The sequence below is a fragment of the Variovorax sp. 10N412 genome (assembly GCF_056394985.1).
Map to the genome: position 1 here is coordinate 56,106 of NZ_JBFTIO010000014.1, position 55,429 is coordinate 111,534.

General features: G+C 69.8%; 52 protein-coding genes and 1 pseudogene (2 of these 53 only partly in view). 28 read left to right on the top strand and 25 right to left on the bottom strand.

The genetic code is table 11. The features are described 5' to 3' along the window. The 14 genes from AC1DJH_RS25230 to bchF form a co-directional block, all read right to left on the bottom strand. Nucleotides 1-1,038 carry the beginning of a GAF domain-containing protein gene (locus AC1DJH_RS25230; RefSeq protein WP_478187580.1) on the bottom strand. It extends 1,137 nt beyond the left edge of the window, so only the first 1,038 of its 2,175 coding nucleotides appear in the window; its start codon is at nt 1,036-1,038; the stop codon falls past the left edge of the window. Next, nucleotides 1,038-2,474 (bottom strand): transcriptional regulator PpsR, encoded by a 1,437-nt coding sequence (gene ppsR / locus AC1DJH_RS25235; RefSeq protein WP_478187581.1) that lies wholly within the window; start codon nt 2,472-2,474, stop codon nt 1,038-1,040. Before ppsR (AC1DJH_RS25235) ends, AC1DJH_RS25230 begins: the two co-directional genes overlap by 1 nt. Nucleotides 2,475-2,548: 74 nt before the next feature. Further along, nucleotides 2,549-3,346, bottom strand: a complete 798-nt coding sequence (gene puhE, locus AC1DJH_RS25240; RefSeq protein WP_478187582.1) for a putative photosynthetic complex assembly protein PuhE — start codon at nt 3,344-3,346, stop codon at nt 2,549-2,551. 28 nt (nt 3,347-3,374) lie between these two features. Next, nucleotides 3,375-4,445: a magnesium-protoporphyrin IX monomethyl ester (oxidative) cyclase gene (gene acsF, locus AC1DJH_RS25245; protein WP_472123585.1), complete on the bottom strand. Its 1,071-nt coding sequence runs from the start codon at nt 4,443-4,445 to the stop codon at nt 3,375-3,377. 11 nt (nt 4,446-4,456) lie between these two features. Then, nucleotides 4,457-4,954, bottom strand: a complete 498-nt coding sequence (gene puhC / locus AC1DJH_RS25250) for a photosynthetic complex assembly protein PuhC (RefSeq protein WP_478187583.1) — start codon at nt 4,952-4,954, stop codon at nt 4,457-4,459. A gap of 10 nt (nt 4,955-4,964) precedes the next feature. Next, a complete protein-coding gene (gene puhB / locus AC1DJH_RS25255; protein WP_472123591.1) occupies nt 4,965-5,657 on the bottom strand; it encodes a photosynthetic complex putative assembly protein PuhB in 693 nt (230 codons plus the stop codon). After that, nucleotides 5,654-6,424 (bottom strand): photosynthetic reaction center subunit H, encoded by a 771-nt coding sequence (gene puhA / locus AC1DJH_RS25260; protein ID WP_478187584.1) that lies wholly within the window; start codon nt 6,422-6,424, stop codon nt 5,654-5,656. The genes puhB and puhA overlap by 4 nt, the downstream gene beginning before the upstream one ends. Nucleotides 6,425-6,469: 45 nt before the next feature. Beyond that, nucleotides 6,470-7,942, bottom strand: coding sequence for a BCD family MFS transporter (locus AC1DJH_RS25265; RefSeq protein WP_478187585.1), 1,473 nt, complete (start codon nt 7,940-7,942; stop codon nt 6,470-6,472). Then, complete coding sequence (bchM, locus tag AC1DJH_RS25270; RefSeq protein WP_478187586.1) at nt 7,939-8,661, bottom strand: magnesium protoporphyrin IX methyltransferase; 723 nt, start codon at nt 8,659-8,661, stop codon at nt 7,939-7,941. Before bchM ends, AC1DJH_RS25265 begins: the two co-directional genes overlap by 4 nt. A 22-nt stretch (nt 8,662-8,683) precedes the next feature. After that, entirely contained in the window at nt 8,684-9,631 is a 948-nt protein-coding gene (bchL, locus tag AC1DJH_RS25275; RefSeq protein ID WP_478187587.1) for a ferredoxin:protochlorophyllide reductase (ATP-dependent) iron-sulfur ATP-binding protein, read from the bottom strand. After that, on the bottom strand, nt 9,628-13,437 hold the full coding sequence (locus tag AC1DJH_RS25280; RefSeq protein ID WP_478187588.1) for a magnesium chelatase subunit H: 3,810 nt from the start codon (nt 13,435-13,437) through the stop codon (nt 9,628-9,630). The genes bchL and AC1DJH_RS25280 overlap by 4 nt, the downstream gene beginning before the upstream one ends. Then, nucleotides 13,409-14,983: a ferredoxin:protochlorophyllide reductase (ATP-dependent) subunit B gene (gene bchB, locus AC1DJH_RS25285; protein WP_478187589.1), complete on the bottom strand. Its 1,575-nt coding sequence runs from the start codon at nt 14,981-14,983 to the stop codon at nt 13,409-13,411. The genes AC1DJH_RS25280 and bchB overlap by 29 nt, the downstream gene beginning before the upstream one ends. A gap of 28 nt (nt 14,984-15,011) precedes the next feature. Further along, entirely contained in the window at nt 15,012-16,313 is a 1,302-nt protein-coding gene (locus AC1DJH_RS25290) for a ferredoxin:protochlorophyllide reductase (ATP-dependent) subunit N (RefSeq protein ID WP_478187590.1), read from the bottom strand. After that, entirely contained in the window at nt 16,310-16,867 is a 558-nt protein-coding gene (gene bchF, locus AC1DJH_RS25295) for a 2-vinyl bacteriochlorophyllide hydratase (protein WP_478187591.1), read from the bottom strand. The genes AC1DJH_RS25290 and bchF overlap by 4 nt, the downstream gene beginning before the upstream one ends. Nucleotides 16,868-17,358: 491 nt before the next feature. Here bchF and AC1DJH_RS25300 point away from each other — a divergent pair, with 491 nt between their 5' ends. The 7 genes from AC1DJH_RS25300 to AC1DJH_RS25330 all read left to right on the top strand — a co-directional run bounded on the left by AC1DJH_RS25300 (nt 17,359) and on the right by AC1DJH_RS25330 (nt 23,995). Next, nucleotides 17,359-18,156, top strand: coding sequence for a cobalamin B12-binding domain-containing protein (locus AC1DJH_RS25300; RefSeq protein WP_478187592.1), 798 nt, complete (start codon nt 17,359-17,361; stop codon nt 18,154-18,156). 60 nt (nt 18,157-18,216) lie between these two features. Further along, the gene (gene ppsR, locus AC1DJH_RS25305; RefSeq protein WP_472123620.1) at nt 18,217-19,656 is read left to right on the top strand and encodes a transcriptional regulator PpsR; all 1,440 of its coding nucleotides are present in this window, start codon (nt 18,217-18,219) and stop codon (nt 19,654-19,656) included. Nucleotides 19,657-19,720: 64 nt separating this feature from the next. Further along, nucleotides 19,721-20,605, top strand: coding sequence for a chlorophyll synthase ChlG (gene chlG, locus AC1DJH_RS25310; protein ID WP_472123623.1), 885 nt, complete (start codon nt 19,721-19,723; stop codon nt 20,603-20,605). Beyond that, a complete protein-coding gene (locus AC1DJH_RS25315; RefSeq protein WP_478187593.1) occupies nt 20,602-21,945 on the top strand; it encodes a BCD family MFS transporter in 1,344 nt (447 codons plus the stop codon). The genes chlG and AC1DJH_RS25315 overlap by 4 nt, the downstream gene beginning before the upstream one ends. Before the next feature lie 4 nt (nt 21,946-21,949). Beyond that, nucleotides 21,950-23,176, top strand: coding sequence for a geranylgeranyl diphosphate reductase (locus AC1DJH_RS25320; RefSeq protein WP_478187594.1), 1,227 nt, complete (start codon nt 21,950-21,952; stop codon nt 23,174-23,176). Next, on the top strand, nt 23,173-23,667 hold the full coding sequence (locus AC1DJH_RS25325; RefSeq protein ID WP_472123631.1) for a TspO/MBR family protein: 495 nt from the start codon (nt 23,173-23,175) through the stop codon (nt 23,665-23,667). The genes AC1DJH_RS25320 and AC1DJH_RS25325 overlap by 4 nt, the downstream gene beginning before the upstream one ends. A gap of 10 nt (nt 23,668-23,677) precedes the next feature. Continuing rightward, nucleotides 23,678-23,995 carry a hypothetical protein gene (locus tag AC1DJH_RS25330; protein ID WP_478187595.1) on the top strand — a complete coding sequence of 106 codons (318 nt, stop codon included), beginning with the start codon at nt 23,678-23,680 and terminating at the stop codon, nt 23,993-23,995. Here AC1DJH_RS25330 and AC1DJH_RS25335 read toward each other — a convergent pair. Beyond that, the gene (locus tag AC1DJH_RS25335; protein WP_478187596.1) at nt 23,964-25,460 is read right to left on the bottom strand and encodes a c-type cytochrome; all 1,497 of its coding nucleotides are present in this window, start codon (nt 25,458-25,460) and stop codon (nt 23,964-23,966) included. The genes AC1DJH_RS25330 and AC1DJH_RS25335 overlap by 32 nt on opposite strands. Nucleotides 25,461-25,651: 191 nt before the next feature. After that, nucleotides 25,652-26,467: an HAD-IA family hydrolase gene (locus AC1DJH_RS25340; protein ID WP_472123640.1), complete on the bottom strand. Its 816-nt coding sequence runs from the start codon at nt 26,465-26,467 to the stop codon at nt 25,652-25,654. 131 nt (nt 26,468-26,598) lie between these two features. Here AC1DJH_RS25340 and AC1DJH_RS25345 point away from each other — a divergent pair, with 131 nt between their 5' ends. After that, entirely contained in the window at nt 26,599-27,609 is a 1,011-nt protein-coding gene (locus tag AC1DJH_RS25345; protein ID WP_478187597.1) for a LysR family transcriptional regulator, read from the top strand. On the opposite strand, the gene AC1DJH_RS25350 is transcribed toward AC1DJH_RS25345, so the two are convergent. Continuing rightward, nucleotides 27,593-27,907 (bottom strand): high-potential iron-sulfur protein, encoded by a 315-nt coding sequence (locus AC1DJH_RS25350; protein ID WP_478187598.1) that lies wholly within the window; start codon nt 27,905-27,907, stop codon nt 27,593-27,595. The two genes, AC1DJH_RS25345 and AC1DJH_RS25350, sit on opposite strands and share 17 nt — an antisense overlap. Before the next feature lie 121 nt (nt 27,908-28,028). On the opposite strand from AC1DJH_RS25350, the gene bchI reads away from it, so the two are divergent. Genes bchI through bchO form a run of 3 tightly spaced genes read left to right on the top strand, consistent with a single transcriptional unit; the run spans nt 28,029 to nt 31,785 of the window. Further along, entirely contained in the window at nt 28,029-29,051 is a 1,023-nt protein-coding gene (gene bchI, locus AC1DJH_RS25355) for a magnesium chelatase ATPase subunit I (protein ID WP_478187599.1), read from the top strand. Beyond that, nucleotides 29,048-30,892, top strand: coding sequence for a magnesium chelatase subunit D (locus tag AC1DJH_RS25360; RefSeq protein ID WP_478187600.1), 1,845 nt, complete (start codon nt 29,048-29,050; stop codon nt 30,890-30,892). Before bchI ends, AC1DJH_RS25360 begins: the two co-directional genes overlap by 4 nt. Continuing rightward, nucleotides 30,889-31,785 (top strand): alpha/beta fold hydrolase BchO, encoded by an 897-nt coding sequence (gene bchO, locus AC1DJH_RS25365; RefSeq protein ID WP_478187601.1) that lies wholly within the window; start codon nt 30,889-30,891, stop codon nt 31,783-31,785. Before AC1DJH_RS25360 ends, bchO begins: the two co-directional genes overlap by 4 nt. Before the next feature lie 267 nt (nt 31,786-32,052). Here bchO and AC1DJH_RS25370 read toward each other — a convergent pair whose 3' ends face one another. Beyond that, a complete protein-coding gene (locus AC1DJH_RS25370) occupies nt 32,053-32,697 on the bottom strand; it encodes a c-type cytochrome (RefSeq protein WP_478187602.1) in 645 nt (214 codons plus the stop codon). 166 nt (nt 32,698-32,863) lie between these two features. Here AC1DJH_RS25370 and AC1DJH_RS25375 point away from each other — a divergent pair. Together AC1DJH_RS25375 and AC1DJH_RS25380 are read left to right on the top strand one after the other, a co-directional pair. After that, nucleotides 32,864-33,034 (top strand): annotated as a pseudogene (locus AC1DJH_RS25375) (IS3 family transposase); the annotation flags it as partial. Nucleotides 33,035-33,128: 94 nt separating this feature from the next. After that, nucleotides 33,129-33,941, top strand: a complete 813-nt coding sequence (locus tag AC1DJH_RS25380; protein WP_478187603.1) for a helix-turn-helix transcriptional regulator — start codon at nt 33,129-33,131, stop codon at nt 33,939-33,941. 36 nt (nt 33,942-33,977) lie between these two features. On the opposite strand, the gene AC1DJH_RS25385 is transcribed toward AC1DJH_RS25380, so the two are convergent. Next, complete coding sequence (locus AC1DJH_RS25385; protein ID WP_478187604.1) at nt 33,978-34,865, bottom strand: LysR substrate-binding domain-containing protein; 888 nt, start codon at nt 34,863-34,865, stop codon at nt 33,978-33,980. A gap of 127 nt (nt 34,866-34,992) precedes the next feature. Here AC1DJH_RS25385 and phnD point away from each other — a divergent pair, with 127 nt between their 5' ends. Genes phnD through phnX form a run of 5 tightly spaced genes read left to right on the top strand, consistent with a single transcriptional unit; the run spans nt 34,993 to nt 39,488 of the window. Next, nucleotides 34,993-35,862, top strand: coding sequence for a phosphonate ABC transporter substrate-binding protein (gene phnD / locus AC1DJH_RS25390; RefSeq protein ID WP_478187605.1), 870 nt, complete (start codon nt 34,993-34,995; stop codon nt 35,860-35,862). Continuing rightward, nucleotides 35,859-36,659 (top strand): phosphonate ABC transporter ATP-binding protein, encoded by an 801-nt coding sequence (gene phnC, locus AC1DJH_RS25395; protein ID WP_435485577.1) that lies wholly within the window; start codon nt 35,859-35,861, stop codon nt 36,657-36,659. Before phnD ends, phnC begins: the two co-directional genes overlap by 4 nt. Nucleotides 36,660-36,661: 2 nt before the next feature. Further along, nucleotides 36,662-37,504 carry a phosphonate ABC transporter, permease protein PhnE gene (gene phnE / locus AC1DJH_RS25400; RefSeq protein ID WP_478187606.1) on the top strand — a complete coding sequence of 281 codons (843 nt, stop codon included), beginning with the start codon at nt 36,662-36,664 and terminating at the stop codon, nt 37,502-37,504. Between the two features lie 10 nt (nt 37,505-37,514). Beyond that, the gene (psrA, locus tag AC1DJH_RS25405; RefSeq protein WP_472123674.1) at nt 37,515-38,600 is read left to right on the top strand and encodes an iron-containing alcohol dehydrogenase PsrA; all 1,086 of its coding nucleotides are present in this window, start codon (nt 37,515-37,517) and stop codon (nt 38,598-38,600) included. 33 nt (nt 38,601-38,633) lie between these two features. After that, nucleotides 38,634-39,488, top strand: coding sequence for a phosphonoacetaldehyde hydrolase (gene phnX, locus AC1DJH_RS25410; protein WP_478187607.1), 855 nt, complete (start codon nt 38,634-38,636; stop codon nt 39,486-39,488). A 14-nt stretch (nt 39,489-39,502) separates the two neighbouring features. Here phnX and AC1DJH_RS25415 read toward each other — a convergent pair whose 3' ends face one another. Further along, complete coding sequence (locus AC1DJH_RS25415) at nt 39,503-40,366, bottom strand: LysR family transcriptional regulator (RefSeq protein ID WP_478187608.1); 864 nt, start codon at nt 40,364-40,366, stop codon at nt 39,503-39,505. Nucleotides 40,367-40,487: 121 nt separating this feature from the next. Here AC1DJH_RS25415 and AC1DJH_RS25420 point away from each other — a divergent pair, with 121 nt between their 5' ends. The 6 genes from AC1DJH_RS25420 to AC1DJH_RS25445 all read left to right on the top strand — a co-directional run bounded on the left by AC1DJH_RS25420 (nt 40,488) and on the right by AC1DJH_RS25445 (nt 46,873). Further along, nucleotides 40,488-41,093 (top strand): short chain dehydrogenase, encoded by a 606-nt coding sequence (locus AC1DJH_RS25420; RefSeq protein ID WP_478187668.1) that lies wholly within the window; start codon nt 40,488-40,490, stop codon nt 41,091-41,093. Beyond that, nucleotides 41,090-42,085, top strand: a complete 996-nt coding sequence (locus tag AC1DJH_RS25425) for an SMP-30/gluconolactonase/LRE family protein (protein WP_478187609.1) — start codon at nt 41,090-41,092, stop codon at nt 42,083-42,085. Before AC1DJH_RS25420 ends, AC1DJH_RS25425 begins: the two co-directional genes overlap by 4 nt. 219 nt (nt 42,086-42,304) lie before the next feature. Continuing rightward, complete coding sequence (gene guaD / locus AC1DJH_RS25430) at nt 42,305-43,591, top strand: guanine deaminase (protein WP_478187610.1); 1,287 nt, start codon at nt 42,305-42,307, stop codon at nt 43,589-43,591. A gap of 100 nt (nt 43,592-43,691) precedes the next feature. Then, the gene (gene dcd / locus AC1DJH_RS25435; RefSeq protein WP_018905384.1) at nt 43,692-44,258 is read left to right on the top strand and encodes a dCTP deaminase; all 567 of its coding nucleotides are present in this window, start codon (nt 43,692-43,694) and stop codon (nt 44,256-44,258) included. A gap of 120 nt (nt 44,259-44,378) precedes the next feature. Further along, the gene (gene ypfJ / locus AC1DJH_RS25440) at nt 44,379-45,266 is read left to right on the top strand and encodes a KPN_02809 family neutral zinc metallopeptidase (RefSeq protein ID WP_472123692.1); all 888 of its coding nucleotides are present in this window, start codon (nt 44,379-44,381) and stop codon (nt 45,264-45,266) included. A gap of 131 nt (nt 45,267-45,397) precedes the next feature. Continuing rightward, complete coding sequence (locus AC1DJH_RS25445) at nt 45,398-46,873, top strand: DEAD/DEAH box helicase (RefSeq protein ID WP_435439621.1); 1,476 nt, start codon at nt 45,398-45,400, stop codon at nt 46,871-46,873. A 42-nt stretch (nt 46,874-46,915) separates the two neighbouring features. Here the strand turns inward: AC1DJH_RS25445 and AC1DJH_RS25450 are convergent, their stop codons facing one another. From AC1DJH_RS25450 to AC1DJH_RS25470, 5 genes are all read right to left on the bottom strand, one after another. Continuing rightward, nucleotides 46,916-47,137 carry a hypothetical protein gene (locus AC1DJH_RS25450; protein ID WP_478187611.1) on the bottom strand — a complete coding sequence of 74 codons (222 nt, stop codon included), beginning with the start codon at nt 47,135-47,137 and terminating at the stop codon, nt 46,916-46,918. A 150-nt stretch (nt 47,138-47,287) separates the two neighbouring features. Further along, complete coding sequence (locus AC1DJH_RS25455; RefSeq protein WP_478187612.1) at nt 47,288-48,910, bottom strand: rhodanese-related sulfurtransferase; 1,623 nt, start codon at nt 48,908-48,910, stop codon at nt 47,288-47,290. Then, nucleotides 48,907-49,524 carry a cysteine dioxygenase family protein gene (locus AC1DJH_RS25460; protein WP_478187613.1) on the bottom strand — a complete coding sequence of 206 codons (618 nt, stop codon included), beginning with the start codon at nt 49,522-49,524 and terminating at the stop codon, nt 48,907-48,909. Before AC1DJH_RS25460 ends, AC1DJH_RS25455 begins: the two co-directional genes overlap by 4 nt. Further along, nucleotides 49,521-50,501, bottom strand: coding sequence for an ABC transporter substrate-binding protein (locus tag AC1DJH_RS25465; RefSeq protein ID WP_478187614.1), 981 nt, complete (start codon nt 50,499-50,501; stop codon nt 49,521-49,523). Before AC1DJH_RS25465 ends, AC1DJH_RS25460 begins: the two co-directional genes overlap by 4 nt. Continuing rightward, nucleotides 50,498-51,730 carry an acyl-CoA dehydrogenase family protein gene (locus AC1DJH_RS25470; protein ID WP_478187615.1) on the bottom strand — a complete coding sequence of 411 codons (1,233 nt, stop codon included), beginning with the start codon at nt 51,728-51,730 and terminating at the stop codon, nt 50,498-50,500. Before AC1DJH_RS25470 ends, AC1DJH_RS25465 begins: the two co-directional genes overlap by 4 nt. 110 nt (nt 51,731-51,840) lie before the next feature. Between AC1DJH_RS25470 and AC1DJH_RS25475 the strand changes: the two genes are divergently transcribed. The 4 genes from AC1DJH_RS25475 to AC1DJH_RS25490 all read left to right on the top strand — a co-directional run. Next, on the top strand, nt 51,841-52,842 hold the full coding sequence (locus AC1DJH_RS25475) for an ABC transporter substrate-binding protein (RefSeq protein WP_478187616.1): 1,002 nt from the start codon (nt 51,841-51,843) through the stop codon (nt 52,840-52,842). Between the two features lie 30 nt (nt 52,843-52,872). Beyond that, entirely contained in the window at nt 52,873-53,991 is a 1,119-nt protein-coding gene (locus AC1DJH_RS25480) for an LLM class flavin-dependent oxidoreductase (protein WP_435485593.1), read from the top strand. Between the two features lie 293 nt (nt 53,992-54,284). Then, nucleotides 54,285-55,103: a class II aldolase/adducin family protein gene (locus AC1DJH_RS25485; protein WP_478187617.1), complete on the top strand. Its 819-nt coding sequence runs from the start codon at nt 54,285-54,287 to the stop codon at nt 55,101-55,103. Further along, nucleotides 55,100-55,429, top strand: the beginning of a protein-coding gene (locus AC1DJH_RS25490) for an ABC transporter substrate-binding protein (protein ID WP_472123718.1). The gene runs 672 nt beyond the window's last position; only the first 330 of its 1,002 coding nucleotides appear in the window; the start codon lies at nt 55,100-55,102; its stop codon lies off the right edge, out of view. The genes AC1DJH_RS25485 and AC1DJH_RS25490 overlap by 4 nt, the downstream gene beginning before the upstream one ends.

Consider the following 55,429-nt stretch of genomic DNA (forward strand, 5'->3'; position numbering starts at 1 on the left):
CGAGGTGGCCTCCACCAGCCGCTGCTCGAGCCGGCGCACCTGGATCGCGACCTGCGCATAGGCGTAGTTCTCGATGGCGGCGATGCGGGTGGACACCACCTCGGCCAGCAGGTCCGCCGCCGCGCGCATGGCAAAGCGCAGGTTGCGCGCGCTGTAGTGGTGGCAGGCGATCAGGCCCCACAAGCGGCCCTCGCGCACCAGCGACACCACCAGCGTGGCGGTCACGCCCATGTTCTTCAGGTACTGCAGGTGCAGCGGCGACATGCTGCGCAGGTAGCACGAGGACATGTCGAGCTCTTCGTCGTGCCCGGGCAGGCGCTGCGGCACCAGCGGCGAGGCGACGTAGTGCACGTCGGCCAGCACCCGCAGCCGGGTGCGCAGGTACAGCTCGCGCGCGCGCTGCGGAATGTCGGTGGCCGGGTAGTGGTGGCCAAGCAGGGAATCCAGTCGCGGGTCGCGCGCCTCGGCAATGATCTTGCCGTGGCCGTCGGGGTCGAACTTGTAGACCATCACCCGGTCGTAGCCCAGCATGTCGCGGCAGCACTTGACCAGCGTGTCGGACAGCGTGCCGATGTTCGAGGCGGCGCTGATGCGCTGCACCGCGTCGCCCAGCAGGCCGAGCAGCTTTTCGCTGGGCACATCGACCGTCTCGATCGTGGTCCCCGGGCCTACGGGTTCGATCTCCAGCAGCAGCACCTCGCCCGGAATGCGGTGCATGGTGCCCTCGAACTCGCGCTCGCTGCCGTGCACCTCGACGCGGCAGCGCAGCGCTTCGGGATCGGTCAGCCGGCCCTGCGACGCGATGCGGCGCACGCAGCGCTCGATGTCGCCGCCCAGTTGGCCCACGGGGGCCTCCAGCAGCTGCTGCAGCGGCACGCCCAGCAGCGCCTGTGCATTGGCGCTGGCCTGCAGCACCCGCAGACCGGGCTCCTGCAGCGCGAGCAGCACGCCGTGCGGCTGGACGGAGCCCGCCAGGTGGATCAGCTCGCGCTCGCAGTTCGTGAGGTCGGCCTTGCCGAACGCGGGGCTGCCGAGCATCACCGGCCTCCTTGCGGCGTGGCGCCGTCACTGCCTTCAATGGCAGGGCCGTCGTCGGCGCGCCGGCGCATCAGCGCGAAGGCCTCGCCCGTCATTCCGAGCAACCGGGCCGCGTCGCCGGCATCGTTGTGCGACTGCGCGAGCGCGGCCGACACGAAATGGCGCTCGGCGAGCGCGGCCGCCGCGGCCATGAGCTGGGCGACAGGCACCTGCCCGAGGCGCTCGGTCAGATGCTGCATGCCCAGGTTCAGTTCGAGGTGCGAATGCTCGTCGCCGTCGTTCGCGGGCAGCAGATGAATGGTGAAGCCGATGCATTCCTGGTCGCCTTCGGTGAGCAGCGCGGCCGACACCTCGGCCTGGACCAGCGGCGCGCCGGCCACCTTGATCCACGACGGCACCCGGCGCGCGACGCCGTCGCGCCGCACCTGTGGCAGCAAGGCGGCCATGGGGTGCTCGGGCGTGCCCAGCCAGTCGACGATCAGGCGGCCCCTCAGCTGGGATTCGTCGTCCAGCCGCACCAGCTTGAGGAAGGCGGTGTTGGCCATCAGCACCCGGCCGCTGGCATCGGTCACGACCACGCCGTCGCTGGTGTCGTCGACCAGCCGCACCAGCGAGTCGCTCAGCGCCGGTACGGGAGGGGTGGCATCGACCGCGCGCACCCGCACCAGGAGGCGCATCGCGTCCTCGGCGCGAAAAGGCGTGGCGGCCACGCTGGTGAGCGCCATCCGGCCCAGGAGGCGGGCGCGGATCTCGCCGCTGCTGCCTGAGGCGCGGGCCGAATGCAGCAGCGCCTCGATGCCGAGGCGGGAGCGCTCCTCGAAGCCGGTGGTGACCTGCCGGCCGACCATCTGCTCGCCGGCGATGTCGAACATCTGCGAAGCGGCCTGGTTGACTTCGAGGATGGCGAGCGTGTGGCCGTCGACCACCAGCACTGCATCGGTCGCCACCTGGAACAGCAGGCGGTAGCGGGTTTCGGCCTGGCGCGCCTGCCAGTAGCCGCGCTCCAGCTCCTGCTGCGAATCGAGAAAGCGCTGCTGGATGGCGGCGATGGCGCGCAAGTCCCGGCCGGTGGCCAGCACCGGGCCGTCGCTGCCGAAGCGGATCGCGCAATACGCCACCGGGATGCTGCCGCCCAGCTGGAACGGATGGCTCACCTCGCGCCGTCGCGCAATGCCGGTGGTGGTGACTTCGCGCAGCATGTTCTCTATCTTGGCGCGCGTGTCGCCGCTCACGGTGTCGACCCACGGGCGGCCGACCCAGTCGTTGGCCAGCGGGGCCATCGGGTCGACCTCGCCCTGCGCGACGTTGCGGATCACGCCCGCCTGGTCGATCACCAGCGCGATGTCGCTGGACAGCGAGACGAAGGTCTTCGCAAGTTCAGGCGCCCAGGCCGCCAGGGCAGCCAGATCGGGAAGTTCGCCGTCTCTGGAACTCACGTCGCGTCTCCTCGACGGCATGGGATGCCGCGAATGGCCGGATTCTAGACATGGAGCCGCGCCATGCGCCATCCTCACAAACGCTCGGATCCGACGCGCTCGCCGGGCGTCAGCGCGCGCGATCGCCGGACCCAGCTCCACAGCGCTTCGGACGGCAGCGGCAGCACCATGAACCAATGCTCCAGGATGGCCAGCGACAGCAGCGTTGCGGCGAAGCTGAGTGCGGTGGCGTCGAAGCTGCGCACGCCCTCGGCCAGCGCGGCCTGCCATACCAGCACGACCAGCCAGGTCGACACCGCCACCGACACCGGAAACAGCGAATTCATCGGCTTGCGGGTGAAATAGGTCTGCAGGTACTTCAGGTGCGCGGGCAGAAAGTCTTCGTTGAGGTTGCGCACCCCCAGGAAGACGTTCAGCTTGGCGCTCTGCCGCATGACCCACAGGACGGCGAAGGTGAAAAGCCCGGTGGGGTTGCTGCCGCTCCAGGTCAGCGCCACTACCGCCGCCCCCAGCACGATCAGCGCGAACTCATGGTGCAGCAAGGCCTGCAGCGCGAAGCCGGCTCGCCGCCAGCCGCGCGCATCGGGCGGGCAGGGCACGCGCCGCGGACCGGTCACGTACCCCAGCAGAAAGGCCACCTCCTGCCAGGCCCAGACCAGCAGCGCGCAGGTGAAGGCCAGGTAGGCGCCGGTCACGCGCAGGTCGTTGCGCGTTGCGTAAAGGCCCAGCAGCGCCAGCGCCAGCAGCACGGTGGCGCCGCCCATGGTCCAGCGGAAGGTCCAGCGCGGCAGGCCGTTCAGGTACAGGATCACGCCCGTGCTGAACCACCACACGAAGACCGTGTAGAGCATGGGCAGCAGGTACTGGGACATGCGGGGGACTTCGGCGCTTCGGGGGCGCCTACCAAGTCGGCGCCATGCGCGCGTTGTCGGGCAGCGCGTTGGGCTTGGCGCGCATCAGGAAGAGCCGGCCGAACGCAACCGCGCCGCGCGCGGCCAGCGCGGCGCGTTGCAGCGCCCCGGGCACGCCGCCGCGCGCCTTGGCGGCCTCGGTCGCGACCGAGATGCGCCGCAGCGTCTCCAGGCCGGCATGGAAGGCCGGCGCATCGATGTCCAGCGTCAGCGGAAACACCTGGCGCGTGATGTCCGAGGTGATGCGGAACACGGTGAAGTCGTAGGCCGTGGGGTCCAGGCCCATGGCCGCATGCATCTCGGGGCGCTGGTGGTCGCGCACGTACATGGTCGCGAAGACGGCCAGCACGAAGAAGCGGATCCACAGCTTGTTGACGCCCTTGAGCAGCCGCGGGTCGGCCCGCATCAGCAGCGCGAAGGCCTCCCCGTGCCTGAACTCGTCGTTGCACCAGCGCTCGAACCACCGGAAGATCGGATGAAAGCACAGCTCCGGATGCCGCTCGACCTGTCGGTAGATCGCGATGTAGCGGGCATAGCCGATCTTCTCGGACAGGTAGGTCGCATAGAAGATGAACTTCGGCCTGAAATAGGTGTACTTCTTGGCCCGCGCCAGAAAGCCCAGGTCCACGCCGATGCCGAAGTCCTTGAGCCATTGGTTGATGAAGCCCGCATGCCGGCTTTCGTCGCGCGCCATGTAGCCGAACAGCTCCTTCATGTCGGGGTTGGTCACCTGCTTCCTGATCTCGGCATAGAGAACGCAACCCGAGAACTCCGAGGTGATCGAGCTCACCAGGAAGTCCGAGAACTCCTTGTAGAGCGCCGGCGGCAGCTGCGCGCAGTTGGCGGCCAGCTCGGCCGGCCGCTGGAAGTGGTCGGTGTTGTTGTCGGCCCGGAACTCCTCCATGAGCGCGTTCCACTGCGCGCGGATCGGCTCCACGTCGATGCGGTCCATCGCCTTGAAGTCGGTGGTGTAGAAGCGCGGCGTGAGCATGGTGTCGCGCAGCGCGGTCTCGGTCGAGCTGCCGGGCGCGCGAGGTGCCAAAGAGGCCGGGGTGGACATGGGACGTTCCTTCAGCGGGTGGCTTGGAGAGCTTGCGTGTCGGCCGGGCCGCCGTTCATCAGCCCGGCGAAGGCCGCCGCGTTGGTCGGCCCGAACGATCCGAGGTCGACGGTGCGGCCCGTGGCCGGGTCTTCGAGCGTGAGCTTGCCGTCGGCACGCCCGATCATGCGAAACGCAATCTCCGGCCCGATGCCGCGCCGGTAGCGCTCCCGCGCCAGCCCGCGCATGGTGCCGCGCAGGAAGCCGTTGGTCTCGGGCGCCACCTCGTGCACCACGCGGCCGGTGCGCGCGTCCTTCACCCGGATGCCGCCGCTGGCAAGGTCCTCGAACAGGAACTCGCGCACGCTCACGGCCTCGGCTTGCGGCACATGGACCACGCCGATGCCGGTGAAGCGCACGAAGCTCACGCCGACGAGCGTGCACAGCACCAGGCTGCCCAGTGCCACGAGCATGCCGCGCGGCAGCGCGTCCGGTGAGCGGGTTTGAGGCGGGGGCTGCATCGTGTTCATTGGCGGGTCCTCAGGCGGTCATGGGTTCCGGCGCGGCCTCGCCGGCTTCGCGGGTGCCCACCGCCGGTGCCACCGCATGCAGCCCGCGGCGCGGAATGCCGGCCGACGCCGCCAGCGCACCGGCCAGCAGCGCCGCCACTTCGCGCGCCTGGGGCAGCGCGCGCAGCATCGGCTGGGTCCGCTTCACATGCCAGGGGCGCGCATGCGGCCACAGGTGCACGTAGGCGATCTGCGCCTCGTCGTTCAGGGCCAGCGCGATGTCGCCGGTGCCGTCGGCGTTGTGATGCAGCGAGGCCGCGTCGATGGCGCTGTAGGGCAGGTTGAAGGTCACGGTCAGCACGATGCCCACGCGCATGACCACGCGGCGGTCGGTGACGGTGTAGACGCTGGTGCGTGCCGTGAGCCAGCCCAGGCCGACGAGGGTGCCGATGGCCAGGGCGGCGAGCGGCAGCAGCCAGGCCATGGCCGCGAGCGCGTCGAGCGCGCCGCCGCCGCCGGCCAGCGTGTTGGCGCCGCGCCAGACGATGAGCACCGCGAAGTACACGGCCAGTCCGCGCACGTGCAGGGCGCTGCGGGTCATGCGCTTCCAGTCGGGCGAGCCTTGCCAGAGCAGGCGTTCGCGTGCGGGCAGCTTCTCGGGCAGGCCGTAGGCCGGCTCGAAGTCGTGGTCGTCGCCGGGCGGCGTGAGGTTGGCGGCCTTCACAGCAGCGGCTCCTGGCGTTGCGGCGTCGCGTAGAGCGTGCCGCCGCCGTAGTAGGCCATGACCTTGTCTTCCTCGAGCAGCGTGATCTGCTCGGGCAGTCGCGTGCCGGGCACGAAGGCGAACTGGGTGCTGAGAATGGACTGCACCCGGACCCGGTGTTTCTCGACCTTCGCGAAGTTCATCGGCAACAGCACGCGCCGCGGCCCGGCCTCGCTCGGCACCTCGAGCTCGAGGTAGCGGAAGACGGCCTCGGCGCGGTCCACCCACAGGTCGACGACGTCGCCGCCCACGAGGCCGTCAGCGCCGAAGACGGGCATGCCCACGGGGTTGGGGTCTTTCCTCGACAGGCCGAAGCCGGGCGCGTGGCGCAGCGGTACGATGCGCAGTTCGTCGTCGATGGTGGTGTCGGCAATGTCCGCGCGCTGCGCCCAGGCGCCCGGGCCGATGCCGTCGCGCATGGGGTTGCCGGTGGGCTCCAGCGGCGCGCCCAGCCAGGCGCCGAGGGGCTCGGCCGCCAGGTCTCGCTCTTCGCGCAACCGGTTGGGCGCCTGCACCGTACGGCCGTCGCGCAGCAGGAAGGTCTTGGGGCTGGGCACGGCCGGAAAGCCCTGCACGTCGATGTGCCCGGAGCGGTCGCTCTCCAGCGGATAGCCCTCCCGCTTGTTCTCCCGGTGCAGGTAGTAGATGAGACCCGCGAAGAAGATCCAGAACATGTAGAGCACGATCTGCGCGACGTCGATGTAACCGGTGATGGCTCCGTTTCCCATGGTGTTTCTCCTTCGTGTGAGGGTGCGTGGCCCGGCGCCTGGCCGTCAGCCCGGAAACTCGGTCAGGCCGAACTTGCCCGGCCTGGTGGCGGCGTCCGCGTCCGCAGCGGGCGGTCGCCGGTTGCGCGGCGTGCGCACCAGCGGGCCGATCGCGATGAGCGTCGCGAACAGCAGCACGATCTCGATGTAGTACACGACGCTGTAGCCGATGGACGGCGCCGACAGCACCGCGCCCAGCGTGCCGTGCGACGCCAGGTAGGTGATGCCGTCGCGCAGCCAGCCGCCCAGCCCGATCGCCAGGCCGCCGGCGGAGGCCTGCACCGCGCCCCAGGCGCCCAGCGCGAGGCCGTTGCGCGCGCCCGTGTCGTGGCCCATGGCCGCGGTGAGCGTGGCCACCGAGAACAGGCCGCCGCCGAAGCCGATCAGCAGCGCACCGATGCGGAACATCAGCTGCGAGCCCACCGGGTCGGCGAACACCACCGCCGCGAAGGCGAAGATGCCGACCACCACGCCGATGGAGGCCAGCCGGTGCGGCTCGCCGCCATGGAGGAACCAGCGCGCGGCCAGCACGAAGGCCGCCAGCGCGCCGCAGGCGATCATCGCGGTGAGCTGAGTGGTCGAGGCCACCGCCATGTGCATGATCTCGCCGCCGTAGGGCTCCAGCAGCACGTCCTGCATGCTGAAGCCGGCGCTCCCCAGGCCCACCGCGACCAGCAGGCGCGCCGAACGCCCGCCCTGCACGAAGGCACGCCACGAGTCCCGGAACGAAGGCCGCGGCTCGCCCGGCGTCGCCGCGGTGCGAGAAGGCACGCGCGCCTCCTGTTTCCACAGCGCGATGAGGTTCAGCACCATGGTGAGCAGCGCCGCGCCTTGAATCACCTGGATCAGCTTGACCTGCTTGAATTCCTGCAGCAGGGCGCCGAAGCCCAGCGCGCTCACCATGGTTCCCACCAGCAGCATCACGTAGAGCAGCGCCACCACGCGTGGCCGGTTCTCCGGCGTGGCCAGGTCGGTGGCCAGGGCGAGTCCGCCGGTCTGGGTTGTGTGCAGGCCCGCGCCGACCAGCAGGAACGCGATGGCCGCGCCGATCTGCCCGTAGATCACCGGCCCGTTGGTGTCGCCGGACAGCACGATCAGCGCGAACGGCATGATCGCCAGCCCGCCGAACTGCATGAGCGTGCCCATCCAGATGTAGGGCACGCGCTTCCAGCCGAGGGCCGAGCGGTGGTGGTCCGAGCGAAAGCCCACCAGGGCCCGCATCGGCGCGAAGATCAGCGGCAGCGCGATCATGGTGGACACCAGCCATGCCGGCACGTTGAGCTCCACGATCATCACCCGGTTCAGCGTGCCGTTGAGCAGGGCCAGCGCCATGCCCACCGTCACCTGGAACAGCGACAGCCGCAGCAGCCGGCCCAGCGGCAGCTCGCGCGTGGCCACGTCCGCGAACGGCAGGAAGCGCGTGGCGATCAGGCTCCACTTGCTGGCCACGCGGTCGTTCAGGCGGGTGATCGTGTTCATGCGCGCACCATCTCCAGGGCCTGCGAGGTGTAGAAGCCGCTGGCCACCCGCTGCGTGCGGCCGCGGTGCCAGGGGGCCAGCAGCGGCTCGGCGGCGATCAGGCGATGCAGCGACTTTTCGGCCACCGGCTCGATCCACGGCGCGCGGTTGCCGCGCGGAAACAGCCGGCCCGCCGCCCGAAAGACGATCAGCGCCGGATTGCTCGGCGCGAAGGTGAAGAGCACCGCGCGGTCGGCCCGCTGGGCCAGGCCCGCCAGCACCCGCACCGCATCGGGCGTGCGGTAGTGGATGAGCGAGTCCATGCCCACGATGTAGTCGAAGCGCCCCAGCGCCGGGTCGAGCATGTCGCCCGCACGAAAGTCGATGCCGCCCGCGCCCTCGGCGCCCGTGCCGCCGATCAGCGCCGCCGGTTGGCGCTCCCGCGCCAGTGCCACCAGCGTGGGCGACAGGTCGATCGCCACCACGCGCGCGCCCCGGCGTGCGGCCTCCACCGCCAGCGCGCCGGTGCCGCAGCCCGCATCGAGCAGCCGCATGCCGTGCAGGTCCGCGGGCAGCCAGTCGAGCAGGGTTTGGCGCATGCGGTCGCGCCCGGCGCGCACGCTGGCCCGGATGCGCCCGACCGGCGCGTCCGAGGTGAGCCGTGCCCAGGCCTGGGCGGCGGTGCGGTCGAAGTAGGTTTCGATCTCGCCGCGTCTTTGCAGGTAGCTGACGTTCGCCATGGCGTGTCCTTTCCTTCGCGCTTCAGTCGAAGCCCAGCAGGTCGAAGATGTCGCGGTCCTTCATGGGCACCGCGTTGAGGGGCTCCGAGCCCAGCCAGAGCGCGGCGGCCAGCCGCATGTATTCGTTCTGAACCGCCTCCAGCTCGGGCGAATGCTCCATCTCGAACAGCGTGGATTTCTTCAGCCGGCTGCGTCGGATCACGTCCAGGTCGGGAAAGTGCGCCATCAGCCGCAGGCCGATCTGCGCGTTGAACTTGTCGATCTGGTCGGTGTCCTTGCTGCGGTTGGCGATCACGCCGCCCAGCCGCACGTTGTAGTTCTTGGCCTTGGCGCCGATGGCCTGCACGATGCGGTTCATCGCGAAGATCGAATCGAAGTCGTTGGCCGTCACGATGAGCGCGCGGTCGGCATGCTGCAGCGGCGCGGCAAAGCCGCCGCAGACCACGTCGCCCAGCACGTCGAAGATGACCACGTCGGTCTCGTCCAGCAGGTGGTGCTCCTTGAGCAGCTTGACGGTCTGCCCCACCACGTAGCCGCCGCAGCCGGTGCCCGCGGGCGGCCCGCCGGCCTCCACGCACATCACGCCGTTGTAGCCGGGAAAGACGAAGTCCTCCACGCGCAGTTCCTCGGGGTGGAAGTCGACCGACTCGAGCACGTCGATGACAGTGGGCATGAGCTTCTTGGTGAGCGTGAAGGTGGAGTCGTGCTTGGGGTCGCAGCCGATCTGCAGCACCCGCTTGCCCAGGCGCGAGAACGCCACCGACAGGTTGCTGGAAGTGGTGCTCTTGCCGATGCCACCCTTGCCGTAGATCGCGAAGACCTTGGCGTTGCCGATCTTCAGGTCCGGATCCAGCTGCACCTGCACGCTGCCCTCGCCGTCGCTGCGGGCTGACTTCGACGGCGACGACGGCGGCTGCGGACGCGGCCCCGGCTTCTTGATGTCGGGGAAAGGCACGGTCACGGTGTTCATGCGGGGCTTCCTTCGTAGACACCTTCGAGCCGGTCCTCGAGTTCCTCGCCCGCGCGCCGCAGCGCCTCGAGCATGGTGTCGTCCGGTTTCCAGAAATGCCGCTCCGACGCTTCCAGCAGACGGCTGGCGACGCGGGCCGACGCGGTCGGGTTGAGTTCGGCGATGCGCGAGCGCATCGCGGGATCGAGCAAGAAGGTCTCGCTCAACTGCTGGTACACCCAGGGCTGGACCTGGCTGGTGGTGGCCGACCAGCCCATGGTGTTGGTCACGTGCACCTCCAGCTGCCGCACGCCCTCGTAGCCGTGCTTGAGCATGCCTTCGTACCACTTGGGGTTGAGCATGCGGGTGCGGGTCTCCAGCGCGACCTGCTCGCTCAGCGTGCGCACCGTGCCGCTGCCGCCGTCCTGCGTCTGGTCGCCGATGTAGACCGGCGCCATCGCGGCATCGGCGCCCTTGGCGCGCTTGATCGCGCGGCTGATGCCGCCCAGCGTGTCGAAGTAGGTGTCGATGGTGGTCACGCCCAGCTCGACCGAATCCAGGTTCTGGTAGGCCAGCTCCACGCCCGACAGCACGCTGCGCAGCAGCTGCGCCTGCTGCACCGGCCGGCCGGCCCGGCCGTAGGCGAAGCCCTTGCGGCGGCTGTAGGTCTCGGCGATCTCGTCGGCGTCGTCCCAGCGGCGGTTGTCGATCAGGCTGTTCACGTTGGCACCGTAGGCGCCCTCGGCATTGCCGAAGACGCGCAGCGACGCGGTCTCCAGGTCGCCGCCGTGCTCGGCCTGGTAGGCCAGCGCGTGCTTGCGGATGAAGTTCTGCGCCGGCGGTTCGTCCGCGCCCGCGGCCAGGAAGGCGACTTCGGCCAGCAGCTTGATCTGCAGGGGCAGCAGGTCGCGGAAGATGCCCGACAGCGTGATCACCACGTCCACGCGCGGGCGCCCGAGCTCTTGCAGCGTCATCAGCTCGCCGCCGGCCAGCCGGCCGTAGCCGTCGAAGCGCGGGCGTGCGCCCATGAGCGCGAGCGCCTGGCCGATCGGTGCGCCCTCGGTCTTCAGGTTGTCGGTGCCCCAGAGCACGAGCGCGATCGATTCCGGAAAGGCGTGGCCGTCCGCCATGTGCCGCTCGAGCAGGCGCGCCGCCTGGCGCGCGCCGTCCTGCACCGCATAGCTGCTGGGGATGCGGAAGGGGTCGAAGCCGTGCAGGTTGCGCCCGGTCGGCAGGATCGACGGGGTGCGCAGCAGGTCGCCGCCGGCCGCCGGGCGCAGGAACCGGCCGTCGAGCGCGCGCAGGATGCCGTCGAGCTCGTGGTCGGTGGCCAGCAGCGGGTCGAGCGCGGCGAGCTCTTGCAGCACGGGCAGCATGTCGGGTCCGCCCTGGGCCTCGGCTTGGCAGCCGGCGAGCGCCTGCTCGGGTGTGCGGCCCGCGACGATCGCCTCGACGACGGCGCGCGGCGGCCGCATGCCGTGCGAAGCTTCGGCCAGCGACATCAGCAGGTCGGTGCGCTCGGCCGGGTTCGGCGCCTCGCCCACCACATGCAGGCCGCAGGGAATGAGCGTGTACTCCAGCTCCAGCACCGCCGCGTTGAGCGCGACGATGCGCGCCGGCGTGTCCTCGCCCCAGGGCGGCTCGGCCGCGGCCAGTTCGAGCACGGCCGCGTTCGACTGGATCATGCGGGCCAGCTCCTCGCCTTCGCCCTCGCTGCTTTCCAGCCCGCGAAAGCGTTCCAGCATGTTCTTGAGTTCGACCAGGCCCTTGTAAAGGCCGGCAGCGGCGACCGGCGGCGTGAGGTAGCTGATCAGCGTGGCGGCCGCGCGGCGCTTGGCGATGGTGCCCTCGGAGGGGTTGTTCGAGGCGTACAGGTAGAAGTTGGGCAGGTCGCCGATCAGCCGGTCGGGCCAGCAGCGTGCCGACATGCCGTTCTGCTTGCCCGGCATGAATTCGAGCGCGCCGTGGGTGCCGAAGTGCAGCACCGCATGCGCGCCGAAATCCTCGCGCAGCCATCGGTAGAAGGCAGAGAAGGCATGCGTCGGCGCAAAGCCCTTCTCGAACAGGAGCCGCATCGGGTCGCCCTCGTAGCCGAAGGCAGGCTGGATGCCGACGAACAGGTTGCCGAAGCGCTCGCCCAGCACGAAGATGCCGCCGCCGTCGCTTTGCTGCTTGCCGGGCGCCGGGCCCCACTGGGCCTCGATTTCCTGCAGGTGCCTTTCGCGCCGCACATGGTCGTCCGCAGCGATGCGCACATGGACGTTGGCCATGGCCCCGAAGCGCGCGGCGTTGCCCTCGATCACCCGCTGGCGCAGTTCGTCGACGCTGGCCGGCAGCGCGACCTGGTAGCCGGCGTCGCGCATGGCCCGCATGGTGTTGAAGAGCGACTCGAACACCGACAGGAAGGCGGCCGTGCCGGTGTTGCCGGCGTTGGGCGGAAAGTTGAAGACCACCGCCGCCACCTTGCGCTCGGCGCGCTCCGCGCGGCGCAGGTCGACCAGCTTGCCCACGCGCGCAGCGAGCATGTCCGCGCGTTCGATGCAGCTGTGCATGTCGTGCACGCCGGTCTCGTTGCGGAAGGTGCAGGCGTGGGCGCAGCCGGTGCAGGCGATCTGCGCCGCGCTGCCGCGCCCGCCGAAGACCATCGAGCCGGTGGCGCCGTCGAGCTCCGGAATGGCGACCATCATGGTCGCCTCCACCGGCAGCAGGCCGCGCGGCGATTCGCCCCACTGGTCCAGCGACTGGAACTCCACCGGCGTGACCGCCAGGTAGGGCACGTCGAGCGAGGCCAGGATGTCCTCGGCCGCGCGCGCGTCGTTGTATGCCGGGCCGCCGACCAGCGAGAAACCGGTGAGCGAGACCAGCGCGTCGATGGTGCTGCGGCCCTCGGGGCGGAAGAAGGCGTCGATGGCCGGGCGCGAATCGAGCCCGGTGGCAAAGGCCGGAATCACGCGCAGGCCGCGGGCCTCCAGCGCGGTGATCACGCCGTCGTAATGGTCGGTATTGCCGGCCAGCAGGTAGGAGCGCATGAGCAGCAGTCCCACCGTGCCGCGCTGGCCGCTGCGCGCCACGCGCGGCAGCGCCTCGACGCTGCAGTCCAGGCGCTGCTTCATGCCCGGGTGGTAGACGCCGACCTCGGGGTAGTCCACCGGCTCGTGCGTCTTGGCGATGCCGCGCATGGCGCGGCGCGGGCCTTCGGCGTAGCGGTCCACCAGAAAATGGACCATGTTCGCGATGTTCGCCTCCGAGCCGGCGAGCCAGTACTGCAGTGTGAGGAAGTAGGCCCGCACGTCCTGCGCGGTGCCCGGAATGAAGCGAAGGATCTTGGGCAGCCGGCGCAGCGTCTTCATCTGCCGCGCGCCGGCCGTGGTGCGGCTGGCGGCGTCGGCGCCGTCGGCCGGCTTGCCGCGCAGCCGCTTGAGGAAGGCCAGTGCGCCGGTCTCGGGGGCCGACATGTCGAACCTGCCCATGCGCGTGAGCTTGGTCACCTCCGAAGCCGACATGGCGCAGACCATGGCGTCGCAGCTGTCGCGCCGCGCCTGCAGCGCGGGCAGCACCGGCAGGAAGTGCTCCTCCATGAAAAGCATGGTCGCCACCACGATGTCGCCCTGCGCGATGTCGGCCTTGCAGCGTGCGAGGGCGTCGGGCCGGTCGCCCCATTCGGCCGCGGCATGCACGCTGAGCCGCAGCGCGGGCAGCGTCTTGCGCAGGCCGCGCCAGGCGCGTTCGGTGGCGCTTGCGAGGTGGCTGTCCATGGTCACGATGACCACGTGCATCGGGACACCGGTCGCGCCGCGTTCACTGGCTGAAATGGGCTTTGGCGTCATAGAGAGTCTCGATGGTGATCAGCGGCACTCCGCGGTCCAGCGCATAGCGCTCGGTGTTCCTGCGCGCCTTGCCGCGCACGAAGAACGGGATCTTGCGCAACTCCTGCTCGGCCTCCGACGCCCAGGCGGCGGCGCGTTCGGCCGCGGCTGCTTGCGGCGCGGCGGCATCGACGGCGGCTGCGGGTGCGGGTGCGACCGTGGCCTGGCCCAGATGCGAAGGCGCGGCATCCTCGTGAAACTCGAAGTCGCCGCGGAACATGCCGATGAGGTGCTCCTCCAGGCCCATCATCAGCGGATGGACCCAGGTGTCGAACAGCACGTTGGCGCCCTCGAAACCCATCTGCGGCGAGTAGCGCGCCGGATAGTCCTGCACATGCACCGGGGCCGAGATCACCGCGCAGGGCACGCCCAGGCGCTTGGCGATGTGGCGCTCCATCTGCGTGCCCAGCACCAGCTCGGGCTGCACCGCCGCGATGGCGGCCTCGATCTCCAGGTAGTCGTCGCTGATCAGCGGCGTCACCTCGTACAGCCGCGCGGCGTCGCGCACCTCGCGGGCGAATTCGCGGCTGTAGGTGCCCAGGCCCACCACGGTGAAGCCCAGCTCGGTGGCGGCCACGCGGGCCGCCGCCACCGCATGCGTGGCATCGCCGAAGATGAAGACGCGCTTGCCGGTGAGGTAGGTCGCATCGACCGAGCGCGCATACCAGGGCGCGCGCGCGGCGGCGTCGTGCTGCGCCCTGGCCGGATCGATGCCCGCGAACTCGGCGACCTCGGCGATGAAGTCGCGGGTGGCGCCGGTGCCGATGGGCACGGTCTTCGTGCACGGCTGGCCGAAGCTGCGTTGCAGCCACTGGGCCGTGAGGTTGGCGATCTCGGGGTACATCACCACGTTGAAGTCGGCCTCGCCCAGGCGGGCCAGGTCGGCGGCGCCGGCCTGCAGCGGCGCGACCACGTGCACGTCGATGCCCAGGCTGTGCAGCAGGCCGCTGATCTCCTGCACGTCGTCGCGGTGCCTGAAGCCCAGCGCGGTGGCGCCCAGCAGGTTGCAGCACGGGCGCCGATCTGCGGGCCGCGGCGCGCGCGCAGTGCCGGGCGGCGGCACCTGCGGGCCGGCCAGCGCGCGCACCAGCTGATAGAAGGTTTCGCTCGCGCCCCAGTTCTCCTTGCGCTGGTAGGACGGCAGTTCGAGGGCGACCACGGGGATCGGCAGGTTCAGCGCGCGGGCGAGGCCGCCCGGGTCGTCCTGGATGAGTTCGGCCGTGCACGACGCGCCGACCATCATCGCGGCCGGCCTGAAGCGCTCGAAGGCCTCGCGCGCCGCGCGCTGGAACAGCTCGGCGGTGTCGCCGCCCAGGTCGCGGGCCTGGAAGGTGGTGTAGGTGACCGGCGGCCGGCGAGGCAGGCGCTCGATCATCGTGAACAGCAGGTCCGCATAGGTGTCGCCCTGCGGCGCGTGCAGCACGTAGTGCACGTCCTTCATGGCGGTGGCCACGCGCATCGCCCCGACGTGCGGTGGTCCTTCGTAGGTCCAGAGAGTGAGCTGCATGGTCGTGGCGCCTCGTTGTTCTTTTTCTTCAGGCGGCCAACCGCAGCCGCCGCACCAGCGGACGCGTGAACAGCTCGGCCAGGTCGCCCGCCTGCTCGTAGCCCTGCAGCGGCGTGAAGACCAGCTCGATCGACCACTTGGTGGTCAGGCCTTCGGCCTCCAGCGGGTTGGCCAGGCCGAGCCCGCAGACCACGATGTCCGGACGCAATGCGCGGCAGCGTTCCAGCTGGCGGTCGACGTCCTGGCCCTCGGACAGCACGGTGCCGCCGGGCAGCAGCGCAAGCTCCTGCGCCAGGTGCTGGCGGTGCAGGTAGGGCGTGCCGACCTCGGTGAGCGTCATGCCCATTTCGCGCGAGAGGAAGCGTGCGATCGGAATTTCCAGCTGCGAGTCGGGGAAGAAGAAGATGCGCTTGCCGGCCAGCTGCACGCGGTGCCTGGCCAGCGCCTGCGCCGCGCGTTCGCGGGCCGGGCCCGTCACCCGCTCGAAGTCGGCCTGCGCGATGCCGAAGGCCTCGGCGGCGGCGCCCAGCCAGCGCGTGGTGCCTTCCACGCCCAGGGGGAAGGGCGCTTCGATACGGGTGGCGCCGCGCTCTTCGAGGGCGCGGGCGGTATCGGCCAGGAACGGCTGGGCCAGCAAAAAGCGCGTGCCCGGCCCGACCTCGGGCATGGCGTTGGCGCGCCGCGGCGGAAAGAAGCGCGCGGCGATGCCCATCTGCGAGAACAGGCGGGCGAACTGGTCTTCGACCACGTCGGCCAGCGTGCCGACCACCAGCAGTTCGGGCGGCGCCTGCGCGGGGCGTGGCGCCAGCACCGGCACCATCGAGGCCAGGCAGGCATCCTCGCCCTGGGTGAAGGTGGTCTCGATGCCGCTGCCCGAATAGTTGAGCACGCGCACCTGCGGCGAATGCGCCTTGGACAGCCGCGAGGCCGCGCGCGACAGGTCCAGCTTGATCACCTCGGAGGGGCAGGAGCCCACCAGGAACAGCAGCCGGATCTCCGGGCGGCGCGCGAGCAGGCGGGTGACCACGCGGTCGAGTTCGTCGTTGACGTCGGCCAGGCCCGAGAGGTCGCGCTCGTCGATGATCGCGGTGGCGAAGCGGGGCTCGGCAAAGATCATCACGCCCGCGGCCGACTGGATCAGGTGCGCGCAGGTGCGCGAACCCACCACCAGAAAGAAGGCGTCCTGCACCTTGCGGTGCAGCCAGATGATCCCGGTGAGGCCGCAAAACACCTCGCGCTGGCCGCGCTCGCGCAGTACCGGCGCGTCTTCGCAGCCGCCGGCGCGCGGCTGTTCGCGAATCGCGATGACGGCGCTGGCGACGGCGTTCATGCGGCCACCCCGCCGCTGCGCGCAGTGTCGGTCTGCGGTTCCAACGCCTGCCGCGCCATGTCCAGCCGGGCGGCGCGCAGCTTGAGCACGAACTGCGTGGCATTGACCACATAGGCCGCATAGGCCGCGAGCGCCAGGTACATGAGCGGCCGGTCGCCCAGCGCGCCGGTGGCCAGCGCCGCGAGGTACGCGGTGTGCAGGGCCAGCACCAGCATGCTGAACACGTCCTCCCAGTAGAAGGCCGGCGCGAACAGATACTTGCCGAACACCACCTTCTCCCAGATGGAGCCGGTCACCATGATGGCGTAGAGCGCCAGCGTCTTGACCACCACCGAAGTCACCGCGGCCGTGTGGCCCTCGCCGGTCCACAGGTAGCGCAGCACCAGCGCGAGGCTGACCGCGAAGATCAGGAACTGCAACGGGGCCAGCACGCCCTGCACCAGCGTCCAGCCCGACGTATCGCGGCGGCGGCGCTCGTCCGGCGTGTAGAGCGGCCGGCTCGGTGCGCGCACGGCGTCGCGGCTGAGGCCCGTCGGAGATGTCTGGTTGCGCATGCGGCCAATCTAGATCGGCGCGTGCGGTGTGTCAACTAGATTGGACGTAAATAAAAATTGACAGTCGGCCGGCGGCGCGGAATCATCGCGTCGACGACATGCCTGTCAGACAACACGCCGCCATGAAGCATCCCCGCGACATCGCTCCAGCACCCAAGCCCGCCGCCGACCGCGGGGAGGCGCCGCGGGCGAGCAACGTGCTGCCGCTTTTCGGACCGGGGAGCGACCCGGCCCGGCGCCGCAAGCCGCAAGCGGGCGTGCTGGAGCAGACAGTCGACAGCGCGGCTTTCGTGCGTCATGATCCGTCGCCGGAATTGCCGTCAAGAACAACATCGCGAAGAGACAACCCCACCAGGAGACAAGCCATGCCTCGACTGGCTCGACAAGCTCTGGATCTCGATGGTTCGATGCAGCCGCCCGAAGCGGCACCCGATTGGGCATCGGACGCATCACCGCCGCCCTGGAGCCGGGCGCCGAACGACCGGGTCGCCATGAGCGACCGGCAGACGAGGCTCACCCGCACCCTCGAGTTCGACATCATTCCCCGGCTGGTGGACGTGCATCGGGTTCCGGCCCCGTCCAGCCCGCCCGACGAGAGCAGCGGCCACCGGCCCACCGCCCGCGACGTCGAAGAGTTCGTGCAGCTGGTGCTGGCCCGAGAACACCCGCCCGCGCAGGCTTTCGTCGACCTGCTCGGGCAGCGCGGCATGTCGGTCGAAACCATTTATCTCGACCTGCTGGCGCCGGCGGCGCAGCACCTGAACTACCTGTGGACACAGGACCTGTGCGACTTCACGCATGTCACGCTCGGCCTGGCGCGTCTGCAGCAACTGCTGCACGAGCTGAGTCCTTCGCTGAACGGTGCCGACGGCGGCCAGCGGCCCTTTCGCGGCAACGCCCGGCGCGTGCTGCTGCTGCCGGCCTGCGGCGAGCAGCAGACCTTCGGCCTGTCGATGGTGGCCGAGTTCTTCCACCATGCGGGCTGGGAGGTCGACCGCGGCCATGCGCCGCTGGACCACAGCGCCGTGGAGCTGGCCCACGCCGAGTGGTTCGACGTGGTCGGCCTGGCCGCCGGCAGCGAGACGCGGCTGCAGCCGCTGCGCCGCACCATCCTGGACGTGCGTCAGGTTTCGCGCAACAAGGACGTGTGCGTGATGGTGGGTGGTCCGATCTTTGCTGGGCATCCCGAGCGTGTAAAGTTCGTCGGCGCCGATGCATGCGGACTCGACGGGAAAAAGGCCCCCGTCCAGGCCGAACAATTGATCGCATTGCGTCTGCACAGCCATTGACAACCGCGCCTGAACCAGAAGGTCATTCTTGAAGAACGATGCGAGAACTGCTTTTCAGCCATGAAGAGTTTTGCGGCTCACGCCAAGCACCTGGGCGACCTGCCGGCTGGACTGATCGGACAACTGATCGCCGCGTCTTCCGATGTGGTGCTGATCCTCGATGCGGACGGAGTGGTCCGCGATCTCGCGCTGGGCGGCAACAGCCTGGATGACCTGGGCTGCGAGGACTGGATAGGAAAGCCCTGGGTCGACAGCGTCGCCAAGGACTCCCGCGCGAACGCGGAGTGGCTGCTTCGCAATGCCGCGGCTGAAGAGCCCCTCGAATGGCGGCAGCTGACCTGCGAGAACGCCAAGGGCGCGCACCTGCAGCTGAGCAGCACGGCCATCCGGTTGCGCGCCAAGGCGCGCTACCGCGACATCGGCCGCACGGTCGTCTTCGGCCGCGACCTTCGCGGCATGACGGCGCTGCAGCAGGCCGTGGTCGACGCCCAGCAGGAGAACCTGCACGACCACTGGAAGCTGCGCGATGCGCAGTCGCGTTACCGGCAGCTGTTTCAGGCGGTTTCGGATGCGGTGCTCATCGTCGATGCCGCGACGCAGAAGATCGTTGAAGCCAACCCCGCCGCCGTGCAGCTCTTCGGCGACAACGTGCGCCGGCTGGTGGGCGCCACTTTCCCGGCCGGGCTGGACGCGCGCAGCAATGCGGCGGTGCAGTCGATGGTCGCGGCGCTGCGCACGGCGGGCCGGGCCGAGGACGTCCAGGCGCACGTGGCCGACGGCGGCGGCGAAGTCACCGTCTCGGGCTCGGTCTTTCGCCAGGAGAACGGCGTGCTGATGGTGGTGCGTCTCTCGCGCGTGGCCGCCGAGGTGGTCTCGCCCGACCGGACCAATGCCAATGCGGTACTGCTCAAGATCGTGCAGAGCGCGCCCGACTGCATCGTGGTCACGGACATCAACGGACAGGTCATCTCGGCCAACGAGGCCTTCGTCGAGGTGGTGCAGCTGGCCAACGAGGAGCAGGTGCGCGGCGAGTCGCTGGGCCGCTGGATCGGGCGCACCGGCGTCGAGCTCAGCGTGCTCATATCGACCCTGCGCCAGCGCGGGTCGCTGCGGCTCTTTCCCACCAGCCTGCGCTGCGAGCACGGGCTGGTCTCCAACGTCGAAATCTCCGCCACGCTGGTGCGCGACAACGACGAGGCCTACCTGGGCTTCACCATCCGCGACGTGAGCCGCCGCCAGGGCATCGACGCGCGGGCGGCCAAGGAGCTGCCGCACTCGGCCGGGCAGCTGTCCGAGCTGGTCGGCCGCATGCCGATGAAGGACATCGTGGGCGAGACCACCGACCTCATCGAGCAGCTGTGCATCGAGGCAGCGCTCGACCTCACCCGCGACAACCGCGCCGCGGCGGCCGAGATGCTCGGCGTGTCGCGCCAGAGCCTGTATGTGAAGCTGCGGCGCTACGGCCTGGGCGAGCTCTCCCCGGAAAGCGAAAAACAGTAGCCGGACGGCGGCGAGTGTAAATCTCGGTTGACAGTCTGGTGCGTCAGGCGAGACACTTGCTCGCATGCCCCGTCCAGCGCTGTCCGCGGTCACCGAGCTGCTCAAGCCGATCACCTGGTTTCCGCCGATGTGGGCCTTCGCCTGCGGCGTGATCGCCTCCGGAGCGAGCCTCGATGGACGCTGGACCGTCGCAATCATGGGCATCGTGTTGGCCGGCCCGCTGGTGTGCGCGAGCAGCCAGGCGGTCAACGACTGGTTCGACCGGCATGTGGACGCGATCAACGAGCCCCAGCGCCCGATTCCCTCGGGCCGCATGCCGGGCCGCTGGGGCCTGTATGTGGCCATCGGCTGGACGCTGCTGTCGCTGGCGTGGGCGTCGCTGCTCGGCCGATGGGCCTTTGTTGCGGCGGTGGTCGGCCTCGCGCTGGCCTGGGCTTACAGCGCGCCGCCGTTGCGGCTCAAGCAGAACGGCTGGTGGGGCAATGCGGCCTGCGGCCTGTGCTACGAGGGCCTGGCGTGGATCACCGGCGCGGCGGTCATGGCCGGCGGCGCCATGCCCGGCAGCCGCTCGCTGTGGCTGGCCCTGCTGTTCAGCATCGGCGCGCACGGGATCATGACGCTCAACGACTTCAAGGCGATCGAGGGCGACCGGCAGATGGGCGTGCGCTCGCTGCCGGTGCAGCTGGGCGCGCAGCGCGCGGCGCGCGTGGCCTGCTGGTTCATGGCGCTGCCGCAGTGGGCCGTGGTGCTGCTGCTGGTGCACTGGCACCGGCCCGCGCATGCGGTGGTCATCGGGCTGCTTGTCATGCTGCAGCTGGTGCTGATGGACTACTTTTTGCAGGACGTCGGCGCGCGCGCGCGCTGGTACAGCGGTTTCGGCGTGCCGGTCTTCGTGAGCGGCATGATGATCAGCGCCTTCGCGCTTCGCGGCGCCGGGAGCACGCCATGAAAGCAAACTTTGGCTGGCCGGCGATCCTGCGGCTCGGGCTCGTGCAGGCCTGCCTGGGCGCGGTGGTGGTGCTGACCACCTCGACCCTGAACCGCGTGATGGTGGTCGAGCTGGCGCTGCCGGCGTTGCTGCCAGGCGCGCTGGTGGCCATGCACTACCTGGTGCAGGTGCTGCGCCCGCGCATGGGCCACGGCTCGGACAGCGGGCGGCGGCGAACGCCCTGGATCGTGGGCGGCATGGCGATGCTGGCGGCCGGCGGTTTCGGCGCGGCCTGCGCCACGGCATCGATGGCGAGCCATCCGGTCGCGGGGGTCTTCGCCGCGGTGCTGTCCTTCGCGGTGCTGGGCATCGGCGTGAGTGCGGCCGGAACCTCGCTCCTGGTGCTGCTGGCGCAGCGCGTCGAGGCGTCGCAGCGCGCCTCGGCGGCGACCACGGTGTGGCTGATGATGATCGCCGGCTTCGCCGTCACTGCCGGCGTGGCCGGTTCGCTGCTCGATCCTTTCTCGCCAGCGCGGCTGGTGGCGGTCAGCGCGGCGGTGTCGGTCGCGGCCTTCGTGCTGACCTGCGTGGCGATGGCCGGCATCGAAGGCAGGTCGGACAGGTCCGCTCCGGTCGCCGATGCGGCGCGCGCAGCACCCGCCGGCGTCGGGTTTCGCGAGGCGCTGGCCCAGGTCTGGGCGGAGCCCGCGGCGCGCCGCTTCACGCTCTTCGTCTTCATCTCGATGCTTGCCTACAGCGCGCAGGACCTGATCCTGGAGCCTTTCGCGGGCTCGGCGCTGGGCTTCACGCCGGGCGAATCGACGCGCCTGTCGGGCACCCAGCATGCGGGCGTGCTGCTGGGCATGCTGGCGGCCGCGCTGGCCGGCCGCGGGCGCAATGCACGTCGCTTCGGGTCGCTGCGCGCCTGGCAGGTCGGCGGCTGCCTGGTGTCGGCCGTGGCGCTGCTCGGGCTGGTGGCGGCGGGCATCGTCGGCACGGCGTGGCCGTTCAGGGCCAACGTGTTCGTGCTGGGCGTGGCCAACGGTGCGTTCTCCATCGCGGCCATCGCCGCGATGATGTCGCTGGCCGGCGAAGGCCGCGCATCGCGCGAAGGCGTGCGCATGGGCCTGTGGGGCGCGGCGCAGGCGGTGGCCTTCGGGCTCGGAGGCCTGCTGGGCACGGCCGCGAGCGACCTGGCGCGGGTCTTCATCGGCACGCCGGGCCTGGCCTATGCCGCGGTCTTCGCGGCCGAGGCGGTGCTGTTCGTGCTCGCGGCCGGCCTGGCCGGAAAAGTCCAACGCGAGCCCGCCGCCCGGCCCGTGTCCCCGGGTGTGGTCGAGGCGGGCCTGAAAACGAGGTGATGTCATGCAATCCCTGGAACCCCTGGACTCCGATGTCGAGACCTTCGACGTGGTCGTCGTCGGCGGCGGCCCCGCCGGCGCCACGGCGGCGCACGACCTGGCGCGGCAGGGCCGCTCGGTGCTGCTGCTGGACCGGGCCGGACGCGTCAAGCCTTGCGGCGGCGCGATACCGCCGCGGCTCATCAAGGACTTCGAGATCCCCGATGCCCTGCTGGTCGCCAGGGCGCGCTCAGCGCGCATGGTGGCGCCCAGCGGCAAGTGCGTCGACATCCCGATCGACGACGGCTTCGTCGGCATGGTGGACCGCGAGGTCTTCGACGAATGGCTGCGCGAGCGCGCGGCGCAGGCGGGCGCGGTGCGGCGCATCGGCAGCTTCGAGCGCCTCGCGCGCGACCAGGACGGTGTGAGCGTCGTCCACTATGCCGGGCGCCCCGAGCGCTGCAAGGCCGGCACGCAGCCCGGCCGGGTGCGGGCGCGCAGCGTGATCGGCGCCGACGGCGCGTGCTCCCGCGTGGCGGCCGATGCGATCCCGCGGGCCCGCACGGCACGCTATGTGTTCGCGTACCACGAGATCGTGCAGGCGCCGGCGGCCAAGCCCGAGGGCTACGACGGATCGCGCTGCGACGTGTACTACCAGGGCCAGCTGTCGCCCGACTTTTACGGCTGGGTGTTTCCGCACGGCGACACGCTGAGCATCGGCACCGGCAGCGCCGACAAGGGCTTCTCGCTGCGCTCGGCGGTCGGCCGGCTGCGCACGGCCGCCGGCCTGGCCGATGCCGCGACGCTGCGGCGCGAAGGCGCGCCGCTGCCGATGAAGCCCTTGCCGCGCTGGGACAACGGCCGCGACGTCGTGCTCGCGGGCGATGCGGCGGGCGTGGTCGCGCCGGCGTCGGGCGAAGGCATCTACTACGCCATGGCCGGCGGGCGCTTCGCCGCCGAAGCGGTGGCGCAGCTGCTGCAAGGCGGTGACGCGCGATGCCTCAGGCAGGCCCGGCAGCGCTTCATGAAGGCGCACGGCACGGTGTTCCGCGTGCTGGGCGTGATGCAGTGGTTCTGGTATTGCACCGACCGGCGCCGCGAGCGCTTCGTGAAGATCTGCGAGGACCGCGACGTGCAGCAACTGACCTTCGAGTCGTACATGAACAAGACGCTGGTGCGAAAGAAACCCATGGCCCACGTGCGCATCTTCTTCAAGGACGTCGCGCACCTCCTGGGGTTCGCGCGCGTATGACGGCGCCGCGCCGGGGACGCCTGTGGAAGCCGGTGGCGGTGGCGGCGCTCGCCGCGCTGTGCGTGGCGGTGCTGGGTGCGCTCATGACCGACCTGGGCCCCTGGTACCGCGGCCTCGTGCAGCCGGCGTGGAAGCCACCGGACGCGGCCTTCGGACCGATCTGGACCACCATCTTCGCGCTGGCCGCGAGCGCCGGCGTCATCGGCTGGCGGCGCGCGCCGCGCGGCGGCGTGCGCGAGTGGATGCTGGCGCTGTTCGCGCTGAACGGCTTTCTCAACGTGCTCTGGAGCCTGCTGTACTTCCGGCTGCACCGGCCGGACTGGTCGCTGATCGAGGTGCCCTTTCTGTGGCTGTCGGTGCTGGCACTGGTGCTGCTGCTGGTGCGGGTGTCCAGGGTGGCGGCGGTCTTGCTGCTGCCCTACCTGCTGTGGGTGGCCATTGCGGCGGTGCTCAACTGGGAAACGGTGCGGCTCAACGGGCCCTTCCGCTGAACGCGTTCGCATGGACCCCGGCTTGAACTTTCTCTGGCTGGTCGACGGGGTGATCGTGCTCACCGCCGTCGAAGGCATCGTGCTGCTCGCGCATCACCGGCTCACCGGCGGCGGTCCGAGGCCCGGCAGCTATGTTCTCAACCTGGTCTCGGGCCTGTGCCTGATGGCTGCCTTGCGGTTCGCGATGGGCGGCACCGGCACCTTGTGGATTGCGCTGTGCCTGATGGCCGCCGGCGCGGCCCACGGTGCCGACATGTGGAAGCGCTGGACTGCCGCGGCCGGTGCGGCCGGTGCGGCTAGTGCAGCTTCTGTCCGTCCGCGGCCATGAACACCAGCTGGCTGAACCGTCCCAGCCGCAACGACTGCTCGCTCGCCTCGATCTTCTTGTCGCCGCGCAGCACATTGCAGTAGGCCAAAGACAGGCCGTTGATCAGCTCGGCATTGTTCGCCTTGGGCGCGCGGGCCCGCAGCTGCGCCACCATGTGTTGCGCCCGGGACGGCATCGTCGCGTCGGTCATGCCCGAGAGCTGCGCGGCGATGTCGGCCCGCTGGCTCTCCAGCGCCTTGCCCAGGCTCGGCGTGTCCACCGCCGGGCAACCGCTCGCGCCGCCTGCGTTCATCAGCGTGTCGGCCTTGCGCCGCGCCTCGGCGGCCATGCCAGCCTCCGCCGTGGCGGGCGCGCCGTTGGCCCATGTCTGGCGCACGTAGTTGGTGACGTCGGCAATGTCCTGGTCGGACATGCCCGCGCCGATGGCTGGCATCGGCGCGTACTTTTCGCGGGCCTCCAGCCCGCCCACGATCACGTTGATCACGTTCTGCGGGCCCTTGGCAGTGACGGCACCGTTGCCGTCGAGCGCGGGTATCACCCCTGCCATTCCCTTGCCGTCCAGGCCATGGCAGGAGGCGCAGAAGTTCAGGTAGGCCTCGCCGCCGCGCGCGTCGCGGCCCTTGAAGAGCGCCAGCTTCTGGTCGTTGCCCTTGACTGCCGCGGGCGGCGTGGCTTTCAGGTAGGCGGCGATGGCGAGCAGGTCGGCATCGCTCAGCTGGCTCAGGCTGTGCACGGTTTGCGCCATCGGCCCCAGGGCCAGCGTCTTGCCGGGCGCGATGCCGGTCTTCAGGTAGTTCGCGATCTCCGCGTTGCTCCATTTGCCGACGCCGTCCCGGGCATCGGAGGTGATGTTGGGCGCGTACCAGGAGTCGATGACCCCGCCTTGCAGCGAGCCCTTCCACTTCGACGTGCCGGCCACGGGCCGGGCGTTGTGGCATTCGCCGCAGTGCGCCAGCCCTTCGGCGAGGTAGCGCCCGCGGTTGACTTCGTCGGTCGCGGCCGGGTCGTGCACGACGGTGCCCGGCTTGAAGAACACCTGCCGCCAGGCGAGCAGCGATTCGCGCACGCTGAACGGAAAGGTGAGCTTCAGGGGCGGGCGCGGATTATTCACCGCGGGCTGCGTCATCAGGAATGCCTTGATGGCCATCACGTCGTCGCGGGTGACGGTGGTGTACCAGGGGTACGGCATCACCGGATACAGATATTCGCCGCGGTGTCCGATGCCGTCGTGCAAGGCCCGGTAGAACTGCTCGTCGCTCCAGTTGCCGATGCCGGTCTGCTTGTCGGGCGTGATGTTCGGTGTGGAGATCTGGCCGAAGGGCGTGTCCATGTACAGGCCGCCGGCGAAGGGCTTGCCGCCCTTGCTGGTGTGGCATGCGAGGCAGTCGCCCGCGTTGGCCAGGTAGGCGCCGCGCCGCACCTCGTCCGTCGTGGCGTTGCCTGCGGCCGCTGCGGCCGAAGACATGAGTGCTGCAGCGCTGACCAATGCGAGGACCGCGAGCTGCCGCAAAGCGGTCTTGGAGGCATGCGACATCGCGGCTCCAGTTTTGTCTTGGGGAGCGCACTTTCCGTCGCAGAACGCCTGCCATGTGTACGCCGCCGCGCCGCCGGCGCGTAGGAAGAGCGTGGGACCGGGAGCGCGACGCGCGCCTTGCCTCACTGCACCATGGACGCATGGCGCAGCGCGATGCGCGCCACCTCCTCGCAGGTGAGCCATGCCGCGCCGCTGAGCTGCCGGCCCGGCTCGCCGGGCAGCGGAAACTCGGGGCCGCCCAGGTGGGGCAGCACGAGCGCGGCGTCGACGAAGTCGTGCTGCTCGGTCCAGAAGTTGGAGGTGACGATGGTGCACAGGCCCGCCGCCGTGGCCGCGCGCAGCCCGTGGGCCGAGTCTTCGAAAGCGACCGCATGGCCGGGCCGCACCTCGAGTGCGCGCAATGCGAGCTGGTAGATGTCGGGGGCCGGCTTCTTGCGCGCCACATGGTCGCCGCATGCGATCACGGTGAACATGTCGAGCCCGCGCGGGCCGAAGGCCGACTGCAGCAAGGCGTCGATGGTGGCGGCGGTGGCGGTGCTGGCAATGGCGAGCTTGCAGCCGCGCGCCAGCGCCTCGTCGAGCAGGCGCGCCACGCCGACGCGCAGGGGTACACCGCCGTCCTTGATGGCGGCGCTGTAGAGCCGGGTCTTGTCGAAGTGGATGTCACGCACCATGGTGCCCAGGCGGCCGCGCTCGGCGTCGGACACCGGCAGCGCATCGAGGTAGCTGCGGATGCGCTCCTTGCCGCCGGCCACCTTCAGCAGTTCTCGGTACTCCGCGGCCGGCCAGTGCCAGCCGAGGCCATGCCATTCGAAGGCCCGGTTGAAGGCGACGCGGTGCGCCTCCTCGGTGTCGGCGATGGTTCCGTCGACGTCGAAGATGAGGGCATCGATCTGCATGCCGGGCTCCCGGGTGTCCGGCGCGTTCATGTACCGCATGCGGCCGCTCCTTGGAGGATGGTGGATGGACGGCCGTGGCGGGCCGACAAGGAGCCCAATGTAGGCAAGCCGAAGCATCACGAAAAGTTAAATCTATTTACGAACACCTAAGGTTTTCCTAATATGAATCGATGACGCTTGCACGCAATGCCACCTTCCGGCAGCTTGCCGCCTTCGATGCGGTGGCGCGTCTTGGCAGCGTGTCGCTCGCCGCCGCCGAGATGCACCTGACCCCGCCGGCCGTGTCGATCCAGATCGGCGCGCTCGAGGCCTCCGCCGGCACGCCGCTGGTGCAGCGATCGGGGCGGGGCATCCGCCTGACCGAGGCTGGCGAACTGTTGGCGAACTACGCGGCGCGGCTGCTGGCGCTCTGGCAGGAAGCGGGCGACCAGATGGCCACGCTCCAGGGCGTGTTCTCGGGCACCTTGCGCGTGGGCGCGGTCACCACCGCCGAGTACCTGCTGCCGCCGCTGCTGGTCGACTTCGCCAATGCCAACCCGAAGGTCAAGGTGAAGCTGCAGGTAGGCAACCGTGATGCGGTGGTTCGCATGCTGGCGGGGCAGAGCGTGGAACTGGCGATCATGGGCCGGCCGCCGGCCGAGCTGAAGACGGAGTCGCACGCCTTTGCGAAACATCCGATGGCCTTCGTGGCCGCGCCCGGGCATCCGCTCATGGCCGACAGGCGGCCCGGCATCGAGCGTCTGGCCGACGAGAGCATCCTGGTGCGCGAGCGCGGCTCGGGCACGCGGGCCACGGTTGAACGCATGTTCAAGGACGCGGCGCTGCCGCTGCGCGTCGGCTCCGAACTCTCGAGCAACGAGGCCATCAAGCAGATGTGCGCCGCCGGCTTCGGCGTGGCGTTTCTGTCCCTGCACACCTGCGTGCTCGAAATGAATGCCGGGCTGCTCGCGCTGCTGCCGATTGCCGAGAATCCGATCGAGCGCGACTGGCATGTGATGCACCTGGCGACCCGCCAGCTCTCGCCGGTGGCAAGGGCTTTCGAGGCATTCCTGTGCGCGCAAGGCCAGCAACTGGTGGATGCGCGCATCGCCCGCATCGCGCCCGGTTCGGCGCGTCCGCGCGCGGCCTTGCGGGACGCGCGCGGTCAAGGTTCCGCAAGGATGCTCAGGCGGCCTTCTTGACCCACGCGCTGCACCAGCCCTTGGCGGCAACGATCTTGCCGGCATAGAGCTGGCACGGGCCGGTCGCATCGCTGGCCTTGCCCTGGAAGAGCTGGCAGCCGCTGCAAATCTGATCGGACTGGTGCTGGGGGTACTTGGCCTTGTCGACCTTGGTTGCGTCGGCCTTGTAGCCGAGCGCGGCAGCCTGGGGGTCGGTTTCGGTCAGCGTGGCTGCCTGGGCCGAGGCTTGCGACGCGACGAGGCCGGCGCTGCCGGCGACGACGCTGATCACGAACGTCCTGCGACTTGGGTTGCTCATGGGATGGTCCTTTTTATCAAACGGGCTTCGGAGGAACCGTTGTATAGTCTGACACGTTGCATTGTCAATTAAAAATGACACTTGCGCCTATGAACCACTGATTCAGGTTTGGAGTGCAGCCATGGTCTTTCCTTTTTCGGCCATCGTCGGCCAGGACGAGATGAAGACGGCGATCCTGATCGCGGCGGTGGATTCCTCTGTGGGCGGCGTGCTCGTCTTCGGCGACAGGGGCACCGGAAAATCGACCGCCGTGCGCGCGCTGGCCGCGCTGCTCCCGCCGATGCAGGCCGTGGCCGGCTGCCCCTATCACTGCGACCCCGCTGCGTCGGGCGCCGCCTGCGAGCACTGCGCGGCCCTGAAGAAGGCCAAGACCGCGATGCGCACCGAGCGCGTGCCCGTACCGGTGGTCGACCTGCCGCTGGGCGCCACCGAAGACCGTGTGGTGGGCGCGCTCGACCTGGAGCGCGCGCTGTCCCAGGGCGTCAAGCGTTTCGAGCCCGGCCTGCTGGCGCGCGCGCACCGCGGCTTCCTGTACATCGACGAGGTGAACCTGCTGGAAGACCATCTGGTCGACCTGCTGATCGACGTTGCGGCATCGGGCGAGAACGTGCTGGAGCGCGAGGGCCTGAGCGTGCGCCACCCGGCGCGCTTCGTGTTGATCGGCAGCGGCAATCCGGAGGAGGGCGAACTGCGCCCTCAGCTGCTCGACCGCTTCGGCCTGTCGGTGGAGGTGACCACGCCGCGCGACCTGGCGGTGCGGGTCGAGGTGATCCGGCGGCGCGACGCCTTCGATCGTGACGAGGCAGCCTTCCTGCGGCACTGGCTGCCGCACGACGCCAAGGTGCGCCGGCGCATCCTGGCCGCCAAGGCCTTGCTCGGCCGGGTGCAGGTGCCCGACGCGGTTCTGGAATGCGCGGCGCGCCTGTGCATCAGCCTGGGCACCGACGGCCTGCGCGGCGAGCTCACGATGATCCGTGCGGCGCGTGCGTTGGCCGCGCTCGACGGCCAGGAATTGCTGGACGCCAGCCACCTGCGACGCGTCGCGCCGCTGGCGCTTCGCCACCGGCTGCGCCGCAATCCGCTGGACGACAGCGGCTCGACCGTGCGGGTCGGCAAGGCCGTCGAAGAATTGCTGGGACTATGAGCGCGGGCGCGGCGGCCGCCACACCGGCCAGCGATGCGGCCCTGGTGGCGGCGCTGCTGTGCCTGGATGCGGTCGGGCTGGGCGGCGTTGTCGTCCGCTCGCCCGCCGGAGCGGCGCGCGACGCCTGGCTGCGGGATGTCGCGGCACTGCTGCCCGAAGGATCGCCGTTGCGCCGGCTGCCGCTGCATGTGCAGGACGACCGGCTGCTGGGCGGCCTGGACCTCGCCGCCACCCTGCGGGCCGGCCGGCCGGTGGCGCAGAGCGGGCTGCTGGTCGAGTCCGACGGCGGCATCGTGATCGCCTGCATGGCCGAGCGCATCCCGCCGCGCACGGCGGCCCATCTGGCCGCGGTGCTCGACACGCAGCAGGTCCGCATCGAGCGCCAGGGCGTGGCCGGCTGCCATCCGGCGCGCATCGGGCTCGTCGCGCTGGACGAAGGCATCGCCGCGGACGAACGACTGGCCGATGCGCTGCGCGACCGGCTCGCCTTCAGCCTCGACTCTTCGCACCAGCGCGCCGTGGCCGACGACGGGCCTGTGCATGGCTGGACGCGAGAGCACATCTCGGATGCGCGCGCGCTGCTGCCCGATGTGGCGGTGCCCGCCGCGTTGCGCGAGGCGCTGTGCGCGGCGGCATTGGCGCTCGGTGTGGACTCGATGCGCGGCTCGGTGCTCGCGGTGCGTGTCGCGCGCGCCCACGCGGCGCTGCACGGGCGCCGGGAAGCCGATGCGTCGGACGCAACGCTCGCAGCGCGGCTGGTGCTGCTGCCGCGGGCCACGGTCCTGCCGGATGCAGAGTCGGCGCCCGAACCGGATCGGCAGGCGGGCGAACAGGACGACGCCCCGGCGAACGACACACAGCCCGGACCGCAGGAAGCACCGGCACCTCCGCGCACCGATACCGAAGCCGACCCCGCGCCGGGCGATGCGAGCATGCCGGCGGAGGACCGCGTGCTCGAAGCGGCATCCGCCGTGCTTCCGCCCGGGCTGCTCGCGCTGCTGACTTCGCGACACGCCGAGCGGCGCCAGCCTCGCAGCGCTGGACGCGCCGGAACGCCGGTGTCCGGTGGCCTGCGCGGCCGGCCTGACGGCGTGCGGCCAGGCCATCCGCGCGAGGGTGCGCGGCTGAGCCTCATCGACACGCTGCGCGCCGCGGCCCCCTGGCAGGCGCTGCGCCGCCGAAACGCAGCGCCGCCCGACCCGGCACAGACCCACCCCGCGGTGCTGGTGCAGCGCGAAGACTTCCGCATCGCGCGCGTCAAGCAGCGCAGCGAAACCACGACCGTGTTTGCCGTGGACGCGTCCGGCTCCTCCGCGCTGCATCGCCTCGGCGAGGCGAAGGGCGCGGTCGAGTTGCTGCTGGCCGATTGCTACGTGCGCCGCGACAGCGTCTCGCTGATCGCCTTTCGCGGACGGTCGGCGCAGGTGCTGCTGCCGCCCACGCGGTCGCTGGTGCGGGCGCGGCGCAGCCTGGCGGGCCTGGCGGGAGGCGGAGGCACGCCGCTGGCCACCGCCATCGATGCGACGCTCGCGCTGGCCGAGGTCACGCGGCGGCGCGGCCGTACGCCGGTGGCCGTGCTGCTCACCGACGGCTGCGCGAACGTGGCGCTCGACGGTACCGGTGGCCGCGAGCGTGCCGGGCTGGAGGCACTCCATTCGGCGCGGCTGATGCGGGCCTCGGGCATCCGCACGTTGGTGCTCGACACCTCGCCCCATCCGCAGCCGCCGGCACGCAAGCTGGCCGAGGCGATGGGCGCGGTCTACCTGCCGCTGCCGCATGCCGACGCGCTGGAAATGTCGCGGGTCGTTCGCGCCGCAGTCGTGCACCGGACTGCGCCATGAGCCGCGCGCTGGACTGGAACGTGGACGGCCTGGACTGGCCGCACCGCCAGCACAGCAGCTTCGTGCAGGCCGCGGGCATCCGTTGGCATGTGCAGCAGATGGGCCGCGGGCCGGTCCTGCTGCTGCTCCACGGCACCGGTGCGGCGACCCATTCGTGGCGCGACCTCATGCCGCTGCTCGCGCCGCATTTTTCCTGCGTGGCCATCGACCTGCCCGGACATGGCTTTAGCTCGATGCCCCCCGACGCGCACATGTCGCTGGACGGCATGTCCCGCATGGTGACCGAGCTGCTCGCGCAGCTGCAGCTGAGGCCGGAGGTGGTCGTCGGTCATTCGGCCGGGGCCGCCATCGCGGCGCAGCTGTGTCTCTTCGAGCACCTCGATGCGGATGCCGTGGTGGCGCTCAACGGCGCGTTCTTGCCGTTCACCGGTCTCGCGGGCCTGCTGCTTCCGAAGGTCGCGCGGGCGATGTCAGTCAACTCGATGGCCGCTCGGCTCTTCGCTTGGAGCGCCGCGGATACCAAGGCCGTGCGGCGCCTGATCGGGAACACGGGTTCCATGCTCGACGCGCGCGGCGTGGCGCTCTACGCACGGCTGGTCGGCAACCCGGTCCATGTGGCCGCGGCGCTGCACATGATGGCGCGTTGGAACGTGGCGCCGCTGTGCTCGCGTCTGCCGGAACTGGGACCGCGGCTGCACCTGTTGGCCGGCGCATCGGACCTCGCCGTGCCGCCTGCCCAATCACGGTGGGTTCAGCAACGGGTGCCGGGTGCGAGCTTGGACCGGCTGGACGGTGCTGGGCATCTTGCGCACGAAGAGATGCCGGGCCTGATTGCGGCAAAAGTTCGGGCGCTGCACCGCTCGCGCCTGAACGATGTGATGAGGCGCGCATGAAAAGCGGACGCAAGCTGTCGAGCACACCGGACTTCGAGCCGTTCAGTTACCGCGGCTGGTCGTTCTTGTATTGCATCGTGCCCGACGACCGGGGCCAATTCTGGCCGGTGATCTTCAGCGAGCTGTGCTGGCCGAGCGGGCGGCCGGTCGTCCGATCGGCGTCCGAGCCTTGCCCGACGCCCGGACTTGCAAAACGCTGCGCGCAAAGGAACGCGAGAGCCTGGGTGAAGCAGAGGACGTGTGCTGCCGCCTGCGATCGCTGAAGGCTCAGCGCAGGCCCGCGATGTAGTCGGAGACAGCCTTGATCTCGCGGTCGTTGAGCTTGGCCGCCACGCCGGTCATCGGCACGCTGTTGAGCCGAACGCCGTCGCGGAATGCGGTGAGCTGGGCGGCGACGTAGTCCGCATGCTGGCCCCCAATGCGCGGGTACTGGGCCGGAATGCCGGCGCCGTTGGGACTGTGGCAGCCCGCGCAGGCCGGCACGCTGCGCTCCGCAATGCCGCCCCGGTAGATCTTCTCGCCGATGGTGACCAGGTCGCGTTCCTTGGCGAAGCCCGGCTTTACAACCTTGGAGGCCAGGAACCATGACACATCACGCATCTCGTCGTCGGTCAAGGTCGCGGCCATGCCGCTCATGATGGCGTTCTTTCGCTTGCCCGACCTGAACTCCGTCAGTTGCTTGAGAAGGTATTCGGGATGCTGCTGCGCGAGCTTGGGGTTGGCTGGAATGCTCGAGTTCCCGTCAGCGGCATGGCAGGCGACGCAGGCCTTGGCGCTGTAAGCCTGCTCACCTTTGGCCAGGTCGGGCTTGGCCTTCGCAGGCATGCTGCCGATTGGCGCATCAGCAGATGACGCAATGCCGGAAGTGGCGCCGACGCAGAGGGCGACCAGCAAGAATGCAATCGACTTCATCCTAGGCATCCACAATGCTAGACAGGCGTGCATTCTAGTCCGCCGGGCCTCACGCCGGTGCCCATGGTGAGCCATCGAAGTCGATTCTCTTCGTCGGCCCGCAGTTACCCGCTGTGCGAGGGTTGGTACCACGCCGCCGTCGACCCGCAGCGCGGCGCGGGGCGGCGCGGCGGCAAGCTTCTTGTCGACTTCAAAGACCGAACGTTGCACGCGCAGCGTCTCCCGAACGAGAGAACAAGCCCGGGCCGATGTGTTCGACTGCATCGAGCGGTTTTACAACCCGCTCAGAAAACACTCAAAATTGAACGACCTCAGCCCGGTTCAGTTCGAGCAACAGCGCTTGAAGGGCCAAGTCGGGCGTCCGGGAAACCGGGGAAGCCCATCGATTTCATCAGGGGGCCAGTCCATTGGTAGTTGTTGCCAACAAGAGCTTGCTCGGCGCGTATCTGAAAGTCCGGCGGACCAAGCTGGACCCGGCGGCGCTGGGCTATTCCGCGCTGCGCCGGCGCACGCCGGGGCTGCGGCGCGAGGAAGTGGCGCAACGCGCCCACATCAGCCCCACCTGGTACACGTGGCTGGAGCAGGGGCGCGGCGGCGCCCCCTCGGCGGAGGTGCTCGAGCGCATCGCGCATGCGCTGATGCTCACCGACGTCGAGCGCGAGCACGTGTTCTTGCTGGGCCTGGGCCGCTCGCCCGACGTGCGCTACCAGCAGCGCGAAGGTGTCACGCCGCGGCTGCAGCGCGTGCTCGACGCCCTGGACCCGAGCCCGGCGATCATCCGCACCGCCGCATGGGATGTGGTCGCGTGGAACCGGGCGGCCACCGTCATGCTGATGGATTACGGCTCGCTGCCGCCCGAGCGCAGGAACATCCTGCGCTACATCTTTCTCGACCCGAGGCCGCGTGCCGAGCAACTCGACTGGGACAGCGTCGCGCGTTTCGTGCTCGGCGCCTTCAGGGTGGACGCGGCGCGCGCCGGCGCTGCCGCGGTGGTGCAGCCGCTCGTCGACGAGCTCAGCCATCTGAGCCCCGAGTTCAAGGCCATGTGGGCCGACAACGAGGTCCGCGGGATGCACGGCGAGGCGGTCAAGCACATCTCCCACCCGACGCTCGGCCCGCTCGCGTTCGAGTACTCCGCGTTTGCGGTGGACGGGCGGACCGACCTCAGCATGGTGGTCTACAACCCGGCGACGCCGGAGGATGCGCAGAAGATCTGCGGTGGGGTTGACCGGGCAGCGGCGTAACGTCGCCCTGTTGCCGAATGCCGAAGCAGCGCTTTCTCAAATTCCCGCATCCTCCACCCCCTTGCGCAGCTTGAGCGCCACGTCGAAGAAAGACGCCAGCACGCGGCTGTCGCGCCGTATCTGCAGGCAGTACAGGTAGGTCTGCGTCACGGCAGGGTCGCCCTCGATGCGCACGGTGCGCAGGCGCTCGTCGGGAATGAACTCCGCCTCCGACACGGCACCGATCCCGATGCCGCGCGCGGCCGCCTCGCGAATGGCCTCGCGGCTGCCGATCTCCATCGCCACCTTCGGCCGCACGCCCGCGCGCTCGAAGGCCTCGTCGAGCGCGCGCCGGGTGCTCGATCCGCTTTCGCGCTGCAGCATCGGCTGGCCGTGCAGTTCCTCCAGCCGGATCTCGCCGCGCTTCGCGAACGGGTGGTCCCGGTGCACGAACAGGATCAGCGCGTGCCGCGCATAGGGCGTGGCGCTGAAGCCCGGCGCCTCGTGAAAGCGCGCCAGCACGCCGATGTCGACCGCGTAGGTCTCCAGGTCCTGGAACACGGAGGACGAATTGCCCATGCGAATGGACACGTCCAGCCGCGGGTAGTGCTTGCGGTAGGCGTCGACCATTTCGATGACGTGGAAGGGACCGACGGCTCCCAGCCGGAGCTCACCGGACTGCAGGTCGCCGCTGTCGTGCAGCAGGTTGTACGAGTCGAGCTCCAGCGCGGCGATCTGCCGGGCGATGGGCAGCAGCCGCTCACCGACGCCGGTGAGTTCGATGCGGTGCCCCTGGCGATGGAACAGCACGACGTTGTGCAGGCGCTCCAGCGCCTGGACCTGGGTGGTGAGCGTGGGCTGGCTCAAGCCCACGGCGCGCGCCGCGGCGCTGAAGCTTCCGTGCTGGGCGACGGCGAGGAAGGCGCGGAGTTTGGCTGCTGACATCCATAGATTTTGTGAATGGAACTGTGACAAATCCGTGATCGATCTGATATGCGGGTGTCACATGGCGTTCTTAGCCTTGCGGTAGTTCTCCGACGCCCACCCACCCCATCACCCAACGGAAACCGCCATGACTTCCTTCTTTCGCCTGCGCCGCAGCCTGGTTGCCCTCACCCTTTCCGCTGCCGCCGCCATGCCCGCGCTGGCTGCGCAGCCCCTCACCATCGGCCTGATCCCCGCCGAGGACTCGCAGGCCATGATCGAAAGCAGCCGCCTGGTGCTCGACAGCCTGCAGCAGCAGCTGGGCATGCCGGTCAAGCCCTTCGTCGCCACGGACTACAACGGCGTCATCGAGGCCCTGCGCTCCAAGAAGCTCGACGTGGCCTACCTCGGCCCGTTCTCCTATGTGCTGGCCAACCAGGTCGCGGACGTGGAGGCCTTCGCGGTCGCCGTCACCAAGAAGACCGGGCAGAGCGCGTACAAGAGCGTGATCATCGCGCGCAAGGACAGCGGCCTGGCCAGGACCGCCGACCTGAAGGGCCACACCTTCGCCTTCGTCGACCCGACCTCGGCCTCGGGCCACCTGTTCCCCAAGGCGGGCCTGCTGCAGGCCGGCTACGACCCCGAGACCTTCTTCAGCCGCGTGATCTTCTCGGGCTCGCACGACGCCAGCATCCTGGCCGTGGCCAACAAGAAGGTCGATGCCGCGGCCGTGGCCGACCGCATTCTCGCGAGCGCCATCGCCAAGGGCCAGGTCAAGCCGGACGAGCTGGAGATCGTGTGGTCGTCGAACCCGATTCCCGAGTCGCCGATGGTCTGGCGCAAGGACCTCGCCCCCGCGCTGAAGGCGAAGATCGCCAAGGCCCTGGCCAACGTCAAGGACCTGCCATGGGGCGACCAGGGCGTGCTGAACGGCTTTGCACCGACCAACGACGCGGCCTACAACGTGGTGCGCGACACCGCCAAGGCGCTCAAGCTCGACCTGCGGAGCATGAAGTGATCCGCATCCGGCAACTCACCAAGCGGTACGGCGACAACGCCGTGCTGCGCGGGGTGGACATGGACGCGGCGGCGGGCGAGTTCGTGGTGGTGCTCGGCGAGTCGGGTGCCGGCAAGTCGACCCTGCTGCGTTGCGTGAACCGCCTGGCCGTGGCCGACGGCGGCGAGCTGAACGTAGGCGGCATGGACGCGGTGCGGTGCGCCGACACGCGTGCGCTGCGCCAGCGCGTGGCCATGATCTTCCAGCACCACAACGTGGTGCCGCGCCTGAGCGCGTTGAAGAACGTGCTGACCGGCCGCCTGGGCGCGGTGTCGACGCTGGCGTCGGTCATGCACTTCTTCAGCCGCGAAGACATCGCGCTGGCGCACGAATGCCTGGGCCGCGTGGGCCTGGCGCACAAGGCGCACGAGCGCACCGATTCGCTGTCGGGCGGCCAGATGCAGCGCGTGGGAATTGCGCGCGCGCTGGCGCAGCGGCCCCAGGTGATCCTTGCGGACGAGCCGGTGGCGAGCCTCGACCCGCAGACCTCGCGCAAGGTGCTGCAGTACCTGCACGACGCCTCGCGCGAGCTGGGCATCACCGTGCTGTGCAACCTGCACCAGGTCGACTACGCGCGCGAGTTCGCCGACCGCATCGTCGGGCTGGCGCAAGGCCGCGTGGTGTTCGACGGTGCGCCGCAGGCCATGGGCCCCGACGACATCGACCGCATCTACATGCCGCAGCCCGCGCCCGACAGGAGGGACGCGGCCGCCCCGGCTGCACGGCCGATGCCGCTGGTGGCGGGCACACAAGGTTGACCATGAAGAATCCGTCCAATCCCTCCATTCCTTCCAGCTCCTACGCCTGGACCGGCCCGCTGCCCGAGGGCCGCCGCAGCTGGTTCAACCTGCTGGTCGGCCTTTGCGTCGTGGCCTGGGCGCTGCAATGGAGCGCCGAAGGCGCCCAACTCAGCTGGTCGGAGCTGGCTGGCGGCCTGCCGCAGATCCTCGATTTTCTCGGCCGCACGCTGCCGCCCGACACGCGCATCCTGGGGCGGCTGGTCGCTCCGGCGCTCGAGACGGTGCAGATTGCCGTGTGGGGCACGCTGCTGGCCGTGCTGCCGGCCATTCCGCTGTCGTTCCTGGCCGCGCGCAACCTGCAGAGCAACCGCTGGGTGTACCAGAGCACGCGGCAGGCATTGAACGTGGTGCGCAGCATCAACGAACTGATCCTGGCGCTGGTGTTCGTGTCGGCCGTCGGCCTGGGGCCGTTCCCCGGCGTGCTGGCGCTGGCACTGCACGGCGCGGGCATGCTGGGCAAGTTCTTCGCCGATGCCATCGAGGAGATTGACCAGGGCCCGCTCGAAGCCCTGCGCGCGACCGGTGCGCGGCCGCTGCAGGTGATCGTCTTCGGCGTGCTTCCGCAGGTCGTGACGGCGTGGATCGCGGTGGTGCTCTACCGCTTCGAGGTGAACCTGCGCTCCGCGACCGTGCTGGGCATGGTGGGCGCGGGCGGGCTCGGCTTCGAGCTGGTGAGCAGCCTGAAGCTGTTCCGCTATCCCGAGACGGCCACCTGCATCATCGTCATCACCGTGATGGTGATCGTGGCGGACACGCTGTCGAGCCAGCTGCGCCATCGCATCCAGCGCAACGGGCGGCATTGAACGAACGACCATGTGGACTTGCTACAACCCCGTCGACGTGCACGCCGGCTGCGGCTCGCTGGAGGCACTGCCCCGGCTGCTGGGCCAGCGCCGCGCGATCCTCGTCGCGTTTCCCGAGGCGACTGCGCTCGGGCTCGTCGACCGCATCCGCGGCTTGCTGGGCGACCGCCTCGCCGCCGTCGAGACCGACGTGCTCCCCAACCCCGATGTCGCATGGCTCGGCCCGATGTACGAGCGCCTGTGGCGTGACCACGCGGACGTCGACTGCGTGATCGCGCTCGGCGGCGGCAGCGTGATCGACTGCGCGAAGGTCATGCTCACGCGCACGGCCGCCGGCCGCTTCGACGAACTGCTGGCGCTGATGGAGGGTGCCGAGCCCGCATCGGGCGGGCGGCATCGCCGACTGCTGGCCATCCCGACCACCGCCGGCACCGGCAGCGAAGTGACGCCGTGGGCCACCGTGTGGGACCAGGCGCGCGCACGCAAGCTGTCGCTCCACCTGCCGTGGACCTGGCCGCAGGCGGCCATCGTCGATGCCGACCTGATGCTGAGCCTGCCGCGAGCGGCCACCCTGGCCAGCGGCCTCGACGCGCTGTCGCATGCGCTCGAATCGCTGTGGAACGTGCATCGCAATCCGGTGTCCGCCAGCCTGGCGGTCAGCGCGGCGCGCAGCATCATCGCGACGCTGCCGCAACTGCTGGCGCAACCGGATCGGCCCGAACTGCGCGAACGTCTTGCCACCGCGGCGTTGCAGGCCGGCCTGGCCTTTTCCAACACACGCACTGCGCTCGCACATTCGCTGTCGTACGACATCACGCTGCAGCACGGCACGCCGCACGGCATTGCCTGCTCGTTCAGCCTGCCGCGCATCATGAAGCTCGCGGCGGGGCGCGACGCGGTGCTCGATGCGCTCCTGCTGTCGATCTTCGATGCAGGCCGAATCGACGAAGCCGTCGCTTCCCTGTCGGCGTTTCTCGAAGGCCTGGGCGTCAGCGTCGATCCCGTGAGCTACGGCATTCCCGAAGCGGACTGGGGCGATCGCATCGCGCAGGCCCTGGCCGGGGCGCGCGGTCGCAATTTCATTGCCGCGGCCTGAACACTCAACCTCCACACCCCTTGCACCGACACCATGAACACATCGTCGACCCACACCCCTTTGCCATCGCACCGGCTCCAGGCCGTCATCTTCGACTGGGCCGGCACCCTGGTGGACTTCGGTTCGCTGGCCCCCACGCAGATCTTCGTGGAATCGTTCGCGAGCTTCGGCATCGAGATCAGCCTGGCCCAGGCGCGCGGCCCCATGGGCCTGTCCAAGCGGGACCACATCCGGACCTTGCTGGAAGAGCCCGCCATCAGCGCCCAGTGGCAGGCACGCTTCGGCGCACTGCCCGGCACGGGCGACATCGATGCGCTGTACGAGCGCTTCATGCCCATGCAGATCGAGAAGGTGGGCGCCTATTCGAAGCCCATTCCGGGCGCCATCGAGACGCTGGCCTGGCTGCGCGCGCAGGGCCTGAAGATCGGCTCGTGCTCGGGCTACCCGCGCCAGGTGCTCGATGTGCTGCTGCCGCTGGCCGCCAAGGCCGGCATCGTGCCGGACCATGTGGTGGCGGGCGACGAGCTCGCCGCCGGCGGCCGCCCCGGGCCCTACATGGCGCTGGCCAATGTGCTCGCCCTGCGGGTGAGCGACGTGCGGGCCTGCGTCAAGGTCGACGACACCACGCCTGGCATCGAGGAAGGCCGCAATGCGGGCATGTGGTGCGTGGGGCTGACGCTGTCGGGCAACGAAATCGGCCTGACCGAGGACGCGCTCGGCCGGCTCGCGCCGGCGGAAGTGGCCGAACGCCGCCAGGTGGCGGAGCGCCGGTTGCGCGCCGCCGGCGCGCATTTCGTCATCGACAGCGTGGCCGACCTGCCGCGCGTGATGCACGAGATTGCCCGGCGCCATGACGGGGCGTGCCCGTCCGACATGCCTGCGGCCTGACGCCGGCTGCCCGTTCAGCCCAGGCGCTCGACGACGAAGTCCACGAAGGTGCGCAGCTTGGCGCTGGGTCGCGCCTCGGGCAATCGCGTGATGTACACCTGCCGCGTGGGCAGTTCCCATTCCGGCAACAGCTGCACCACCTGGCCCGATGCCAGCGCGGGTCCGAGCAACGCATCGGCCTGCACGATCACGCCCACGCCGGCCGTGGCCGCGGCCAGCAATGCCTGGCCGTTGTTGGTGGTGAACGGGCCGCGCACCGGCACATGCACGGTCTGGCCGTCGCGCGTGAAGCGCCATGCGTGGTTCGCTCCCCAGGCCGCGAAGCCCAGCAGCGGGAAGGCTTCCAGGTCGCTCGGGTGCGTCGGCAGGCCGTGGCGCGCGACCCAGGCGGGGCTGGCCACGGCGAACATGCGCGCCAGCGCGAGCGGCCGGGCGACGAGGTTCGCATCGACCGCAGCGCCCGAGCGGATGCCGCAGTCGAAGCCTTCCTCTGCGAGATCGACGACACGGTCGTTCAGGCTCAGGTCCACCTTCACCTGCGGATAGGCGGCGATGTACGCGCCGATCACCGGCGTGAGCCGGTGCGCGCCATAGGCCACCGGCGCCGTGACGCGCAACACACCCTGCGGCATGGCGCGCAGCGATTCGGCCACGCCGTCGGCCGTGTGCACGCTGGAGAGCACGTCGCGGCAGCGCTCCAGGTAGGCGGCACCGATCTCCGTGAGCGCGTGGCGGCGCGTGGTGCGCTCCAGCAGGCGCGCGCCCAGTTGTTCTTCGAGCGCGCGGATGTGCTTGCCCACCATCACGGCCGAGAGATCGAGCGCCTCGGCCGCAGCCGCGAAGCTGCCCGCGTCCACCGTGGCGACGAAGACTTCCATGGCGCGCAGCTTGTCCATATTGAGAACCCAAAGTTTCGAATTGCCGAACCGGATGGCAATTTATCAAACTATTGATTCGCAAAACAATGGACCTTCCTTATTTCATCCAGCGGAGTTTTCCATGAAGGTTCTTGTTGTTGGCGCCACGGGCGCAGTGGGCAGCGCGGTGGCACAGGCGCTGGCCGAACGCGGTCATGACGTGCTGCGCGCGGGCCGCACGCGCGGTGACCTGCAGGTCGACATCACGAGCGATGCGAGCGTCGAGGCGTTGTATGCGGCGGTGGGGCGCGTCGATGCGGTCGTGTCTGCGGCCGGCGGTCTTTTCTTCGGGCCGGTTTCGACAATGCGGCCGGCCGACTTCAACATCGGCCTGCAGGACAAGTTGCTAGGCCAGGTGCGGCTCGCGTTGCTGGGCCAGCATGTGCTGGCCGATGGCGGCTCGATCACGCTGACCACGGGCGTAGCGGCCGAAGACCCGGTTCGCGGGGGCAGCAATGCGGCGGCGGTGAATGCGGCGGTCGAGGGCTTCGTGAAAGGCGCGGCAATCGAGCTGCCGCGCGGCCTGCGCATCAATGCGGTGAGTCCGACGCTGCTGACCGAATCGTTGGCCGCGTATGGCGCGCTCTTTCCGGGCGTCGAAACCGTACCGGCTGCGCGCGCGGCGCTGGCCTATGTGCGCAGCATCGAAGGCCCGCTGACGGGGCGAGTGTTTCGCGTATGGCAATGAGCAGGCGCACACGACTGGCCGGCGCGCTGCTCGCGCTTGCCGCGACGGCGGCCACTGCCGCACCCCCCGCCACACCCCCCGCCACACAGGCGCTGCCCGAGGACTGGTATCCGGAGAGCGTGGCCATCGGGCCGGACGGTTCGTTCTATGTCGGCAGCTGGCGCCAGGGCGCGGTCGCGCGGCTGAAGCCCGGCGTTGCGCCCAAGGCCGAAGTGCTCGTGAAGCCCGGCGCCAACGGCCTTGCGAACGGGCAGGGCGTGCTGGTCGATGCGAAGCATCAGGCCCTGTGGGTCTGCTCGGGCACCAGCGGCTTCACCACGGTGCCGCAGACGCCGAGCGCGCTCAAGCGCTACGACCTGGCCACGGGCGCGCCGCGCGCGAGCTATGCGATGCCCGACGAGGGCTACTGCAACGACATGGCGCAGGACGCGGCCGGCAACATCTACGTGACCGACTCCTACCACCCGCGCGTGCTGCGGCTCGCGAAGGGGGGCACCGCGCTCACGGTGTGGAAGGAAGACCCGGCGCTGGGCGGCCCCGGCCCCTACAAGGGACTGAACGGCATTGCCATCGATGGCGGGCGCAGGGTCTATGTGAGCCTGGTGGCCGCAGCGTCCTATCTGCTGCGCATCGATCTGGGCACAGACGGGCAGGCCGGCGAGGTCGCGCGCATCGAGGCGCCGCGCGTGATGAAGAACGTGGATGCCATCCGCGCCTGGAAGCCCGGCCGGCTCGTGCTGTTCGAAAGCAATGCCTTCGGCGACGGGCCTTACGGCGGGCAGGTCGCGGTGGCGCGCGTCGACGGCGCGACGCTGGCCCTGCAGACCGTGGTGACGGGGCTCAACGATCCGTCGTCGGGCGCCGTGCGGGGCGACCGCGTGTATTTCATCGAGTCGAAGTACGCGCTGCTGACCAAGCGCAGGGAAGGCGACGGACCGGTGCCGACCGGGGTGCCCTTCGACATCCAGTCGCACGCGTTGCCGCGCGACTGAAGCCTCGCCCTGTGTTTCGAAGGAGACCGCACCTTGCTTTTGTCGATCGTCGTCGCGCAGTCCCAGATCGTCGATGTCGATCTCAAGGCCGCGGCGGCCGGTTTCGAGGCGCTGAAGGGCGTATAGCGAGGAGCCCGGGACGGTGAGCGCGTTCGTATAGCACTCATATGCGCATGGAAATTGCGATGCGCCGGGGCTGCATTACCCTCCGCATCCACGATGAAAAAAGCCTACCGCGCCTCCCTCCTGCGATTCGACGCCGCCGGCCAGCCCGTTTTCGATGAAGACGGCCTGCTGGTGGTCGCCCCCGACAGCACCGGCCGCCAGCGGGTGCTCGATGCCGGCAGCCACGCCGCCGTCGCGCCGCGCCACACCGATGCCGAAACGACCCACCTGCCCGGGCGCATCCTCGCGCCGGGTTTCGTGGACATGCACATCCACTTTCCGCAGACAGACATCATCGGCTCGCCCTCGCCGGGGCTGCTGCCCTGGCTCGAGAACTACACCTTTCCCGCGGAAGCCAAATTCGTCGACCCTGCGCATTCGAACGAAGTGGCCGACGTGTTCTTCGACGAGCTGCTGCGCAACGGCGTCACGACCTCGCTGACCTTTGCAACGTCGCACGTGGCTTCGGTCGACGCCTTCTTCGAGGGCGCGCAGCGCCGCGGCCTGCGCATGATCACCGGCAAGGTGCTGCAGGACCGCAACTCGCCCGACGGCGTGCGCGACCAGACCGAGCAGAGCCTGCTCGACACCGAGGCGCTGATCCGCAAGTGGCACAACGTCGACCGGCTGGGCTACGCCATCACGCCGCGCTTCGCGCCTGCGAGCACCGACGCGCAGATGCGCGGCGCGGGCGAGCTCGCAGCCAAGTACCCCGACACCTGGATCCAGTCGCACGTGGCGGAAAACCGCGACGAGGTGGCGTGGGTGCGCGAGCTGTACCCGCAGTCGCGCTCCTACCTGGACGTGTACGCCGGCTTCGGCCTGATGCGCGAGCGCGCGGTGTACGCCCATTGCATCTACCTGGACGACACCGACCGCGCCCTGCTGCGCGACACCAGGACGGCGGCGGCCGTCAGCCCGACCAGCAACCTGTTCCTGGGCAGCGGCTTCTTCGACTTCGGCGCGGCCGACCGCGTGGGCTACCCCTACGGGCTGGCCAGCGACGTGGGCGGCGGCACCAGCTTCAGCCCGTTCCACACCATGATGGCCGCCTACTACGTGGGCCGCGAAGGGCAGACCAAGGCCGGCCTGAGCATCGCGCCCTCCGAACTCTGGTGGCGCCACACCGGCGGCGCGGCGCGCGCGCTGGGGCTCGACGGCGTGGTCGGCAACCTGCAGCCGGGCTGCGAGGCCGACTTCCTGGTGCTGAACCCGGGCGCCACGCCGCTGCTGGCGCGCAAGACCAAGCTGGCGAACACGCTGGAAGAAATGCTGTTCGCCATGATCGTGCTGGGCGACGACCGGCTGGTCGAGCGCACGGTGATTTCGCAGGCGGCGTAGCCCGGGGCGGGCAGGGAGGCGGCGGCGGCGGGGTGGTGGCGTCGGGGTGGCGCGTGCCACAATTCGCGCCATTCTTCCCCCGTATCAGCAGCGACCGCATATGAGCATCAAGAGCGACAAATGGATCCGGCGCATGGCCGAGCAGACCGGCATGATCGAGCCCTTCGAGCCCGGCCAGGTCCGCGAGGCCGCCGGCCACAAGATCATCAGCTACGGCACTTCGAGCTACGGCTACGACATCCGGTGCGCGCCTGAATTCAAGGTGTTCACCAACATCCACAGCACGGTGGTCGACCCGAAGAACTTCGACGAGAAGAGCTTCGTCGACATGCACGGCGACTACTGCATCATTCCGCCCAACAGCTTCGCGCTGGCGCGTACCGTGGAGTACTTCCGCATTCCGCGCAACGTGCTGACCATCTGCCTGGGCAAGAGCACCTATGCGCGCTGCGGCATCATCGTCAACGTGACGCCCTTCGAGCCCGAATGGGAAGGCTACGTGACGCTGGAGTTCAGCAACACCACGCCGCTGCCCGCCAAGATCTACGCGGGCGAAGGCTGCGCGCAGGTGCTGTTCTTCGAGAGCGACGAGGTCTGCGAGACCAGCTACAAGGACCGCGGCGGCAAGTACCAGGGCCAGCGCGGCGTCACATTGCCGAAAACCTGACGCAACCCCGGGCCGGGCGCTGACGCCCGGTTACCCCGCGAGACGCGGCGCCAAGTACCATCCTGCGAACGCCGGCAAATACTCCTGAAACCCCCGAAATAAGCCGGCAAGGAGAGCGCGATGAGATGGGAAGGCAATGATCAATCGGACAACGTCGAGGACCGTCGCGGCGAGGGCGGCGGCGGGGGAGGCGGCAGCTTCTTCGGCGGGCGCAGCATCGGCATCGGCACCATCGCGGTCGCGCTGATCGCAGGCTGGGTCTTCGGCATCAACCCCCTCACGGTGCTCAGCATGTTGAGCGGCGGCGGTGGCCCCGCCCAGGTGCAGCAGCAACAGCAGGGCCCGGCGCCCAAGCCACCCTCCGGCGACCGCGAGGCGGCCTTCGTCTCGACGGTGCTCAAGAACACCGAAGTGGTGTGGACGGACATCTTCAAGAACAACGGCGGCACGTACCACGCGCCGCGCCTCGTGCTGTTCCGCAACGCCACGCCCACTGCCTGCGGCACGGGGCAATCGGCGATGGGACCGTTCTACTGCCCGGGCGACCAGAAGGTCTACATCGACCTGGCTTTCTACGACACGCTGAAGAACCAGCTCGGCGCGCCGGGCGAGTTCGCGCAGGCCTACGTCATTGCGCACGAGGTTGGCCATCACGTGCAGGACGAATTGGGTATCACCGCCAAGGTCGACGGCATGCGCAGCCGCCTGAGCCAGACGCAGAACAACGCGATGAGTGTGCGCGTGGAGCTGCAGGCCGACTGTTTCGCGGGCGTGTGGGCTCACCATTCGCAGGAATCGAAGAAGTGGCTGGACCCGGGCGACATCGAGGCCGCGATGAACGCCGCGCAGAAGATCGGCGACGACGCATTGCAGCGTTCCGCAGGCCGCGCGGTGGTGCCCGACAGCTTCACCCACGGCAGCAGCGCACAGCGCCAACGGTGGTTCGGCGCGGGCTACCAGGGTGGCGACATCAAGGCCTGCGACACCTTCAATGCACGCAGCCTTTGAGCTGAATGTGCTTGAGACGCTCGTCAACGCTGATTTGGTTGCTATCGAATAAATAGCAATTCCGTTGACGCGGGCGTTGTCATGCCGCCGTCACTGCCCTTTTTTGCGGCAATGCGACAATAGAAGGCTTAATGACAAGCTCCTTCTCCAATCTAATGCTGGCGGAACCGCTGGCGCGCGCCGTGGCCGAAATGGGCTACGAGACCATGACACCCATCCAGGAGCAGGCCATTCCGGTCGTGCTTTCGGGCCAGGATGTGATGGGCGCCGCCCAGACCGGTACCGGCAAGACGGCCGCGTTCTCGCTCCCGTTGCTCCAGCGCATGCTCAAGCACGAAAACGCCTCGACCTCGCCCGCGCGGCATCCGGTCCGGGCCCTGGTGCTGTTGCCCACGCGTGAACTGGCCGACCAGGTTGCGCAGCAGGTCAAGCTGTACGCCAAGTACACCAACCTGCGCAGCGCGGTCGTGTTTGGCGGCATCGACATGAAACCGCAGACGCTGGAACTCAAGAAGGGCGTCGAAGTGCTGGTTGCCACGCCGGGCCGGCTGCTCGATCACATCGAAGCCAAGAACGCGGTGCTCAACCAGGTCGAGTACGTGGTGCTCGACGAGGCCGACCGCATGCTGGACATCGGCTTCCTGCCCGACCTGCAGCGCATCCTGAGCTACCTGCCCAAGCAGCGCACCACGCTGCTGTTCTCGGCCACCTTCTCGCCCGAAATCAAGCGCCTGGCCGGCAGCTACCTGCAGAACCCCGTGACGATCGAAGTGGCGCGGCCGAACGAAACGGCCTCCACCGTCGAGCAGCGTTTCTTCAGCGTGAGCGACGACGACAAGCGCCGCGCGCTCACGCAGATCGTGAAGCAACGCGGCATCACGCAGGCCTTCGTGTTCGTCAACAGCAAGCTGGGTTGTGCGCGCCTGGCGCGTTCGCTCGAACGCGACGGCCACCGCACCACCGCGCTGCACGGCGACAAGAGCCAGGACGAACGCCTGAAGGCGCTCGCCTCGTTCAAGGCCGGTGAAGTCGACCTGCTGGTGTGCACCGACGTTGCGGCCCGCGGCCTCGACATCAAGGACGTGCCTGCGGTCTTCAACTTCGACATTCCGTTCAACGCCGAAGACTATGTGCACCGCATCGGCCGCACGGGCCGTGCCGGCGCCTCCGGCCTGGCCGTGAGCTTTGCCAGCGGCGGCAACGACGCGCGCCTGGTGGCCGACATCGAAAAGCTGATCAAGAAGAAGATCGAGCTCGAACCCGTCGAGTTCGAGGAAGACCGCCCGCGTGGCCGCATCAACGACGGACGCCGCCACTGGCGCGAAGAAGGCGAAGCCGGCGACGCACGCGACGTGCTCGACCAGCCGCGCGAACGCAGCCCCGCCCTGAGCGGCGGCGGTGACGCCCGACGCGGCGGCGGACGTCCGCACCGCGCGCCGTCCGCATCGCGCGACCCGTTTTTCGACAAGCCTTACGAGCCCGGTGCGCCTGACGCGACCCCGGCGTGGGAAGCCGCTGCAAAGGCCGGTCCCGCGCGCGGTGTGTCGAGCAACATCAAGAGCAAGCGCAAGGTGGCAGCGCTGTTCAAGAGCGCCGAGCCGAGCTGACGCGATTGAACTGCGGCGTTTGATGCGCCGCGGTTCAGTCGATCACCTCCACCCGCGGTGCCAGCCGTATTGCGGGTGATGCCAGCCCCAGCCATAGCGCGGGTGGTAGGCCCACACGAACCCGACGCCCGGTGACACATAGGTTGGCGCAACGTAAGCCACACCCGGCGGCGCTGCGTAGACGGGTTGAGCCGGTGCAACCACGCAACCGGTCAGGGCGGCTGCCAGCGTGGCGGCAGACAAGGCAAGAACAGGGAATTTCATGGCGAAGGTCCTGGGAGTTGTTGTCGGTATGCACAACCAACGCCCAGCCGCTTCGCCGGATGACGGCCCCGTCCCCCTTTACCCGGGCGCAACAGTGTCACCGTCCTGTTGTCATCCTTTCAAGCCGCTTTCGCTCCCGTTGCGTGCCTGTCAGACGACGTTGAAGTGATGGGTGCCGTCGCGCGCGAGTTGCGCGACCAGGCCGTATTCCCAGTCCAGGTAAGCCTGCATCGCTTCAGCGGGTGCATCCGTGCCTTCGTAGGGACGGCGGTAGCGATCGGTGCGGGGCGTGCCCAGACGCGTCTCGCCGCTCTGCGCTTCGAGGCCCGCCGCAAACCATGCCGTGTTGCCGCCGGTGAGCACCAGCACCTGCGCATCGGCCTTGCCGCGCGCATCGAGCAAGGCCCGCAGGTCGGCGGCGGCATAGCGCGCGAGCAGGCTGCTGCCGCAGGTCAGCACATAGCGCCGTGAGGGTGGGATGACCGCGTCGATCGCGTCCGCCAGTTGCGCGCGAATCGCATACCAGGCGCCCGGAATGTGCCGCTTCACGTAGTTGGCGCTGGTGGTCACGTCGATCACCGCCGTGCCGGTTTGCTCCAGCAGCGCGGCAAGTTCCACGGGCGTGATGTCGGCGAACACCGGGGCGACCGGCGGATGCTCCGCAGCAGGCGCCGCGGTCTCGGTGAAATCGGCCACCGTCGGCACGGCGTCCGGCACATACACCTCCCACCCCATCTGCGCGAGCCACGACGCGCTCATCGACGCGCGCACGCCGTCGTCGTCCGCCAGCACGATGCGCGCGCCGCGCACCGGCACCTGGTGGTCGGTCTCCTGCACCAGCTGCCCGCCGGGCGCGCTGGCAAAGCCGGGCAGGTGGCCTGCCGCGTATTCCTCGGGCGTGCGCACGTCGAAGCGGTACACGGTGCGTCCCGGGGCTTCGAGCGTCCGCAGTGCATCGAGCGCGATGCGCCGCACGCCGGCCAGGTCTGCCACGCGGCGCGCATCGGCCTGCGCCTGCGCGCGGTGCGCGTCGGACACTGCCGCCGGGGCTTGCCGATCGGCTCCGTGGTCCAGCACCTGCCCCGCCAGCTTCCAGCCGATCGTGCCGTTGCGCAACGCGGCCACCGGGTTCGGAATGCCCGCGTTCACCAGCGACTGCGTGCCGATGATGCTGCGCGTGCGGCCCGCGCAATTGACGATCACCTGCGTCTTGGGATCGGGCGCCAGCTCGCGCACCCGCAGCACCAGCTCCGCGCCGGGCACGCTGGTGGCCGAGGGAATGCTCATGGTCTGGTATTCGTCGAAGCTGCGCGCATCGAGCACCACCACGTCGGCCTTGGCATCGACCAGGGCCTTCACTTCGGGCGCGGAGAGCGAAGGCGTGTGCCGCTCGTGCTCGACCAGTTCGCCGAACGACTTGCTCGGCACGTTCACGTCGCGGAACAGCTCGCCGCCCGCGTCGCGCCAGCCGTCGAGGCCGCCCTCGAGCAGGTGCACATGGGTGTAGCCCAGCGCGGCGAGCGTCTTCGCCGCCAGCGGTGCGAGATCGACGCCGCCGTGCTCGCCATAGAGAACGATCGGCGTGTCGCGCCGCGGAATGCGCCGCCAGGCCTCGATCTCGATGCGCGACAGCGGCAGGTTCGCGGCCCACAGCGGGTGCTCCCGCGCGAAGGGGTCTTCCTCGCGCACGTCGAGCAGGGCGGTTTCGTCGCGTGCGATGAGGCGCGCGCGGACCGCGGCGAACGAGAGAACGGGAAAGGTGGCAGTCGTCATGCAGGTGTAGAAGCTCTGAGTTCGGCGCTGCGGTCCCACAGGTTGGGCAGCAGCGCGTTGGAGTAGCCGGAGACGAAGGGCTTGCGGCCACCCTGCGTCGGGTAAGTATGCCGCCGCACGGCGCCGATGTTCGCGCCGTACACGTGGATGCTGATCGACACGCGGTCGGCATGCGCGTTGTGCACGCGGTGCAGGTCGCCGACGGTGGGTGACACGGCCTCCACATCGCCCGCGTCGAGCCGCATCGCCTTGCCGTGCGGCTGCGCATGCCCGTTGCCGTCGAGGGCGAAACCCTGGCTGTATTCCGCACCGCGCAGCATGCCGATCAGCCCCCACACCGTGTGGTCGTGCACCGGCGTGGCCTGGCCCGGGCCCCAGACGAAGCTCACGACCGAGAAGCGCTCAGTGCTGTCCGCGTGCAGCAGGAACTGCTGGTAGCGTGCAGGGTCGGGCTGGGCGAAGGCCTCGGGCAGCCAGTCGTCGCGTGCCACCAGCGTGCGCAGCAGCGCGCCGCCTTCGGCCAGGATGCGGGGCTCGTCCGGCGCGCCGTCGAGCAGCCGCCCGAACGCGACCACGAATTCGCGCAGCGGCGCGACCGACAACGGCCCGCTCACGCCGCGCGCTTCCACACGCTGGCGTCGGTGATCGCGCGCACGTCCACCCGCACCGGCAGGATGCCGTCGCGCGCCGAGCGGTCTGCCACGGCCTGCAGCGCGACGATGTCCGCCTCGCTCACCGGCCGGCCCGCCACGGAAGCCCGCGCGGTGATGATGCGCGCCGAGGCTATCGGCAGCCGCGTGAGCTGGCTGTAGGCCTGCGCATAGGCCTCGGGGTTGGCCAGCGCCCAGTCGCCCGCGCGGCCCAGCCGGTCGAGGAACTGCACGATGGCCGCGCGCTTGTCCGGGTCGGCCAGCGAAGGCTCGCTTGCGGTGATGAAGCCCAGGGCGGTGTTGATGCCGCGCCCGTCGCGCAGGATGCGCCCGCCCTGCTGCAGCGCGATCGTGTAGTACGGGTCGAACACCGCCCACGCGTCGATCTGCTTCGACGCGAAGGCGGCGGCCGCATCGGTCGGCAGCACGAACTTCACCGTGACCTCTTCGCGCTTCACGCCGGCTTCCTCCAGCGCGCCGTACAGCTGGTACTGCGAGATGCTGCCGCGCGCCGACGAGACGATCACCGTCTTGCCGCGCAGGTCGGCCACGCTGCGCAGCGGCGAATCGGGCTGCACCACGATGCCCAGCGAATCGGGCTTGCCGACGCGCGTGGCGACGATCTTCAGCGGGGTCTTGCCCACGGCCGCGGCCAGCACGGGCAGGTCGCCCGCCACGGCGGTGTCCACGGCCGCGCTGCGTTGCGCCTCGAACAAGGGCGCCGCGCCCTGGAAGTTGGCCCAGCGGTAGGCGAAGGGCGCGCCGTCGAGCGCCTTGGAAGCCTCGAACAGCGAGCGCAGGCCGCCGGCCTGGTCGCCGAGCACCAGCGTGGTCTGCGGCTGCGCGAGGGCGCGCAGCGAGGCGGTGGCGGCCAGCGAGAGCGCCGCCCCCTGTTTCAGCCAGGTGCGTCTAGAGGCTCGGGAGAACAGCAGGTCGGTCATGCGGCAGCTCCCGCAGACAGCAGCGCGCGCTTGCCCGCCGCCACCAGGATCGCGTCGTTCTGCGGCGTGTGGATGCGGCTGCACAGCACGTCGCGGTAGTGCCGCTCCAGCGGGTTGAGCCGCGTCAGGCCGTGGTTGCCGCTGAGCTGCAGCGCCAGTTCGACCACGCGCACCGCATTGCCGGTGACGGTGTACTTGAGCAGCCCGCTGTCGGCGGCCGCTTGCGCGCGGCCGCTGTCGACTGCAGCGGTCGCATCGTCGATCAGCACGCGGTTGGTCCGCAGCAGCGCCTCGATCTCGCCCACATGCTCCTGCACGCGCGGCAGGCTCGCCAGCGGCGCGCCCAGGCTGCCGGGCGCGCGCTGGTTCAGGAAGCCCACCAGCCAGTCGCGCGCGGACGTGGCCACGGCGTCGTAGAGGCTGCAGAGCAGCACGGTCATCCATGCCTGCTGCGTGGCGTGGGCGTCGATGTCGGTCTGGCTGCCCGCGTCGGGCGCCCAGTCGGCCGGCGCGCGCAGGTCGACCGCATGGTCGAGGCCGATGGCGACGTTCTCGAACACCACCTCGTGGCTGCCCGAGGCGCGCAGGCCCAGGTGGTCCCAGCTGGCGATCACGCGCACGCCGGGGGCGTCGCGCGGCACCAGGAACACGCCAGTGCGCGGCACGGCTTCATCCGTGCGGGCCCATACCGACAGCCAGCTCAGGCCCTCGATGCCGGTGGTGTAGAGCTTGTGGCCATCGATCTTCCAGCCCTCGCCGCCGCGGCGTGCCACGGTGGCCGGCAGGCCGCCGCGCGCGGGCGAGCCCAGAGCGGGCTCCACGCGCAGCGCGTTGATCAGCGCACCGCGTTCCACGGCGTCGCGCGTCACGCGTTCGCGCAGGTGCGGCGGCCAGCGGCTGTCGGTGCGCGTCAGTGCGTGGTGCTGCAGGTAGGTCATCGTGAGAATCAGCGCCGTGGCGGGCTCGCCGCGTGCCACCGCCGCGATCACGCGACGCGCCGTGGCCAGCGTGGCGCCGCCACCGCCGTGCTCGGCAGGCGCCACCAGGCCGATGAGCCCGTGCGCCTGCAGCGCCGCGAAGTTCTCGCGGGGAAAGGCGCCGCTGCGGTCGTGGTCGGCCGCGGTGGCGGTGAACTGGGCCGTGAGACGGGCCAGCACGGTGTCGTCCACCGTGGCGGAGGAGGGGGCTTCGGTCGTGGCCGGCGCGCGGCGCAAGGGGAGTGCACTCATGGTTCCCGCACGGTACCGGCGCCCCCGGCACCGGAAAACGACGCATCCCGCATATGCAAACTCGTTTTTCTGAGTTCGCGTCCCGTCCCTGGCTCGGTACGGTTCGCTCCATGAATCCAGATGCCTCCTTCGACCGCCGCCGCCTGCTGCAAGCGGCGGCCGCACTCGCCGCCGCCGGCCCCGCCGGTTGGGCGCAAGCCGCGGCGCCTGCGCGTGACCTGTCCGGCGTCACGCTGCGCGTGGGCACCTACAAGGGCCTCTGGCGGCCGCTGCTCACGGCCTCGGGGCAGGCCAACACGCCCTACAAGATCGACTGGCGCGAACTCAACAACGGCGTGCTGCACATCGAGGCCATCAACGGCGACGCACTCGACCTGGGCTCGGGCAGCGAGATCCCCCCGGTGTTCGCGGCGCGGCAGAAATCCAGCGTGAAGCTGGTGGCCGTGACGCACGAAGACCTGAACAACCAGGCCACACTGGCGCGCAAGGACGCGCCCATCCGCACCATCGCCGACTTCAAGGGCAAGCGCGTGGGCTACGTGCGCGCCACCACCTCGCACTACTACCTGGCGAAGCAGCTGGCCGAGGCGGGCCTGTCGTTCAGCGACATCCAGGCCGTGAGCCTCACGCCCTCGGACGGCCTGTCGGCCTTTGCGCGGGGCGACCTCGATGCCTGGGCCATCTACGGCTACAACGGCCAGCTGGCGCGCACGCAGTACGGCGCGCGCACCATCAAGACCGGCGTGGGCTACCTGTCGGGCAACTTCCCCATCTACGCCAACCCGCGCGCGCTCGACGACGCCTTGCGCCGCGCCGCACTGGGCGACCTGCTGCAGCGCCTGCAGCGCGCCTTCGCATGGATCAACGGCAACTTCCTGGCCTATGCGCGCGCGCAGTCGGCCGAAACCCGCGTGCCCATCGGCGACATCGTCGAGCTGTTCAACGGCCGCAGCGGCGACTACAGCCTGGGACCGGTCAGCGACGCGGTGGTGCGCAGCCACCAGGACGTGGCCGACACCTTCCTGAAGATCGGCGTGCTCGACGGGCCCGCCGATGTCAAACCCCTGTGGGACCGCAGCTTCGAGAGCCTGCTGCGTTTGCCCGCCGCCTGATCCCGCCTTCCACTCGAAAAGGAAAACACCATGAGCCAGCCACAGCAAGACGGCGTCGAATTCATCGGCATGATCCAGGGCCAGAAGGTCTCGGAGATCCACGCGGCCAAGGGCCCGTCGCTCGACCGCGACTACGTGCGCGCCTTCGCGCAGGCCCACGAGCAGGCGGGCTTCGACCGCGTGCTGGTGCCCCACCATTCGACCAGCCCCGACGCCACGCTCACGGTGGCCTACGCGGCCTCGGTGACCGAGCGCATCCACTTCATGCTGGCGCACCGCCCCGGCTTCGTGGCGCCCACGCTCGCGGCGCGCCAGTTCGCCTCGCTCGACCAGTTCAGCGGCGGCCGGCTCGGCGTGCACTACATCTCGGGCGGTTCCGACGAAGAGCAGCGCCGCGACGGCGACTGGCTCGACCACGACCAGCGCTACGCCCGCACCGACGAGTACCTCGAGGTGTTGCACAAGGTGTGGACGGCCGAGAAGCCGTTCGACCATGAGGGCGCGCACTACCGCTTCGAGAATGCCTTCTCCGAAGTGAAGCCGCTGCAGACGCGCAACGGCAAGCCGCACGTGCCGGTGTATTTCGGCGGTGCGTCGGAAGCGGCGATTCCGGTGGCGGGCAAGTACGCCGATGTGTACGCGCTGTGGGGCGAGTCGCTCGACCAGGCGCGCGAGCTGACCACGCGCGTGCGGGCCGAGGCTGCGAAGCATGGCCGCAGCGTGCGCTTCTCGGTGTCGTTCCGCCCGATCGTGGCGCAGACGGAGGAGGCCGCATGGGCGCGCGCCGAAAACATCCTGGCGGAGACCAAGCGCCTGCGCGTGGTGCAGGGCTACAACCGCGGCGGACCGCAGCAGAGCGAAGGCGCCAAGCGCCTGCTGGCTGCGGCCGACAAGGGCCCGCGGGTGGACAAGCGGCTGTGGACGGCGGTGGCGCAAGAGATTGGCGGGCGTTCGAACAGCACCGCGCTGGTCGGCACGCCCGAGCAGGTGGCCGATGCGCTGCTCGACTACTACGACCTGGGCGTGACGACCTTCCTGATCCGCGGCTTCGATCCGCTGGAGGACGCGCTGGACTACGGGCGCGAGCTGATTCCGCGCACGCGCGAATTGGTGGCGCAGCGCGCTGCTTCCATTCGCAAAGCGGCCTGACGACTTTCTTTCTCCCTCCCCCTCTGGGGTAGGGCAGGGGTGGGGGCAAGCGGCGTCGAACACTGTCATGGCTTTGAAGCCGTCGTGCCCCCATCCCAGCCTTCCCCCGGAAGGGGAAGGAGCAAAACCGAATACCGCGTGAACTGACTTCCTCCCTCCCCTCCGGGGGAGGGCAGGGGTGGGGGCTCGCGGGCTCGAGCACTGTCACAGCGATTGATGCCGTCGTGCCCCCATCCCAGCCTTCCCCCGGAAGGGGAAGGAGCAAGACCGAATACCGAACACGAGGAGTCTCCATGAGTGCCGTTCTTTCCATCGACCGCCACGCGTCGCTGAAACTCAACCCGAACCCGCAGCAGAAGTACTGGTTCGACCCCGTCCCCCCGCGCCCCACCGTGCAGGCCGAGCGCCGCCACCGGCAGGAGCGCCTGGCGGGCGCCTTTCGCCTGTTCGCGCGCTTCGGTTTCGCCCAGGGCCTGGCCGGCCACATCACCGCGCGCGACCCCGAGCTGACCGACCACTTCTGGGTCAACCCGCTGGGCATCCACTTCTCGCGCATCAAGGTCTCCGACCTGCTGCTCGTCAACTCGAAGGGCGAGACCGTCATCGGCGAGCGCCCGCTCAACAAGGCGGCCTTCGCCATCCACGCGGCCATCCACGAGCACAACCCGAATATCATTGCCGCCGCCCACACGCACTCGACCTACGGCAAGGCCTGGTCGACGCTGGGCCGCAAGCTCGACACCCTCACGCAGGACAGCTGCGTGTTCCACGACGACGTGGCGCTGTTCGACGACTTCACTGGCATGGTGGTCGACACCAGCGAGGGCGACCGCATCGCGCAGGCGCTGGGCGACAGGAAGGGCGCCATTCTCAAGAATCACGGCATCCTGACGGCCGGCCCCACGGTGGAGGCCGCCGCCTGGTGGTACATCGCGCTGGACAACGCCTGCCACACCCAGCTGCTGGCCGAAGCCGCCGGCAAGCCGCAGCCCATCGACGAAGACACCGCGCGCCACACGCACGCGCAGATCGGCGGGCCCGAAGGCGCCATCCATTCCTTCGACAGCCTGTACGAAGGCCTGGTCGAGGCAGAACCCGAGTTGCTGTCGTGAACGCGCGCCTCTCACGGCGCGGCGTGCTGCGCGCCGGCGGTGCCGCCGCCGTGGTCGCCTCGGGCGGGCTGATCGCCTCGCAGGCCTTCTCGCAGCAGGCGCGCAAGCTCACCTTCGCATGGAACGCCGCCGCCTTCTGCCTGTCGCCCGTGGTGGTGGCGCAGGAGCGCGGCTACTTCGAGCGCAACGGCCTGCAGGTCGACCTCATCAACTACACCGGCTCCACCGACCAGTTGCTGGAGTCGCTGGCCACCGCCAAGGCCGACGCGGCCGTGGGCATGATCCACCGCTGGCTCAAGCCGCTGGAGTCGGGCTTCGACGTGAAG

Excerpts from the sequence above, each read along its gene's own strand:
- AC1DJH_RS25265 (WP_478187585.1), bottom strand. The coding sequence starts at position 7,942 with ATGAACACGATCACCCGCCTGAACGACCGCGTGGCCAGCAAGTGGAGC.
- AC1DJH_RS25370 (WP_478187602.1), bottom strand. The coding sequence starts at position 32,697 with ATGAAGTCGATTGCATTCTTGCTGGTCGCCCTCTGCGTCGGCGCCACT.
- AC1DJH_RS25300 (WP_478187592.1), top strand. The coding sequence starts at position 17,359 with ATGAGCGACCGGCAGACGAGGCTCACCCGCACCCTCGAGTTCGACATC.
- bchL (WP_478187587.1), bottom strand. The coding sequence starts at position 9,631 with ATGAACACCGTGACCGTGCCTTTCCCCGACATCAAGAAGCCGGGGCCG.
- ppsR (WP_472123620.1), top strand. The coding sequence starts at position 18,217 with ATGAAGAGTTTTGCGGCTCACGCCAAGCACCTGGGCGACCTGCCGGCT.
- AC1DJH_RS25450 (WP_478187611.1), bottom strand. The coding sequence starts at position 47,137 with ATGAAATTCCCTGTTCTTGCCTTGTCTGCCGCCACGCTGGCAGCCGCC.
- ypfJ (WP_472123692.1), top strand. The coding sequence starts at position 44,379 with ATGAGATGGGAAGGCAATGATCAATCGGACAACGTCGAGGACCGTCGC.
- bchI (WP_478187599.1), top strand. The coding sequence starts at position 28,029 with ATGGTCTTTCCTTTTTCGGCCATCGTCGGCCAGGACGAGATGAAGACG.
- psrA (WP_472123674.1), top strand. The coding sequence starts at position 37,515 with ATGTGGACTTGCTACAACCCCGTCGACGTGCACGCCGGCTGCGGCTCG.
- AC1DJH_RS25425 (WP_478187609.1), top strand. The coding sequence starts at position 41,090 with ATGAGCAGGCGCACACGACTGGCCGGCGCGCTGCTCGCGCTTGCCGCG.
- AC1DJH_RS25280 (WP_478187588.1), bottom strand. The coding sequence starts at position 13,437 with ATGACGCCAAAGCCCATTTCAGCCAGTGAACGCGGCGCGACCGGTGTC.
- AC1DJH_RS25345 (WP_478187597.1), top strand. The coding sequence starts at position 26,599 with ATGACGCTTGCACGCAATGCCACCTTCCGGCAGCTTGCCGCCTTCGAT.
- AC1DJH_RS25470 (WP_478187615.1), bottom strand. The coding sequence starts at position 51,730 with ATGAGTGCACTCCCCTTGCGCCGCGCGCCGGCCACGACCGAAGCCCCC.
- phnE (WP_478187606.1), top strand. The coding sequence starts at position 36,662 with ATGAAGAATCCGTCCAATCCCTCCATTCCTTCCAGCTCCTACGCCTGG.
- chlG (WP_472123623.1), top strand. The coding sequence starts at position 19,721 with ATGCCCCGTCCAGCGCTGTCCGCGGTCACCGAGCTGCTCAAGCCGATC.
- AC1DJH_RS25320 (WP_478187594.1), top strand. The coding sequence starts at position 21,950 with ATGCAATCCCTGGAACCCCTGGACTCCGATGTCGAGACCTTCGACGTG.
- puhA (WP_478187584.1), bottom strand. The coding sequence starts at position 6,424 with ATGGGAAACGGAGCCATCACCGGTTACATCGACGTCGCGCAGATCGTG.
- bchB (WP_478187589.1), bottom strand. The coding sequence starts at position 14,983 with ATGCAGCTCACTCTCTGGACCTACGAAGGACCACCGCACGTCGGGGCG.
- phnX (WP_478187607.1), top strand. The coding sequence starts at position 38,634 with ATGAACACATCGTCGACCCACACCCCTTTGCCATCGCACCGGCTCCAG.
- AC1DJH_RS25290 (WP_478187590.1), bottom strand. The coding sequence starts at position 16,313 with ATGAACGCCGTCGCCAGCGCCGTCATCGCGATTCGCGAACAGCCGCGC.
- acsF (WP_472123585.1), bottom strand. The coding sequence starts at position 4,445 with ATGTCCACCCCGGCCTCTTTGGCACCTCGCGCGCCCGGCAGCTCGACC.
- AC1DJH_RS25350 (WP_478187598.1), bottom strand. The coding sequence starts at position 27,907 with ATGAGCAACCCAAGTCGCAGGACGTTCGTGATCAGCGTCGTCGCCGGC.
- AC1DJH_RS25385 (WP_478187604.1), bottom strand. The coding sequence starts at position 34,865 with ATGTCAGCAGCCAAACTCCGCGCCTTCCTCGCCGTCGCCCAGCACGGA.
- AC1DJH_RS25315 (WP_478187593.1), top strand. The coding sequence starts at position 20,602 with ATGAAAGCAAACTTTGGCTGGCCGGCGATCCTGCGGCTCGGGCTCGTG.
- AC1DJH_RS25415 (WP_478187608.1), bottom strand. The coding sequence starts at position 40,366 with ATGGAAGTCTTCGTCGCCACGGTGGACGCGGGCAGCTTCGCGGCTGCG.
- AC1DJH_RS25325 (WP_472123631.1), top strand. The coding sequence starts at position 23,173 with ATGACGGCGCCGCGCCGGGGACGCCTGTGGAAGCCGGTGGCGGTGGCG.
- AC1DJH_RS25445 (WP_435439621.1), top strand. The coding sequence starts at position 45,398 with ATGACAAGCTCCTTCTCCAATCTAATGCTGGCGGAACCGCTGGCGCGC.
- guaD (WP_478187610.1), top strand. The coding sequence starts at position 42,305 with ATGAAAAAAGCCTACCGCGCCTCCCTCCTGCGATTCGACGCCGCCGGC.
- puhC (WP_478187583.1), bottom strand. The coding sequence starts at position 4,954 with ATGAACACGATGCAGCCCCCGCCTCAAACCCGCTCACCGGACGCGCTG.
- AC1DJH_RS25475 (WP_478187616.1), top strand. The coding sequence starts at position 51,841 with ATGAATCCAGATGCCTCCTTCGACCGCCGCCGCCTGCTGCAAGCGGCG.
- phnD (WP_478187605.1), top strand. The coding sequence starts at position 34,993 with ATGACTTCCTTCTTTCGCCTGCGCCGCAGCCTGGTTGCCCTCACCCTT.
- AC1DJH_RS25480 (WP_435485593.1), top strand. The coding sequence starts at position 52,873 with ATGAGCCAGCCACAGCAAGACGGCGTCGAATTCATCGGCATGATCCAG.
- dcd (WP_018905384.1), top strand. The coding sequence starts at position 43,692 with ATGAGCATCAAGAGCGACAAATGGATCCGGCGCATGGCCGAGCAGACC.
- bchM (WP_478187586.1), bottom strand. The coding sequence starts at position 8,661 with ATGGCGAACGTCAGCTACCTGCAAAGACGCGGCGAGATCGAAACCTAC.
- AC1DJH_RS25455 (WP_478187612.1), bottom strand. The coding sequence starts at position 48,910 with ATGACGACTGCCACCTTTCCCGTTCTCTCGTTCGCCGCGGTCCGCGCG.
- AC1DJH_RS25335 (WP_478187596.1), bottom strand. The coding sequence starts at position 25,460 with ATGTCTTCGGCCGCAGCGGCCGCAGGCAACGCCACGACGGACGAGGTG.
- AC1DJH_RS25330 (WP_478187595.1), top strand. The coding sequence starts at position 23,678 with ATGGACCCCGGCTTGAACTTTCTCTGGCTGGTCGACGGGGTGATCGTG.
- AC1DJH_RS25485 (WP_478187617.1), top strand. The coding sequence starts at position 54,285 with ATGAGTGCCGTTCTTTCCATCGACCGCCACGCGTCGCTGAAACTCAAC.
- puhE (WP_478187582.1), bottom strand. The coding sequence starts at position 3,346 with ATGTCCCAGTACCTGCTGCCCATGCTCTACACGGTCTTCGTGTGGTGG.
- AC1DJH_RS25360 (WP_478187600.1), top strand. The coding sequence starts at position 29,048 with ATGAGCGCGGGCGCGGCGGCCGCCACACCGGCCAGCGATGCGGCCCTG.
- AC1DJH_RS25420 (WP_478187668.1), top strand. The coding sequence starts at position 40,488 with ATGAAGGTTCTTGTTGTTGGCGCCACGGGCGCAGTGGGCAGCGCGGTG.
- AC1DJH_RS25465 (WP_478187614.1), bottom strand. The coding sequence starts at position 50,501 with ATGACCGACCTGCTGTTCTCCCGAGCCTCTAGACGCACCTGGCTGAAA.
- AC1DJH_RS25340 (WP_472123640.1), bottom strand. The coding sequence starts at position 26,467 with ATGCGGTACATGAACGCGCCGGACACCCGGGAGCCCGGCATGCAGATC.
- bchF (WP_478187591.1), bottom strand. The coding sequence starts at position 16,867 with ATGCGCAACCAGACATCTCCGACGGGCCTCAGCCGCGACGCCGTGCGC.
- bchO (WP_478187601.1), top strand. The coding sequence starts at position 30,889 with ATGAGCCGCGCGCTGGACTGGAACGTGGACGGCCTGGACTGGCCGCAC.